Here is a 55,436-nt window from a genome sequence, read left to right on the forward strand (position 1 = left end):
GTGTCCGCCACCAGCAGGCCGCCCACGGTGGCGACCACGCGCCGCTCGCTCGCCAGCAGGTGCTCGCGGTCGACAAGATCAATGATGCCGCGCACGTTGGGGAAGGCGTGATCCGGCCGCGCCGCGCGCAGGCGGTCTTCGGTCGCGTAGCCGTACAACGCCGCGCCGGCGATGACCTCGGCCGCGTGGGCGGCGTCGATATCGTGCGGCGTGTCGCCCACGTACAGCGTCTCGTCCGGTCGCACGCCCGAGTCGGCGACGATCTGCCGCAGCACCGGAATCTTGTCCGCCGCGCCACCGCCGATGTGGCGGAAAAAGTCCCGAAGACCGAGCCGCGTCAGCAATCCGTCCAGGATGTCCGTTGGCACGCTGGAGCAGATGCTCAGCGCCACGCCGCGCAAGCGGCACAGGTGCAGCAGCGCCGGCACGTCGGCGAACAGCTCGGACTGCGCCATCCGCGTCGCGAAGTGGGCAAAGAACACGGCGTCGATTTCGTCCCGCGGCCGGTCGCCGATGAAGCGGCGGTAGAAGCGCTCCACCGGCAGCGTGAACTCGCGCCGGTAAGTCGCCTCGTCCACCGGCGCGGCGCCGAAGTGCGCCAGCGTGTCGTTAGTGGCGGCGAGCGTCAGCGCGCGGTCGTCGGCCAGCGTGCCGGCCCAGTCGAGGATGAGGTGGCGGATCATGGCGGACGTGGTTAGGTGAATGCTGAAAAATTCCATCCGTGGAATTTTTCAGCTCGCTGCCACACGGTACACGCCCGCGTGGCGCTCCATGAATCAACGGCGCACGCCGTTGATTCATGCCGGAGCATCCTGCCCCGGCACGCAAGCGCTGAGTAAATCAGCGCCTGCGTGGTGAAAACCGCATTGTCACCCGCCCATCAGCAGGCCGCGATACAGCGGCGCGAGCACGAGATAGATGAGGATCGACGCGGTCAGCGCCGCGCCGTAGAGCTCGGTGTCGAGCCGGTAGCGGTGGCACAGGATGACGCCCACCGCCGGGCACGCCGACGCCATCGCCACACCCAGCACGGCGAGCGTCTCCCCGCGCACGCCGAACGCATAGGCGAACGCGATGCCGAGCGCCGGCCCCGCCACCTGGCGCACCAGCAGCGCCGGAATCGCCGCCCCGAGCCGCCGCATGGCGCCCAGGCGCAGCGACAGCCCGACCACGAACACCATCAGCGGAATGCCGGCGTCGCCGAGGTAGCGCAGCGTGGTGACGAGGCGATCCGGCACCGGCACGCCGAGCAGGTTCACGGCCAGCGCCACGAACACCGCCCACGCCGGCGGCAGGCGCAGGATTTCGCGCCCCAGCGACACCCGGTTGGCGCCGTCCGCGTGGCGCACGGCCACCGCGACGCCGACGGTCCAGATCAGCAGCGTGGTGGCGATGAGGTCGTAGGCAAACACGGTCGCCATGCCGCCGTGGCCGAACAGGCTCACCACCACCGGCAGCGCGATCGAGCCGTTGGCGAAGCCGGCCGCCAACAGCATGGCGCCGCGGCTTTGGGTGGACAGGCCAAGACGCGGGCCGGCGAGGCGATAGGCGAGCGTCGCCAGCGCAAGGCCGCCGAGGCTGCACACGTAGCCGGCGGCCGGGATCACCATCAGCTCCAGGCTGAGCGAGGCGCGCGACATGATGGCGAAGATCAGCGCCGGCCCCGTCACGTAGATCATCAGCATGTTCAGCGCCTGCGCCATGTGCGCGGCGTCCACGCCGCCCGGCGTGTGCCGGCGCCACAGCCATCCGGCGGCGAGCGCCACGAAAACGGGGATCAGGTCGAGATACACGTGCAAGTCTTCCAAAAACAAAACACCGCCGGCCGCGCCTCACGCAGCCGGCGGTGTGGTGACAAAAAAGCCGTGCCGGTCAGGACGGCTGCGGTTGCGTCGCCTGCATGGACGGCCGCTGGCTGAACTCGCCAAGCCACGCGGCGAGCGCCGGGTGCTCCTGGCGCCAGGCCACGTCCGGCAGACGGAAATCGAGGTACTCCAGCGCCACCGCGAACTCGATGTGCGCCAGCGTCACGGCGGTGCCGAGAGCCGAAACGTCCTGCGCCATCACGGCCAGGCCGCGCTCGATGGCGCGCCGCTGGCGGTCGGTCCACGGCGTCCAGCGCTTGTCCTCCGGGCGCAGCAGCTCCATGCGGGCGGTCACAGCCGCGTCAAGCACGCCGTCCGCCAGCGCCGCCCGGCGCAGCACGTCAAAACGCGCCGGCCCGTCCGGGATCAGGCGCGGCGTCGGCGAGAGCGTGTCGAGGTACTCGCAGATCACCCAGCTGTCGTACAGGCAGCGGCCGTCATCGAGCCGCAGCGCCGGCACCTTGCCGAGCGGATTGGCGCCGAGCAGCGCGGCCGGGTCTTCCATGGGGCTGACGATGACGTCCTCGACCCGGCCGGCGAGGCCCTTTTCGATGACCGTGACGCGCGCCTTGCGGGAGTACGGCGACGGCTTGGCGTAGATGAGCTGCATGGTGGTTCTCCTCGGGTGGGCTCAGTGCCGGTCTTGCTTTCCGTAGGTCTTGAACTGTTCCAGCACGCGCGCCATCTCGGCGGCGTCCAGCAGCACCGGCGTGCCGCTGGCAAGCGCCGCACAGTACTGCGCAGCGAGCGACTCGATCTCCTCGGCCAGCGCGAGCGCGTGCTTCAGATCCGCACCGGTCGTGATCAGGCCGTGGTTCGCCAGGAGACACGCGTGGCGGTCTTCCAGCGCCGCGAGCGCATTGGCCGACAGCTGCGCACTGCCGAAGGTGGCGTACTGCGCACACCGCACGCTGTCGCCGCCGGCGAGCGCGATCATGTAGTGAAACGCCGGCAGCTCGCGCCGCTGGCAGGAAAGCGCGCTGGCATACCGCGAGTGCGTGTGCACGATGGCGCCGACGTCCGGCCGGGCGGCGTAGATGTCGCAGTGAAACCGCCACTCGGACGAGGGCTTGAGCTGCCCCGGCGCCGCCACGCCGTGCGCGTCGAGCCGCACCAGATCCGCGGGTTTGAGATCGCCGTAGGCGATGCCGGTGGGTGTGATCAGAAAGCCGCCCGGCACGCGCGCGGAGAGGTTGCCGGACGTGCCGCGGTTCAGGCCCAGGCGCACGCTGTCGCAGGCAGTGTCGATCAGCAGTTGGCGAAGCGCGCTCTCGTCCAAGGGTGGACCGTGCGGGGGAAACGGGGACCAGCGTCCTGCCGGGCGGCCGGTATGGTACACGCGCGCCCCCGGCCTAGAATGACCAAACGCCCGTTCACGCGAGGAAGCCGGCAATGATCGAACTGCACATGTGGCCGACGCCGAACGCCCACAAGGTGACGCTGTTCCTGGAGGAAACCGGCCTGCCGTACCGCACCGTGGAGGTGAACATCGGCGCCGGGGATCAGTTCAAGCCCGCGTTCCTCGCCATCAGCCCCAACAACAAGATGCCGGCCATCGTGGACCCCGACGGCCCCGACGGGCGCCCGATCAGCGTGTTCGAGAGCGGCGCGATCCTGCTGTATCTGGCCGAGAAAACCGGCCGCTTCCTGCCGGCCGACGCGCGCGGCCGCTACGAGGTGCTGCAGTGGCTGATGTTCCAGATGGCGAGCGTCGGGCCCATGCTCGGCCAGGCGCATCACTTTCGCGACTACGCACCGGAAAAACTGCCCTACGCCATCGACCGCTACACCAACGAGTCGCGCCGCATCTACCGGGTGGTGGACACGCGTCTTAAGGACCGGGACTACGTGGCGGGCGAGTACTCGATCGCCGACATGGCCATCTACCCGTGGTTCCTGCACCACGAGCGCGAGGGCGTGGACATCGGCGAGCTGTCGCACGTGCGGCGCTGGATGGACGCCATCGGCGCCCGCCCGGCCACGCAGCGCGGCCTTGCCGTGATGGCCGAACGGCGACCGGCCAAGCCCGGCCCGCAGAGCGAGGCGCAGCGGCAGATCCTGTTCGGCAGCAAGCAGTACGAGCGGCACTGACATGCGGGCGCGCATCGCGGGCGTGCTGTTGCTGGCGTTTGCCGCCGGCACGAAGGCCGAAGTGCCCGGCCTGCGCGGGGTCGATCACGTGGGGCTTACGGTGCCGAACCTTGCCGAGGCCGAGGCATTCTTCGCCCGCGTGCTCGGCTGCAAGACGCTCGCCCGCAACGGGCCGCTAAGCGCCCCCGACGACTGGCTGACGCGCCATGTGGGCGTACACGCGCGGGCGCAAATCCGCGAGATGGTGTTCATGCGCTGCGGCAACGGCGCCAACCTCGAATTGTTCGAGTGGTCGGCGCCGGACCAGGACCGTCGCCAGCCACGCAACAGCGACTTCGCCGGTCACCACACGGCGTTTTACGTGGACGACATCCAGGCCGCCGCGGCGTGGCTGCGCAGCAACGGCGTCGAGACCTACGACGGACCGTTCACCACCCGCGACGGCGACTACGCGCGTCAGTGGGTGCTGTACCTGCGCACGCCGTGGGGCGCGCACCTGGAGCTGGTGTCCTACCCCGACGGCATGGGCTACGAGCGAAACGGCCCGGAGCGGTTGTGGGATCCGCGTGCGGCGAAGCCTTGAACCGGCTGTCGGGCTGATTGCGGGCGCCCCGTTCGGTGGCTGATCCCGCCGCCCGCCCATCGTTTTTCGCGCTGCGCTGGTCTTGACCAGCGTCTTCCAGGGAGAACTTCGTCAATGTCCGTCCCGTACCCGCGCCTGTTCGCGCCGCTTGATCTTGGCTTCACCACGCTCAAAAACCGCGTGCTGATGGGCTCCATGCACACGCTGCTGGAGGACATGCCGGACGGGTTTCGCAGGTCCGCGGCGTTTTTTGCCGAGCGCGCCCGCGCCGACGTGGCGCTGATGGTGACCGGCGGTTTCGCGCCGAACGACGAGGGCCGCCTGTCGGAAGGCAGCAGCGTGTTAGATCGCGCCGCGCAGGTGGCCGATCACCGCCTGGTGACGGACGCGGTACACGCCGAGGGCGGCAAGATCCTGCTGCAAATCCTGCACGCCGGACGCTACGCGCGGCACGGCGGGCTGGTGGCGCCCTCGGCGCTGCGGGCGTCGATCAACAAGCTCACGCCGCGCGCCATGACCGAGGCCGACATCGAGCGCACCGTGGACGACTACGCCCGCTGCGCCGCGCTGGCGCGCGAGGCGGGTTACGACGGCGTCGAGATCATGGGCTCCGAGGGTTACCTGCTGACGCAGTTCCTGGTGCCGCGCACCAACCAGCGGGACGACGGCTGGGGCGGCAGCCTCGAAAACCGCCAGCGCTTCGCGCTCGACGTGGTGCGCCGCACGCGGCAGCGGGTCGGCACGGACTTCATCCTCATGTACCGCCTCTCGGTGCTGGATCTCGTGCCGGACGGCGCCGACTGGGCGGAAATCGTGTCGACGGCAAAGGCATTGGAAACGGCCGGTGTGACGCTGTTCAACACCGGCGTCGGCTGGCACGAGGCGCGCGTGCCGACCATCGCCCACATGGTGCCGCGCGGCGCGTTTGCCTTTGCCGCGGCGCGGCTGCGCGGGGAGCTCGCGGTGCCGCTGGTGGCGAGCAACCGCATCAACAACCCGGCCCAGGCCGAAGACCTGCTGGCGTCCGGCGCGGCGGACATGGTGTCGCTGGCGCGGCCGTTTCTGGCCGACGCGCAGTTCGTGCGCAAGGCGCGCGAGGGGCGGGGCGACGAGATCAACACCTGCATTGCGTGCAATCAGGCGTGCCTCGACGTGATCTTCCGCGACCAGCTGTGCGGCTGCATGGTGAACCCGCGCGCCTGCCGCGAGACCGAGCCGCCACCCGCGCCGGTCGTGTCGCCGAAGCGCCTGGCCGTGGTGGGCGGCGGGCCGGCCGGGCTCGCGTGCGCGCTCGCCGCCGCCGAGCGCGGGCACCGCGTGAGCGTGTACGAGGCCGCGGATCGACTCGGCGGGCAGTTCAACCTCGCCAAGACCATCCCCGGCAAGGGCGATTACGCCGAAACCATCCGTTACTTCACCCGCCGGCTCGAACGGCTCGGCGTGCCGGTGCACCTGAACCACCACGCAGACGCGGCGGAACTCGTCGCCGGCGGATTCGACGCCGTCATCCTCGCCACCGGCGTGCGCCCACGCCGGCCAGCCATCCCAGGCATCGACCATCCGATGGTGATCGACTACGCCGAGCTGCTTACCGGTGTGCGCACCGCAGGCCAGCGCGTGGCCATCATCGGCGGCGGCGGCATCGGCCTTGATGTGGCCGAGTATCTGGCCCACGCCGAGCCGCACCAGGACCCGGCCCGGCCGGACATCGACGGGTTTCTCGCGATGTGGGGCGTCGACCGTCAGCTGCGTGCCCGCGGCGGGCTGCTGCCGCAGCCGGCCGAGGTGCCGGCCGCGCGCACGTTGACTCTATGCCAGCGCAGCGAGGGTCTGCCCGGCCGCGGCGTTGGCATGACCACGGTGTGGGCGCATCGGTTGTCGCTGCAAAAGCGCGGCGTCGAGCTGCTGACCGGCGCCCGGTACACGCGCATCGACGACGCCGGGCTGCATCTGACGGCGCAGGGCACGCCGCGCCTGCTGGCGGTGGACAACGTGGTGATCTGCGCCGGCCAGGAGCCGCAGCAGAACCTGCTCGCCGCGCTGCGCGCGGCGGGCGTGGGCACGCACCTGATCGGCGGTGCGCGCGCAGCCGGCGAACTCAACGCCGTGCGCGCCATCGCCGAGGGCACGCAGCTCGCCGCGACGCTGGCATAAACCCGCGGCGCAGCGCGTTTGGGCGGCCGCACCGCGCGCCGCTACAGTGGCCTGTCACAGTCCCCCGGCCGGAGCCTGCAATGCCTTACACCGCCCTCGATTTCGCGCTCGCCGACGGCATCGCCACGCTGACCCTGAACCGCCCCGCGGCGCGCAACGCACTCGACATGACGCTGCGCGCGGAGCTGGCCGACGTGCTGCGGGAGCTGACGGCCAGCACCGACGTTCGGGCGCTGATCCTCACCGGCGCCGGCGGGCATTTCTGCGCTGGCGGCGACCTGCGCGCCATGACCGAGGCGCGCCGCCCGGCGCCCGTCTCGCGCGGGCGGGTCAAGGCCATGCACCGCTGGCTGCGCGATCTTGTCGACCTCGAAATGCCGGTCATCGCGGCGGTGGACGGCTCGGCTTACGGCGCCGGGTTTTCGCTGGCACTCGCGGCGGATTTCATCCTCGCCACGCCGCGGGCGCGCTTTTGCGCGGTGTTCGGGCGCATTGGTCTGGTGCCGGACATGGGCATGTTTCACCTGCTGCCGCGCATCGTCGGGCTCGCCCGCGCCAAGGAGTTGATCTACTCGGCGCGCGTGCTGCCGGCGCCGGAGGCGCAGGCGATGGGCATCGTCTACGGCCAGCACGAATCGGACGCGCTGCTGCCGGCGGCGCGGGCGCTCGCCGGGCGCTTCGTGCACGCCTCGCGCGACGCGCTCGGCTTCGCCAAGAACATCCTGAACCAGGCCCAGCACCTCGACGCGCACGCGCTCGAAGACCTCGAATGCCACGCCCAGGCCGTGTGCATGAGCACCGACTACTACCAGGACGCCGCCCGCCGCACGCTGGCGCGCGAGCCGCTGGCGTTTGACTGGGAGCGGCTCACACCGGGCGGGGACGGTTGACCGTCCGGCCACGTGCCGCGATGACATTGCGGGCCGGGGAGGTGAAATTCGAAATATCGCGAGCCTGATGCGTTACGGCATCACGCAAGGCGTGGTCGCGCTGTGACGCGCCTGCCCCAGGTCACGCCGCCGTGGCGGCGTGCCGCTCAGCCCATCTGCCGTTCGCGGATCTCGGCCAGCGACTTGCAGTCGATGCACAGCGTGGCGGTCGGGCGGGCTTCGAGGCGCCGCAGGCCGATCTCGGCGCCGCAGGATTCGCAGTAGCCGTACTCGCCGGCGTCGATCTGGTCGAGCGTTTCCTCGATCTTGCGGATCAGCTTGCGCTCGCGGTCGCGCGTGCGCAGTTCGAGCGTCATCTCCGATTCCTGCGTGGCGCGGTCGGTCGGGTCCGGGTAGTTGACCGTCTCGTCCTGCATGCGGTGACGGGCGCGGTCCATCTCGGCGCCGAGTTCGTCGCGCCAGGCGTTCAGGATGTGCCGGAAGTGATTCTTCTGCGGCTCGCTCATGTACTCCTCGCCCTTCTTGGGTTTGTAGGGCGTGAAGCTCTTTTGCGGTGCGTCGCTGATCCCCATCTCGCGGGACTCCAGGTGCGCTGCAGGCCCGCGGGGCGGCAGCGGATTTTGAGGGCGGGCGATTCTAATGCATCGCTGCGCTGGCACCAACCGGGGGGCGGCTGCGGGGGCGGCCGTGCTAGACTCGCGCGCCTTTTTTCGGGCATGGCACGCCGTCTAATGACGTCCCGCGGCCGGTCCGTGACGCATCGCGCATGTCGAGCCTCACCAGCAAGGGAGCCTGCCCCATGGGCAAACCGCGGCCATTGTCGCCTCATCTCACCGTCTATCGGCCGCTGATCGGCAGCTACACGTCCATCCTGCACCGCGCCACGAGCGCCGCCCTGCTGGGTGGGCTTGGCTTTCTCGCCGCCTGGCTGGTGGCGATTGGCGAGGGCGGCGCACTGTTCGACGCGCTGTCTGCGCTGTGGGCGAGCCCGGTCGGCAAGGTCATGCTGTTCGGCTGGACGTTCTGCGCGTTCTTCTACGCCGCGCACTGGGTGCGCCACTTCGCCTGGGACATGGGCTACGGCTTCGAGCTGCCGACGGCACGTCTGACCGGGCGCCTGGCGCTGTTCGGCTCGGCGGCGGCGAGCGTGCTGGTGTGGCTGTACGTTGCGATGAGGGCCACCTGATGGCGCAGTTTCGTTCGGCGCGCTCGCTGGCGCGTGGTCACGGCGCGGCCGGGGCCGGCACCGGCGCGTTTCTCTGGGAGCGCCTCACCGCCGCGGCGCTGATCGTGCTCGGCGCCGCGCTGCTGGTGCAGCTGCTGTGCCTGTCGGCCGGCGGCGTGACGCTTGAGGAAGCCCGCGCCTGGCTCGCGGCGCCCGTCACCGGCGGCCTCACGCTGCTGTTTTTCGTGATCGCGATGGTCAACGCCTACCTGTGCAGCCGGGTGCTGATCGAGGACTACATCCACGTGCCGGCGCAGAGCCTGCTGGCGCTGATCGGGCTTGTGGTGCTCACGGTGGGCCTGGGCGCCACCGCGGTGGTGGCGGTGCTGCGCGTGATGTTCGGACAGTGAGTTTTGAGCGCATGAGCAGCGAGCAGCAGATTACCGATCACCGCTTCGACGTGGTGGTCGTTGGCGCCGGCGGCGCCGGCCTTCGCGCCACCTTCGGCATGGCGGCCGAGAACATGTCGGTGGCGTGCCTTTCCAAGGTGTTCCCGACCCGTTCGCACACCGTGGCGGCGCAGGGCGGCATCAACGCCGCGCTTGGCAACATGGTGGACGACGACTGGCGCGACCACTTCTACGACACGGTCAAGGGTTCCGACTGGCTGGGCGACCAGGACGCCATCCAGTACATGTGTCAGCAGGCCATCGCGGCGGTGATCGAGCTCGAAAACGCCGGCATGCCGTTCTCGCGCACCGAGGACGGCAAGATTTACCAGCGCCCGTTCGGTGGCCAGTACCAGGCGGACCACAAGACGCCGGCGCAGCGGACCTGCGCCGCCGCCGACCGCACCGGCCACGCCATGCTGCACACGCTGTACCAGCAGTCGCTGAAGCACAAGGCGCAGTTCTTCGTCGAGTTCTTTGCCGTCGATCTGATGACCGACGCCGACGGGCGCGTCATCGGCGTGGTCGCCTACGACATGGTCGAGGGCCGTCTGCACCGCTTCTTCGCCCGCGCCGTGGTGCTCGCCACCGGCGGCTACGGGCGGGCGTACCAGTCGTGCACCGCGGCGCACATCTGCACCGGTGACGGCATGGCGCTGGCGGCGCGCATCGGCGTGCCGCTGCAGGACATGGAGATGGTGCAGTTCCACCCGACCGGCATCTACCCGGCGGGTTGTCTGATCACCGAAGGCGCGCGCGGCGAGGGCGGGTACCTGACCAACTCGGCCGGCGAGCGCTTCATGGAGCGCTACGCGCCGAGCGCCAAGGATCTGGCGTCACGCGACGTCGTCTCGCGCGCCATGACGGTGGAAATCCTGGAGGGTCGCGGCTGCGGTCCGGACAAGGACCACATCATGCTGCACCTGGAGCATCTGGGCGCCGACACGCTGCACGAGCGCCTGCCGGGCATCTCCGAGACGGCGCGCATCTTTGCCAACGTGGACGTGACGCGCGAGCCGATCCCGGTGCTGCCGACCGTGCACTACAACATGGGCGGCATCCCGACCAACTACCACGGCGAAGTCATCAATCAGGACGCCAACGGCAACGACTTTGTGGTGCCGGGCCTGTTCGCGATCGGCGAGGCGGCCTGCGTGTCGGTGCACGGCGCCAATCGCCTGGGCGCCAACAGCCTGCTCGACATCATCGTGTTCGGCCGCGCCGCGGCGCTGCGCCTGAAGGACACGCTGCCGACGCTGCCGGAACCCAAGGCCACCGCGGAAGCCGGTCGCAGCGGCATCGAGCGCTTCGAGCGCATGCGCGGCGCGAAGGGTCGCCACTCGCCGGCCGACATTCGCGAGCGCATGCAGCGCACCATGCAGCAGCGCTGCGCGGTGTTCCGCAAGGAAGACACGCTGCAGGCGGGCGTGAAGGAAATCCGCGAGGCGGCCGCCATGCTGCCGCAGATCGGTCTTGCCGATCACGGCATGGTGTTCAACACGGATCTGGTCGAGGCGCTCGAACTCGAGAACCTGCTCACCGTATCGCTCGCCACCGTGGACTGCGCGGCCGAGCGCAAGGAATCGCGCGGTGCCCATGCCCGCGACGACTACCCCGAGCGCGACGACGCGAACTGGATGAAGCACTCGCTGGCCTGGGTGCCGGACGTGGTCAGCGGCCAGGTGCGCCTGGGCTACCGCGCCGTGACCGCCAGCACCCTGACCGACGAGGTCACCCCCATCCCGCCCATGAAGCGGGTGTATTGAGCGCTGAGGACCGACAGATGGCGGAAAAAGCCCGCGTCGAACGCGAGCAACTGACGGCGCAGCCGGGCACCACCCCGGCCGCCGGCAAGGTGGTGTTCGAGATCTACCGCTACGACCCCGAGTCCGACCAGCCGCCGCGTACCCAGAAGTACGAGGTGAACACCGGCGACTGCGGCCCGATGGTGCTGGACGCCCTGCTGCACATCAAGAATCGCCAGGACGGCAGCCTCACGTTCCGCCGCTCCTGCCGCGAGGGTGTGTGCGGCTCGTGCGCCATGAACATCGACGGCGTGAACACGCTCGCCTGCACCAAGGCGACGGCCGATTGCCGCAGCGCGAACATCCGCATCTTCCCGCTGCCGCACCAGGAGGTCATCAAGGACCTGGTGCCGGATCTCACGCACTTCTACGCCCAGTACGCGGCGCTCGAACCGTGGCTGAAGACCGAAACGCCGCCGCCGTCCGGCCGCGAACACCGCCAGTCGTACGAGGACCGCGCCCAGCTCGACGGCCACTACGAGTGCATCCTGTGCGCCTGCTGCTCGACGTCCTGCCCGTCGTACTGGTGGAACTCGGACCGCTTCTTCGGCCCGGCCAGCCTGCTGGCGGCGCACCGCTGGATCATCGACAGCCGCGACGAGGCGCAGGGCGAGCGGCTCGACCAGCTCGAAGACCCGTTCCGGCTTTACCGCTGCCACACCATCATGAACTGCACCAGCGCCTGCCCGAAGGGACTCAACCCCGCCAAGGCCATCGCCGACATCAAGAAGCGGCTGGCGCAGCGCCACCTTTGAATCGAGCACGACCCGTGCTTGATCTGCGGAGGCTGTCGCGGACCGGTGCCGCGACGAGCCGGGTTGAAAAAGGGCAGGAAAGCCCTTTTTCAACGGCCTGGTAAGCCGCGCTGCGTCATGCTGCAGGCGGTTCCGACCACGCCGCTGGCGCGCTATCGCTGGGAGACCACGCAGCCGGAGTTCGTGGCCGACCCGCGGCAGGAAGCCGCCGCCGCGCGGCTGGACACGCTCTGGCAGGCCATCAACCAGCCTCGCAAACGGGGCTGGCTTGCCCGCCTCGCCGGGCGCCCTGAAGCGCAGATCAAGGCCGGCGCCTACCTGTGGGGCGACGTCGGGCGCGGCAAGAGCTACCTGCTGGACCTGTTCTTCGACTGCCTGCCGGGCGAGCGCAAGCGGCGGCTTCACTTTCACGAATTCATGCGCGCCGTGCACGCGAAGCGCCGGGATCTCGGCGACATTCCGGACCCGCTGCCGCGCATCGCGGACGACTGGGCGGACCGGGCGCGCGTGCTGTGCTTCGACGAGTTCCAGGTGCACGACGTGGCCGACGCCATGCTGCTCGGCGGGCTGCTGAAGGCCCTGCTCGACCGCGGGGTGTTCGTGGTCGCGACCTCCAACCGCCGGCCGGATGATCTATACCTGCACGGCCTGCAGCGGGCACGCTTCCTGCCGACCATCGCGCTGCTGAAAGACCGCCTCGACGTCATCGAGCTCAACGGTCCCACCGACTACCGGCGCCGCGCGCTGCACGACGTGCGCCGGTATCTGACGCCGCTCGGTCCACAGGCAGACGACGGCATGGCGGCGGCGTTCCGGCATCTGGTGCCGGAGCACGAGAAAACCGGACCGCTCGACGTCAACGGCCGGGTGATCGCGGTCCGCCACCGCGGCAGCGACGTCGCCTGGTTCGACTTCGACGCCCTGTGCCGCACCGCCCGCAGCGCGCTCGACTACCTCGACATTGCCGAGCGCTTCCACACCGTGCTGCTGTCGGGCGTGCCGCGTCTTTCGGCCGACGAATACGACGTGGCGCACCGCTTCATGAACCTGATCGACGTCTTCTACGACCAGGGCGTGAACCTGGTCGTGTCGGCCGCCACGCCGCCGGATGCCCTGTATGCCGGCGAGCGCATGGGCTTCGAGTTCCAGCGCACCGTGAGCCGGCTGATCGAGATGCAGTCGGACGCCTGGCCGGGTGCACGGCGCTCGTCCTGACCCGCCCGTCGCGGTGCTCGCCGGTATGGGCGACAACCGCCCGGCTGCGCTCGCCGAGCGCCTCGCCCTGCCGCTGGTCGAGACCGAATCCGCCGCGCTGCTGCTCGCCTACGGCGCCGACGGTCTCGAACTGCGCGCCCCCGGCCGGCGCCTCACGCCGCTGCGGGTGGACTTCTCGAACATCGGCCAGCACGGCGGCGGCGAGCTGCTGCGCGCCGCGCGCGTCAAGGCGCGGCCGGCGCGTCTGCTCGATCTGACCGCCGGGCTCGCGACCGACGCGTTTCGCCTGGCGCGGGCGGGCTTCGAGGTGCTGGCCTGCGAGCGCGTGCCAGTGATCCACGCGCTGGTGGAGGACGCACTCGCCCGCGCGCCGGCCATTCCCGCGCCCGGCCGGCTCCAACTGCGCCTCGCCGACGCGCGCAGCGTGCTGGCCGATCCCGCGCTGCCCGCGCCCGACGTGATCTATCTCGACCCCATGTTCCCCGGCGAGGGCCGCACGGCGCTGCCGCGGCGCGAGCTGCAACTGCTGCGTGAGCTGACCGGCGACGATGACACCGGCGCGGGGCTGCTGGCGCTCGCCCGCGCCCGCGCCCGGCGGCGGGTGGTGGTCAAGCGGCCGCTGCACGCGCCGACGCTGGCGCCGGACACGAGCCTCGTGTTCAAGGGCCGCGCGGTGCGCTTTGACGTGTACCTGATCGCCGGCGAGTCGGTCGCCTGACAACCACGATGTCGCCCTTCACGCAGCGACCGCAAGGCGGCCGGCGAGTCTTGCCGCATCCCAACGCGGCGCGGCCCAGCCGAGCAACTCCGCGGGCGGCGCACCGCGCATGTCCTGCGCCGGCGGCATGCCCAGCGCCGTCAGAACCCGCTCCAGATTCCCGCTTGCCGCGCGTGGGTCGAGCCCCGCCGCCCCGGTCTGCTTGCCAAGCTTGAGACCCGCGCCGTCCACCAGCAGCGGCAGGTGCGCATGGTCGGGCCGCGGCAGGCCAAGACACTGCATCAGGTATAGCTGCCGCGGCGTGGACGCCAGCAGGTCCACGCCGCGCACTACCTGCGTCACGCCCTGAAAGGCGTCGTCCACCACCGTGGCGAGTTGATAGGCGATCAGGCCGTCGGCGCGCTTAAGGACGAAATCCCCCACCTCGCGGGCGAGGTTCTGGTGCTGATCGCCCTGCACGGCGTCGTGAAAGCCGATGTCCGCATCTGGCACGCGCACCCGCCAGGCGCGCGCCCCACGTCCGGGCGGAAGACCAGCGCGGCAGGTACCGGGGTAGACGGGGCCGTCCACCCCGGCGCGGGCGATCGCGGCCAGCTCGCGGCGCGTGCAGGCGCAGCCGTACAGGAGGCCGGCATCACGCAGCCGATCGAGCTCCGCCTGATACGCCTCGCGGCGGCGGCTTTGCCACAGCAGCTCGCCATCCCACAGCAGGCCGTGGGCTTCGAGGCTGCGCAGGATGGTGTCGGCGGCGCCCGGCACCACGCGCGGCGGGTCGAGGTCGTCGATGCGCAGCAGCCAGCGCCCGCCGAGATGTCGTGCAGCCAGATAACTGCCGACCGCCGCCAGCAGCGAACCGAGGTGCAATTCGCCGCTCGGCGAGGGCGCGAAGCGGCCGCAAGGGTGTGCCATTTCCGGGCGGTCCGGCGGTGCCTTTCGTGTACCTTATCGGCCCGGCGCGTGCCAGGCGCCGCGAGCCAGCCATCAGGGGAGACGGAACATGAAACTCATCACCGCGGTCATCAAGCCGCACAAGCTCGACGACGTGCGAGACGCGCTCGGCGAGTTGGGCATCACCGGCATGACGGTGACCGAAGTGCGCGGTTTCGGGCGCCAGAAGGGCCATACCGAGATCTACCGCGGCGCCGAGTACGTGGTCGATTTTATTGCCAAGATGCGGGTCGAGGTCGCGGTGCGCGACGAGGACGCCGAGCGCGTGGTGGAAGCCATTGCCAGCGCCGCCAACAGCGGCAAGATCGGCGACGGCAAGATTTTCGTGAGCCCCCTGGAGCAGGTGATACGCATCCGTACCGGGGAAACCGGACAGGACGCGCTTTGAGCCCGGTCTGAATCAAGAAAGGGGGAGCCATGAAAAGAACGTCCCTGTTCGGGGCGCTGCTGTGCCTGTCGCCCGCCGTGGGCGCCGAAACTGCCACCGCCAACGCCGCTGATACCGCCTGGCTGCTGACCGCCACCGCGCTGGTGCTGTTCATGACGCTGCCGGGCCTGGCGCTGTTCTACGCCGGCCTGGTGCGCAGCAAGAACGTGCTGTCTGTGTTGATGCAGTGCTTCGCCATCACGGCGCTGGTGTCGGTGCTGTGGCTGCTGTTCGGCTACAGCGGCGCGTTCGGGCAGGGCGGCGCCCTGCAGGCCTGGTACGGCGGCTTCGGCAAGCTCGGCCTCGCCGGCGTCGACCGCGCGGCAGTGAGCGGCAAGCTGCCGGAAACCGTGTTCGCCATGTTCCAGATGACGTTCGCCATCATCACCCCGGCGCTGGTGGTGGGCGGCTTCGCCGAGCGCATGAAGTTCTCGGCCATGCTGCTGTTCTCGGGCCTGTGGCTGGCGCTGGTGTACGTGCCCGTCTGCCACTGGGTGTGGGGCGGCGGCTGGCTGGCCGGCCTGGGACTGATGGACTACGCCGGCGGCACCGTGGTGCACGTGAACGCGGGCGTCGCGGCGCTGGTGGCGGCGCTGGTGCTGGGGCGCCGGCGCGGTTTTCCGGACACGCTGATCCTGCCGCACAACCTCACCATGACGGTGACCGGCGCCGGCATGCTGTGGGTGGGCTGGTACGGCTTCAATGCCGGCAGCGCGCTCGCCGCCGACGGCAACGCCGGCATGGCGATGCTGGTGACGCACACCGGTGCTGCCGCCGGCGCGCTGACCTGGATGACCATCGAGTGGCTGCGGCACGGCAAGCCGAGCGTGCTCGGCATCGTCACCGGCATGGTGGCGGGCCTGGGCACCATCACGCCGGCGAGCGGGTACGTTGGGCCGCTGGCGGCGCTCGCGATCGGCGTCGTGGCCGGCGGGGTGTGTTTCGTCGCCACGCAGTACATCAAGCGCACGCTGCGCATCGACGACAGCCTCGACGTGTTCCCGGTGCACGGCGTCGGCGGCGTCATCGGCACGCTGTCGGTGGGCGTGTTCGCGGCCGTGGAACTCGGCGGCACCGGCTTCAGCGCCGGCAGCATGGGGCGCCAGCTCGGCGTGCAGGCCATCGGCGTGCTGGCCACGATCGCGTGGAGCGGTGGGCTGAGCTACGTACTTTTGAAGCTGATCGACGCGGCAATCGGCCTGCGCGTGGATGCCGAGTCAGAGACCACCGGCCTCGACATCAGCCTGCACGAGGAGCGCGGCTACGACCTGTAGCCGCGCGTTGACTCGCCTGCATTGACTCAGGTGGGGGCGCGCCCGAACAATCGCGCCCCCGCCCTTCATCCCGTTCGCCCGCCGTGCGGCAGGCGGCTTTTCAAGGAGCTTCCAACATGCGCGTGTGCATTCTCGGTGCCGGTGGTCTCGGTTCAGTGATCGGCGGTTACCTGGCGCAGACCGGTGTCGACACCACCCTGATCGCCCGTCCGGCGCATGCCGATGCCATCACCCGGGACGGCCTGCGCATCGAGGGCGTGCGTGGCGAGCACCACGTTCACGACAACCTGAGCGCGGTCAGCAACCCGGCCGACGCCAAGGGCGAATTCGACTACATGATCCTGGCGACCAAGGCCAAGGACAGCGAGACGGCGCTGGCGTCGGCCGATTGCCTGAAGGGGCGCCTCAAGACGGTCTGCTCGGTGCAGAACAACATCGTCAAGGAAGGCATCCTGGCCGAGTGGATCGGCGATCCGGCCAAGGTGATGGGTGCCTCGGCCATCGAGGGCGGCACGCTGGAAGCCCCGGGCTTCGTCAAGAACCATGTCACCGTGCCGACCACGGCCTACTTTGGCGAACTCGACGGCACCGTGAGCCCGCGCGCACAGGCGCTGGCCGACGCCTTCAACAAGGCCGGCCTCGGCGCCAAGGCGGTGGACTGCATCCAGCAGGTGCTGTGGGAGAAGCTGGCGCAGATCTGCAACGCGTCGGCGTGGTCGGTGAGCACGCTCGCCGGCAACAACGAGCTGACCTTCGTGGACGGCATGACGCTGCCGGAGGGCGCTGCCCACTACGTGGCGATTTCGCGTGAGCTGCTGGCCGTCTACAGCGCGCTCGGCTACTCGCCGCAGAACTTCTACGCGCCGCTGTCGCGCCTGAAGGACGTCTACGAGTGCAAGTCCGACGAGGAGGCCGTGAAGCTGATGCTGGGCTTCGGCGAGCGCATGAAGGCACAGGGCTACTCCGGCCGCACCTCCATGCATGACGACGTGGTGCGCGGCAAGAAGACCGAGGTCGACTACATCGTGAAGCCGTTCGTGGACAAGGGCCGCGAGCTCGGCATTCCGGTGCCGACGGTGACGGCGGCGTACCGCATCATCAAGGTGCTGGACCACTACCTGGACTGAACACGGCATGAGCAGCAAGAAACGCGTCCTGGTGGCGGAAACCCTGGAGCAGGCCGGCATCGACCTGCTGCGCGAGCGCTTCGAAGTCGACGTGCGCGAGCGCACGGACGAGCAGACGCTCGCCAGCATCATCGGCGACTACGACGCGCTGATGATCAAGACCTACACGCGGGTGTCGAAACCCGTCATCGACAACGCCAAAAAGCTCAGGATCGTGGCCCGCGCCGGCAGCGGTCTCGACAAGGTGGACCTCGCCTACGCCAAGGAAGTGGGCCTCACGGTGCGCAACACGCCGCAGGCCAACGTGGTGTCGGTGGCGGAGCTGGTGTTCGGGCTGATGCTGGCGGTGTCGCGCAAGCTCGCCGCCGCTGACCGCTACGTGCGCTCGCAGGCCGGCTGGGACCGGGACCGCTTCACCGGGGTGGAGCTGGCCGGCAAGACGCTGGGCATCGTCGGCTTCGGCAACATCGGCAAGCTGGTGGCCAGGCGCGCGCTGGCGTTTGACATGCAGGTGGTCGGTTACGACCCGTTCGTGGACGCCGCCGGCATGGCCGAGCACGGCGTGCGCAAGGTGGAGACGGTGGACGACGTCATCGACGCGGCCGACTACATCACCGTGCACGTGCCGCTGCTGGATTCGACCCGCGGCCTGTTCAGCACCGCGCAGTTTGCGCGCATGAAGCGCAATGCCATCTTCATCAACACCGCCCGCGGCGAGGTGGTGGACGAGCCGGCACTGATCGCAGCGCTCAAGGCCGGCGAGATCGCCGGCGCCGGGCTCGACGTGTACGAGGCCGAGCCGCCGAACCATCCCGAGTTGCTGGCGCTCGACAACGTGGTGCTGTGCCCGCACATCGGCGCCGCCACGCGCGAGGCGCTGAACCGCATGACGGTGCAGGCGGCCGAGATGATCATCGACGCGCTCAAGGACTGACCGGTGCTCGACCCGCAACGGCTGCGCCGCGAGCCGGACCAGATCGCGGCGCGCCTGGCCGCGCGCGGCTTTGCGCTGGACCTGCCACGCCTGGCGGAACTCGAAGCCCGCCGCAAGGCGGTGCAGACCGAAACCGAACAATTGCAGGCCGAGCGCAACCGCGTGTCGAAGGCCGTCGGCGAGGCCAAGCGGCTGGGTCAGGATGCCGCCCCGCTGCTGGCGCAGATGACGGGCGTCGGCGAGCGCCTCGCGCAGCTCGAAGCCGATCTGAAATCCGTGCAGGACGCGCTCGACGCCTACTGCCTCGAAATCCCGAACCTGCCGCACGAGTCCGTGCCGCCTGGCAGGAGCGAAGACGACAACGTCGAGGTGCGCCGCTGGGGCGAGCCGCCCGCGTTCGACTTTGCGCCGCGCGATCACGTCGACCTCGGCGAGGCGCTCGGCGGGCTGGACTTCGAGACCGCGACCAGGATCGCCGGTGCGCGCTTCAGCCTGCTGCGCGGGCCGCTCGCCGCGCTGCAACGGGCGCTCACGCAGTTCATGCTGGACCTGCACACCCGCGAGCACGGCTACACCGAGGTGTATGTGCCGTACCTCGCGAACGCCGACAGCCTGCTCGGCACCGGCCAGTTGCCGAAGTTCGAGGAGGATCTGTTCGCCGCGAGCGACGACTACTACCTCATCCCCACCGCCGAAGTGCCGGTCACCAACATCGTGCGCGACCGCATCGTCGAGGCCGGCGAGCTGCCGCTGAAGCTGGTGGCGCATACGCCGTGTTTCCGGCGCGAGGCCGGCAGCTACGGCAAGGACACGCGCGGCATGATCCGCCAGCACCAGTTCGAGAAGGTCGAGCTGGTGCGCCTGGTGCCGCCGGACACGTCCTGGCAGGCGCACGAGGAGCTCACCGCCAACGCCGAGGCCGTGTTGCAAAAGCTCGGCCTGCCGTACCGGGTGATGGCGCTGTGCACCGGCGACATGGGCTTCGCGTCGGCCAAGACCTACGACCTCGAAGTCTGGCTGCCGGGCCAGGGCAAGTACCGGGAAATCTCCTCCTGCTCGAACTTCGGCGACTTCCAGGCGCGGCGCCTGAAAGCCCGCTGGCGCAACCCCGCCACCGGCAAGCCCGAACTGCTGCACACACTGAATGGATCGGGCCTGGCAGTCGGCCGCACGCTGGTGGCAGTGCTGGAGAACTACCAGCAGGCCGACGGCTCGATCGTGGTGCCGGACGTGCTGCGCCCGTATCTCGGCGGCCTAGAACGCATCACGCGCGCCTGATCGAACGCCAGCGGCGGGCCTGCCTTGCCGGCAACCCCCGCTTGGCGCAGCATCCCCCGGCCAGAAAGAACTGTGGGAGCGGCTTTCGCCGCCCCCCCGGCCGAGGAGGAGCAGCGATGCAATACGTGGTCATTTCCCGCTTCGACGTCGACGCGGTGGCGCGATTGCGCAGCGAACTGCCGCCGGGCGCCTTCGCCTACATCGACGACGCCATCCACCACCAGCGCCTGCCCAGTCAGGCCGACATCGAGGCCCAGGGCGTGCCGCCGGGTCTTGCCGGCGTGCTGGCGGCGCATCTGAAGCACCTGACCGCGCTGCGTGGCAGCGGCAAGCTGATCAGCGGCGGGCCGTGCAGCGGCTTCGAGAACGCCATCAACATCTTCGAGGCGGGGTCACCCGAAGAAGCCTGCCAGTTGCACGACGCCGACCCACTCGCCCAACACGGCTACTTCGCGGTCGAGACCGTCTACGCCTGGCAGCGGGTGTTCTGAGCGTGCTGCGCCTGTATCACATCCTGCCGCGTGCCGATCACCCGGGCTCGCACAACGCGCTCAAGGTCGCCGTGCTGCTGCGCGAACTCGGGCTCGACTTCGAGTTGATCGACGTCGATCCGGTGACCGCGCTGCGCCCGGCCGACGCGCCGCTGCGCACCCTCAACCCGAACGGCCTCACACCTATCCTCGACGACGACGGTTTCATCCTGTGGGAGTCGGCCGCCATCCTGCAGTACCTGTGCGACAGCCGCGGCCCGACGCCGCTGCTGCCCATCGAGGCGAAGCCGCGGGCACGCGTGCTGCAATGGCTCACGTGGGAGGCGAGCACCGTCATCCCGGCGCTGATGGCGCTGTACATGGCGCGCGTTAGTGGCGGCGACGATGCGGCCGCCGTGCAGCGGGTGGACTTCGTGCTGGGCGTGCTGGAGCGGCAACTCAACTCCCGCGACTGGGTGGCCGACAACTACTCCATCGCCGACATCGCCCTCGGTGCCGGGGTGCCGGCGCTGCTGTCGATCGGTGTCGACTTCGCCGCTTACCCGGCAGTGCGGCGCTGGTTGTCCGCCTTGGGCGCCCGACCGGCCTGGCAGGACGCGATTTTCCTCGCCGACCTGCGCGCCGGTGGACTCGCCTGATCCGCGGCGGCAAGGCGCCGCGATCGGTGCCTTTGTTAGACTTGACGGTTATTTAGCCGCCCGATCGAGAGTGCTTACGCGTGAGATCGCCCCACACCTGGCTGCGTTCCCTGATGCTGCTGTTTGGCGCCGTGGCGCTGGATTCGGCCGCTGACAGCGCACCTTTGCCGCCCGCGGACATTGACCTCGTCGGTCAGGTGCAGGTGGTGACGGCGCGCTACGAGGACACGCTGCTCGACATCGCCCGCCGCGGCGGGCTCGGTTACACCGAAATCAAGATGGCCAACCGCGGCGTCGATCCGTGGATGCCGGGTGAAGGTGTGCAGGTGGTGCTGCCGACACAGCACGTGCTGCCACTCGCCCCGCGCGAGGGCATTGTCATCAACCTGCCGGAGATGCGCCTGTATCACTACCCGCCGGCCAGCGGCGGCGTGCCACGGGTGGTGACGTATCCGATCAGCATCGGCCGTTACGACTGGCGATCGCCCATCGGGGTGACGCGCATTACCCAGAAGGTACCGAACCCCTCCTGGACGCCGCCGGAATCGATCCGCATCGAACACGCCGCCAAGGGCGACATCCTGCCGCCGGTGGTGCCGGCGGGGCCGGACAACCCGCTCGGGCAGTTCGCGCTGCGCCTGGGAACACCCGGCTATCTCATACACGGCACGAACCGGCCTTACGGCATCGGCATGCGCGTCACGCACGGCTGCCTGCGCCTGTATCCGGAGAACATCGCCACGCTGTTCGAGCAGGTCACGCCCGGGGTCAAGGTCAACTTCGTCAGCCAGCCCTACAAGATCGGCCAGGCGTTCGGCGTGACGTACCTGGAGGCCCACCATCCGCTCAAGGAAGAGACGGGCCGCAAGGAGGGCGCCGTCGGCGAGATCGCGCGGCTGCTGGCCAATCGCGGCGTGACCACGGCGCAGGTGGATTGGGCCACGGTGCGCCAGGAGATCGCCAAGCCCACCGGCATGCCAGTGCCGATCAGCCGGCAGGATGACGAGACGCTGTTGCTCGACGCGAGCGGCGAAGCCGAGGCCATGCGCACCGCCCGGCAATAAGCCGAGCCGGCTTTCTCGGCCCAAGACGAAAAAAGGCGGGGCCGGCTTACGCCGACCCCGCCTTTTTCGATACCGGAAGCGTGCTTACTTCAGCATCGACTTCTGGAACATGCGGTCGATCTTCTCGTTGGTGTCGACGCAGCACTGCTGGGCAGCCTTGGCAGCGGCCAGCGCTTCGTTCGCGGTGGCGCTGGCGGCGTCAGCCTTGGAGGAGGCGGCGCTGGCGGCGGCCTGGGCGCTGTCGGCAGCCGACTGGGCCTTGGCAACCTGCTCGTTCACATAACCCTTGGTGGCGCAGCCGCTGGCCAGCGTCGCGAACAGGGCAACGGCGGCGAGCTTGCCAATGATCAGTTTGTTCTGCATATCAATCCCCTAATAACGCTGAGGTAACAAAACCCAATTACGCGGCATAACACCGCATCCGGACAGGACGCCGGGTAATTATAAGGACACAGTCCAAAAAAGCAAAAAACGGGATTGATGCCGATCAACTCAACAGGCCCGTGCAGGCCGATGTTTGCCGCGGTCCGTCCATGGTCGGGTGGAAGGCCGGGCGCGTCTGGCAAAATAGGCGTTGCCCGAGCGGTGCTGAGCTTATGCAGAGCCTGGCGGTGCGCGCGTGCCGCGTGCCGCTGTCGGTGCAGCCGATATCCCGTGTTTTCCTGGAGCGCCGAATGGCCGAATATCTGCGTTGGTTCGAAACCCTCGGCATGCATGATGTCGACCTCGTCGGCGGCAAGAACGCCTCGCTCGGCGAAATGATCAGCCACCTGCTGCCGCTAGGCGTGCAGGTCCCGGGCGGCTTCGCGACTACCGCACAGGCTTATCGGGATTTCCTCGGCAAGGACGACCTTGCCGGGCGCATCAAGGCCGAACTCGACGCGCTCGACGTGGACGACGTGGCGGCGCTGGCGCGCACCGGCGAGAAAATTCGCGGCCTGATTCTGGAGCAGCCGTTCCCGGATGGCCTCGAACAGGGCATTGTTTCGGCTTACGGCAAGCTGTGCGGCGCGCACGGCGACCTGTCGGTGGCGGTGCGCTCTTCGGCCACGGCCGAGGACTTGCCGGACGCCTCGTTTGCCGGCCAGCAGGAAACCTTCCTCAACATCCGCGGCGCGGAACACGTGCTGCACGCGGTGCGTCACGTGTTCGCCTCGCTGTTCAACGACCGGGCCATTTCCTACCGCGTGCACCAGGGCTTCGCCCACGAGCACGTGGCGCTGTCGGCCGGCATCCAGCGCATGGTGCGCAGCGACGTGGGCGCCAGCGGCGTGATGTTCACGCTCGACACCGAGTCGGGGTTCCGCGACGCGGTGTTCGTGACGGCCTCGTACGGTCTTGGCGAGACGGTGGTGCAGGGCACGGTGAACCCGGACGAGTTCTACGTGCACAAGCCAACGCTGCGCGCCGGCCGGCCGGCGGTGATTTCGCGCCACCGCGGCAGCAAGCTGATCAAGATGGTCTACACCGACGCCGTGTCGGCCGGCCGCTCGACCACCACCGTCGACGTGCCGGAAACGGACCGGCGGCGGTTTTGCCTCACCGACGCCGAGGTCGAGTCGCTGGCCCGCCAGGCGCTGATCATCGAGGATCACTACGGCCGCCCGATGGACATCGAGTGGGGGCGCGACGGCGAGGACGGCCAGCTCTACATCCTGCAGGCGCGGCCGGAGACGGTGAAGGCGCGCGGCGACTCGCAGGTGCTGCGCCGCTATCAACTGAAGGAAAAGTCAAACGTGCTGGTGACGGGCCGCAGCGTTGGCCAGGGCATCGGCGTCGGCAAGGTGCGCGTGGTGGACAGCCCCGCGCGCATGGGCGAGCTGCAACCGGGCGAGGTGCTGGTGGCCGACATGACCGACCCCGACTGGGAGCCGGTGATGAAGCGCGCATCGGCCATCGTCACCAACCGCGGCGGGCGCACCTGCCACGCCGCCATCATCGCGCGCGAGCTGGGCATCCCGGCCGTGGTCGGCTGTGGCGATGCCACCGATCGCCTCGTTACGGGCCAGGCGGTGACGGTGTCCTGCGCCGAGGGCGACACCGGCTTCATCTACGAGGGCGCGCTCAGGAGCGAGGTCAGCGAGATTCGCCTGGACGGCATGCCGACGCCGCCGACCAAGATCATGATGAACATCGGCAACCCGGACCGGGCGTTCGATTTCTCCAGCCTGCCGAACGCCGGTGTGGGCTTGGCGCGGCTCGAATTCCTGATCAACCGCGGCATCGGCGTGCACCCGAAGGCGCTGATCAACTACGCGACGCTCGGCGCGGACCTGCGCGGCACCATCGACGAGATCATCGCCGGCTACCCGGACCCGCAGACCTTCTTCGTCGAGAAGCTGGTCGAGGGCATCGCCACGCTCGGCGCGGCCTTCTGGCCGAAGAAAGTCATCGTCCGCATGTCGGACTTCAAGAGCAACGAGTACGCGAACCTGCTCGGCGGCGACCTGTACGAGCCGCACGAGGAAAACCCAATGCTGGGCTTCCGCGGCGCGTCGCGCTACATCGCCGACAGCTTCCGCGACTGCTTCGCGCTGGAATGCCGGGCGCTGAAGAAGGTCCGCGACGAGATGGGCCTGACCAACGTCGAGATCATGATCCCGTTCGTGCGCACGCTGAGCGAGGCCCGGCAGGTGACCGAACTGCTGGCCGAACAGGGCCTGAAGCGCGGCGACAACGGCCTGCGCCTGATCATGATGTGCGAGCTGCCCTCGAACGCCGTGCTGGCGGACCAGTTCCTCGAACACTTCGACGGCTTCTCGATCGGCTCGAACGACCTCACGCAGCTCACGCTGGGTCTGGACCGCGACTCGGGCCTGGTGGCCGGCGAGTTCGACGAGCGTGACGGTGCCGTGAAGGCACTGATGAAGCTCGCCATCGACGCCTGCCGGCGCGCCGGCAAGTACGTCGGCATCTGCGGTCAGGGGCCGTCAGACCATCCGGATCTCGCGCAGTGGTTGGTCGAGCAGGGCATCGAGAGCGTGTCGCTGAACCCCGACACGGTGGTGTCGACCTGGCTCGCGCTGTCGGGCGACAAGGCGCACTGACGCAGGCTGAACCCGAGGCATCCGGCTGCGGATGCCTCGGCGCGCGATCAGCCCCGCTCCAGCCGCCGCAGGATGGCCGCTTCGAGCGTGGCGCGGTCGGCCTTGACGGGTTTGAGGTCCGGCGCGCTGCGTAGCGCAATGTCGGGGTCCTTCAGACCATTCCCGGTCAGCGTGCAGACCAGCGTCTTGCCGGGCGGGATTCGGCCGGACTGAAGATCGTGCAGCGCGCCGCCGATGGACGCGGCGGATGCAGGCTCGCAGAACACGCCTTCTTCCATCGCCAGCAGCTTTTGCGCGGCGAGGATTTCGTCATCCGTCAGCGCCGCGAACCAGCCGCCGGATTCCTGCTGCGCGGCGAGCGCCTTGTCCCACGACTGCGGGTTGCCGATGCGGATGGCGGTCGCGATGGTCTCCGGCTGCTCGATGGGGTGGCCGGCCACGAACGGCGCCGCGCCGGCCGCCTGGTAGCCCGCCATCACCGGCAGGTGGCAGCGCCCGGCGGTGTGGTACTGCGCGTAGCCCAGCCAGTAGGCACTGATGTTGCCGGCGTTGCCGACCGGCAGGCAGTGGTAATCCGGCGCGCGGCCGAGCGTGTCGACAATCTCGAACGCGGCCGTCTTTTGCCCTTGCAGGCGGTGCGGGTTGACGGAATTGACCAGCGTCACCGGCGCCGTCTGCGACAGCTCCTTCACCAGCTGCATGCCATCGTCGAAATTGCCGGCGATCTGCAGCACCTCGGCGCCGTGCACGATGGCCTGCGCCAGCTTGCCGAGCGCGATCTTGCCCTCCGGAATCAGCACGAAGGACACGATGCCGGCGCGCGCCGCGTAGGCCGCCGCCGACGCCGACGTGTTGCCGGTGGAGGCGCAGATGATGGCGCGGCTGCCTTCGGCGACGGCCACCGACACGGCCGCCGTCATGCCGCGGTCCTTGAAGGAACCGGTCGGGTTCAGGCCCTCGAACTTCACGTAGATATCGGCGTCCACGCCCAGCTTGCGCGGGATGTTGCGCAGGCGGATCAGCGGCGTCGCGCCTTCCAGCAGCGTCACCGGCGCGATTCCGGCCGGGAGATCCAGCCAGTCGCGGTAGCGGGCGATCAGGCCCTCGTAGGCGTGCATGTCAGTGCTCCAGGTGGTCGAGGCGCAGGCTCACCACGCGGCCGTCGATGCTGGGCAGCGCCTCGATGCGGGCGATGGCGTCGCGCAGCGCGCGCTCGCGCACGCGGTGCGTCAGCAGGATCACCGCCACGTGGCTGGCGCCGGGGGCCGGTTCCTTCTGCAGGATGGCCTCGATGCTGATCTGCTGGTCGGCCAGGATGCGCGTCACGTCGGCCAACACGCCCGGCCGGTCGAGCGCGGTCAGGCGCAGGTAGAACGCCGTCTCGACCGCGTCGATCGGCTGCACCGGCAGCGCCTGCAGGCGGTCGTGGTGGAAGGCGAGGTACGGCACGCGGTGCTCGGCGTCGATGGTGAGCGCGCGGGCGATGTCGACCAGATCCGCCACCACCGCGGACGCCGTCGGCCCGGCGCCGGCACCGGCGCCGTAGTACAGGCTCTGGCCCAGCGCGTCGCTGTCCACCAGCACCGAGTTGATCACGCCGTCCACCTGCGCCAGCAAATGCCGCTGCGGCAGCAGCGTCGGGTGCACGCGCAATTGCACGCCATCGGCACCGCGCCGGGCGATGCCGAGCAGCTTTAATCGATAACCGAGCTGGCCGGCGTAATCCACGTCCACGGCCGACAGATCCCGGATGCCCTCGATGTGAACCTCGTCGAAACACAGCGGCATGCCGAACGCGATCGCCGCCAGGATGGACAGCTTGTGCGCGGCGTCCACGCCGTCGATGTCGAAGCTCGGGTCGGCCTCGGCGTAGCCCAGGCGCTGCGCGTCGGCGAGCGCGGTGGCGAAGTCGAGCCCGGCGTCGCGCATCTGCGTCAGGATGTAGTTCGAGGTGCCGTTGATGATGCCGGCGATGCCGTCGATGCGGTTGCCGGCCAGGCCCTCGCGCAGGGTCTTGATGACCGGGATGCCGCCCGCCACGGCGGCCTCGAAGCCGACCGCGACGCCGGCGCGCCGCGCGGCCTCGAAAATCTCGTTGCCGTGATGGGCGATCAGCGCCTTGTTGGCGGTGACCACGTGCTTGCCGGCGGCAATCGCCGCCAGGATCAGCTCGCGCGCCGGCTCGATGCCGCCGATGAGTTCCGCCACGATGTCGACGTCAGGCTGGCGCACCACGTCGAACGGATCGGTGTGCAGCGCGATGTCGGCCGGCAGGCCCTGCGCACGCTCCGGATTGCGCACCGAGGCGTGCGTGACGCGCAGCGGGCGCCCGGCGCGGCGGGCGATTTCGTCGGCGTTGCGCGTCAGCAGCTCCAGCGTGCCGCCGCCGACGGTGCCCAGACCCAGCAGGCCGATGCGGACGGCGTTCATGCGCCACCCTGCGCGGTCTGCGCCTCGCTGCCGCGCAGCAGGCGGCGGATGGAGCGCACCGCCTGGCGCGTGCGGTGTTCGTTTTCGATCAGCCCAAAGCGCACGTACTCGTCCCCGTATTCGCCAAAGCCGATGCCGGGCGACACCGCCACCTGCGCCTCGGTGAGCAGCAGCTTGCTGAATTCGAGCGAACCCAGCGCCCGGAAGCGCTCCGGGATGCGCGCCCACACGAACATGGTCGCCTTGGGTTTTTCCACCGCCCAGCCGGCGGCGTTGAGGCCCTCGCACAGCACGTCGCGTCGGCTCTGGTACATGGCGGCGATTTCGCGCACGCAGTCCTGCGGGCCTTCGAGCGCCGCAATCGCGGCGACCTGGATGGGCGTGAACGTGCCGTAGTCAAGGTACGACTTGATGCGCGCCAGCGCCCCGACCAGCGTCGGGTTGCCGCACATGAAGCCGACCCGCCAGCCCGGCATGTTGTAGGTCTTCGACAGCGTGTACGCCTCGACCGCGATGTCCTTGGCGCCCGGCACCTGCAGGATGGACGGCGCCTGGTAGCCGTCGAAGGCGATCTCGGCGTAGGCCAGATCGTGAATGACCCAGATCTCGTGCTCGCGGGCGATACGCACCACACGCTCGAAGAAATCGAGGTCCACGCAGGCCGTGGTCGGGTTGCTCGGGAAGTTCAGCACCAGAAACTTCGGCCGTGGCCAGCAGTTGCGGATGGCGTTTTCGAGTTCATCGAAGAAATCGAGCCCCGGCAGCATCGGCACGTGGCGGATGTCGGCGCCGGCGATGACGAAGCCATACGGGTGAATCGGGTAGGTCGGGTTCGGCACCAGCACGGCGTCGCCCGGGCCGACCGTGGCGAGCGCCAGATGCGCCAGACCTTCCTTCGAGCCGATGGTGACGATGGCCTCGCTGTCCGGGTTCAGGTCCACGTCGTAGCGGCGCTTGTACCAGGCGCAGATGGCCCGGCGCAGGCGCGGGATGCCCTTGGAGACCGAATAACGGTGCGTGTCGCCGCGGCGCGCGGCCTCGATCAGCTTGTCGACGATGTGCTGCGGCGTCGGCTGGTCCGGGTTGCCCATGCCGAAATCGACCACGTCCTCACCGCGCTGACGGGCCTGCGCCTTCAGCTCGTTGACGATGTTGAACACATACGGCGGCAGGCGCTCGATGCGCGGAAAACTGTCCTTCATGGCGGGTCCGGGCCGGGCGGCGGGGGAGGGTGACGCGGCGCCGGGTGCGCACGCAGGGCCGGTGTGGATCGATAATCCCGGCGGTCGAAAGCGTCATCGGAAGGGCCGAAATTCTAAATGAAAATCCAGATCGAACGAGGCGCCAGCTACCGCGTGCATGCTTACGAGGCCGCCAGCGTGACGGTGGCGCGCGGCGAGCAGACGCAGGCCTTCGACGCCCCGCTGGTGCTGCAACCAGACGCCGCGCCGCTGCCCTGGGCGGTGACCGAAGCCACGCCGGCAATGGCCGATTTCGAGGCGCTGCTGGCGCACAAGCCGGAGCTTGTGATCTACGGCAGCGGCGCCAGGCTGCGCTTTCCGGGCGGGCCGGTGATGCAGATGTTCCACCGCCACGGCGTGGGCTTCGAGGCCATGGACACCTTCGCCGCCTGCCGCACCTACAACGTGCTGAGTCACGAGGGCCGGCGCGTGCTGGCGGCGCTGCTGATCGGGCCGCTGGGCGCATGATGGCTGTGGGAGCGGCGCCCTCGCCGCGAATGCTTGGCAAGAGGCATTCGGCCCGAGGGCGGGCCTCCCACAACAAAGCACTGCTCGGTGGCGATGGCGAAGTGTGTGGGAGCGGCGCCCCCGCCGCGAATCTTCGGCAAGAGGCATTCGGCCCGAGGGCGGGCCTCCCAAAACTCGGAACGTGAGGCGGTGGTAAACGGATGATCGCGCTGCTCGAAGCCCGCCGGGCCGGCCTGCTCACGCGCCGGCACTGGCTGCCGAATCTCGTCTCCGGCCTCATCGTCGGCATCGTCGCGCTGCCGCTGGCGATGGCATTCGCCATCGCGTCCGGCGCCAAGCCCGAGCAGGGGCTCTATACCGCCATCATCGCGGGCTTTCTGGTGTCGACGTTCGGCGGCAGCCGCTTGCAGATCGCCGGGCCCACCGGCGCCTTCATCGTGATTCTGGCCGGCATCAACGCGAAGTACGGCATGGCCGGCCTGCAGGCGGCCACACTCATGGCGGGCGTGATCCTGCTGGGGCTCGGCCTTGCGCGCATGGGCACCATCATCCGCTTCATTCCGGACCCGGTGATCGTCGGCTTCACGGCCGGCATCGGCGTCATCATCTGGGTCGGTCAGTGGCGCGATTTCTTCGGCCTGCCGGCGGTCGGCGGCGAGCACTTCCACGAAAAGCTGTGGGCACTGCTGCAGGCGCTGCCGCACCTGCACGGGGTCACGACGGCGCTTGCCGCGCTGTCGCTGGCGCTGGTCATCGTGATGCCGCGCCTGCCGGGCATGAAGCGCGTGCCGGGCCCGCTGGTGGCGCTGGTGGTGGCGACGGTGCTGCAGGCGGCGTTTCACTTCGACGGCGTGCGCACCATCGGCAGTGCGTTCGGGGGCATTCCGCAGGCCCTGCCGACGCTGCAACTGCCGCAACTCGCCGTGAGTGACCTGCTGACGCTGATCGGCCCCGCCTTCACCATTGCCATGTTGGGCGCCATCGAGTCGCTGCTGTCGGCGGTGGTGGCGGACGGCATGGCCGGCACGCGCCACGACTCCAATCAGGAGCTGGTCGGCCAGGGCATCGCCAACATCGTGGCGCCGCTGTTCGGCGGCATCGCCGCCACCGGCGCCATCGCCCGCACCGCCACCAACATTCGCAACGGCGGCACCAGCCCGCTGGCCGGCATGGTGCATGCGGCAACGCTGGTGCTGATCGTGCTGTGTCTCGCGCCGCTCGCGGTGAACGTGCCGCTGGCGGCGCTGGCGGCAATCCTGTTCGTGGTGGCCTGGAACATGAGCGAGGCCAAGCACTTCGTGCGCATGGCCCGGCGCGCGCCGCGCGCGGATGTGGTGATCCTGCTGGTGACGTTTGGGCTCACCGTGTTCGCGGATCTGGTGGTGGCGGTGAACATCGGCGTCATCCTCGCGACGCTGCACTTCCTGCGGCGCATGGCGACCAGCGTCGAGGTGCGCCAGGCCACCGAGCAGGAGCTCGGCCAGGAGTTCGCGCACCTGGGCTTCGTCAGCCTGCCGCCGGGCGTGCTGGTGTACACGGTGGAGGGGCCGTTCTTCTTCGGCGCGGTCGAGAATTTCGAGCGCGCGCTGGCCGGCACGCACACCGATCCCAGCGTGCTGATCATCCGCCTGCGCTGGGTGCCGTTCATGGACATCACGGGCCTGCAGACGCTGGACGAGGTGATCCGCGACCTGCACCAGCGCCGGGTGCGCGTGATGCTGGTCGGCGCCAACGCGCGCGTGCAGGCCAAGCTCGAACGCGCAGGCGTCGTCGACCTGATCGGCGCCGAGAACAGCTTTGCCCGCCTGGACGACGCGCTCGCGGTGTGCCGGGAGCTGGCCGAGCACGACCCCAGAATGGCCCACGAGCGCCGGGCGCTGCTCAACGAGACGGTGGAGGCGGTGGAGGCGGTGGAGGTGACGGCGCCGCAGGACGACCGGCGCGCCTGACGCCGCCGGGCGGTTTCAGACCACGCGCCGCCACATGCCGGCGCGATCGCTGCCCGCGACGCGGCCCTCCGCCGCGAGCTTGATGAGGTGGGCGTAGACGGACAGCTCGGCGAGGCCGTGCAGGGCCTTGGGCACGCTGGCGTAAAGCTCCGCGACGAGGTCCGGAATGCGCCGCCCGGCGTGGCCTTCCAGCGCCTTAAGGATGGCCGCCTCGCGCGCGAGACGATGCTCGACCACCTGCGTCAGCGTCGCCTGCGCGCCCGGCATCAGCCGGCCGTGGCCGGGCGCGATGCGCTCGATGGGCTCCTGTTGCAGGCGCCGCAGCGAGGCGAGATACGCCGCCATGTCGCCGTCGGGCGGGGCGATGACGACGGTGGTGCCGTCCATCAGGTGGTCGCCCGCAAACAGCAGGCGCTCGTTTTCCAGCAGGTAGCAGATGTGATCCGCCGCGTGCCCCGGCGTGCGCAGCGCGCGCATAGGGCCGGCGTCGCTCATCAGCACCTCGCCGTCGGCGAGCACGCGGTCCGGCGCGTAGCCCGGCGTGTTGACGCCGACCAGCGGAATTTCGCTGCCGTAAATCGGCACGCCGAGTTCATCCGCCAGCCGGCGCGCGCCCGGCGCGTGGTCCGGGTGGGCGTGCGTGACCAGCACGGCGGTGATGGCGCCGGCGCCGGCGGCCTTGATGGCGCCCAAGTGCGCCGGCGAGTCGTCGGCCGGATCGATCACCAGCACCTGCCGCTGGCCGATAAGGTAGGTATTGGTGCCGGGGCCGGTCATCATCCCCGGATTGGGCGCCGTGATGCGCCGCACGCCGGGCCACACGTCCACCGCGCGCCCGAACGGAAACTCGGCGCGCACCTCGAGCGTGTCGAACGGATTGCCGGCCGGCGCGCTCACAGCACCATCCCGCGCAGGTCGATTTCTTCCGGCCCCTCCGGCAGCGGCAGGCGCACGCGCTCGGGCTTGCCGTCGGCGCCGAGGATCATCTGCGGCTGGATGGCCGGGATGTCGCGCATCGCCGCCACGTGCGCGAGCAGGCTGTCGCTGTCCGCGAAGCGACCCAGGAATTCGAGCTGCTTGCGCGTGGCCGGCACTAGGTTGAAGCCGCCCGCGGCGTGACGCTTCAGTGCATCCGCCGGACGCACCCAGCAGTGGTCGACCGTCTCCTGCCCGTCGTGCAGCGGCTCCTGCCCGGCCGGCGCCCGGCACAGGAAAAACCGCGTGTCGTAACGGCGCGGCATGCCCTCCGGCGTGATCCAGTGGCTGTAGTAGTGCACGTCCTGCAGCGGCAGGCGCAGGCCCTCGCGCGCGCAGATGTCGGCGAGCGTGGTCGTACCCGCGTTCAGCGCCGCCCGGTGGGCGGAGAAGCGCGCCTGCGCGTCCGGCTCGTGCAGGCTCAGCACGCGGCCAGCGGCATCCGCGGCCAGCAGCACGCCCGCTTCCTCGAAACACTCGCGGATGGCCGCGAGATAGAACGCGAGCCCGCCATCGGCGATGCCCAGCCGCGCGCTGGCCTGCGCCGCGTCGAGCCCGCTGCACACGGCCTGCGCCGCCGCGCCGCCGTCGCTGCGGTCCACGCCGCCGCCCGGAAACACGTAGGCGCCGGCGTTGAAGTCGCTCTTGACCGTGCGCAGCAGCATGAACACCTCGAAACCCGGCGCGTCGCCCGGGGCATCCTCGGTGTCGCGCACCAGCACCACCGTGGCGGCATCGCGCAGACTCATGGCGGTTTTCTCCGTGACTTGACCGAACGGTCATTATCGCCCCGCTCGCCTGCCGCGGCCCGGGCACATAAGATCGCCCCATGCGTGACGTGCAGATACTCGCGGCGCTGCGGCGCCGGCTGACCTGGCCGCGGTTGCTGGTGCCTGCGGTGCTGGCCGCGCTCGTCGCGGGCGCGCTGGCGGTGCCCGAGCAGGCCCGGCGCCACCTGGAAAAAACACTCGCCGACGCCACCGGCGGCACGGCGCAGGTGGCGGCGCTGCATCTTTCGCCGTGGCGCCTGGCCGCGCGGGTCGATGGTGTTTACCTGACGGACCCGTCCGGCGCCCTGCTGCTGGCGGCCGACGCCATCGGCGCCGATTTGGCCATCGACTCGCTGTGGACACGCAGCGTGCACATGGAGTCCGTCGTGGTGCGCGGCGCCCGCGGCCGCCTGGCGCTGCTCGAAACCGGCGTGATCCGCCCGCAGCTGCCGCCGGGCGACGACGCCAAGGAGGACGCCCCACTACCCCGGTTGCGCGTGGACCGCGTGGATGTCGCCGGCAGCGCGCTCGCGGTGCGCGACGACAGCGCCCGCCCGGCCGCAACCCTCGCGCTGACCGACGTGGCGCTCACGCTGAGCGACCTCGACACCGCGGCGACCGAACCCAGCCCGGTGCACCTGCGCGGGCGCCTGGGCGGCGGCACGCTGCGCCTGGACGGCGCGCTCACGCCGGCGCCGTTCGCGCTGCGTGGCACGCTGGCGCTGGCGCACGTGCAGGCCGACCCGGCGCTGGCCTACGTGCAGCGCACGCTGCCGGTGGACGCGGCGGGCGGGCAGATCGACGCCGCGGCCCGGCTATCGCTGGGGGCCGGCGGCGCGCTGCGCATCGAAGGCGGTCAGGCGACGCTGCGCGGCACGACGCTCAGCGATGCCGACGCCGCGCCGCTGGCGCGCATCGGCGAAGTCGGCGTGGACGATGTCAGCCTCGATCTGGCCGCACGGCGTGTCGCCGTCGGCGCCATCCACGGGCGGGACAACTGGCTCGCCGTGACGCGTGCCGCGGACGGCAATACCAATCTCCAGGCGCTCGCCGCGCCACCCGGCCAGGCGCCCGCCGGCCCCGCGTGGCAGGTGACGCTCGGCGCGCTCACGCTCACCGGCCAGCGCGTGAGCGTGCGCGACGACACCGTCAGCCCCGCGCTGGCGCAGGACGTAACGCTTGACGAGGTGCACATCGGCGCGCTCGGGTCCGCGGCGGCGGTGCCGGTGCGCCTGCTCGCACATGTGGGCGACAAGGGCACGCTCGCGCTCGACGGCACGGCCACGCTGCCGGCCGGCCCCGCAGACATCAGGCTGTCCGCCAAGGCGCTGCCGCTGGTGCCGTTTGCCGCGTATCTGCCAGACCTCGGCCCACTCGCGCTGCGCAGCGGCACGGCGGCCGCCGAGGGGCAACTCACGGTCGGCCCGGACGGCGCGCAGTTCAAGGGCGGGGCCAAGCTGTCGCGCGTCGAGCTGTGGGATACCGGGCGTGACGAGTCGCTGCTGTCGCTGCGCACGTTCCGGGTCGACAACCTCGTGGCCGACAACGACGGCGTCACGGCGAGCAAGATCTGGATCAACCGCCCGACGCTGCGCGCCATCGTCACCGAGACCCGGGAAACCAACCTCGCCCGATTCGGGCCCCGCCGGGTGGCGCCGGTCGGCGCCGCGCCGCCGATCACCTACGGCGACCCCACGGCCGCACCGCTGCGGTTTCGGGTGGACACGGTGCGCGTCAGCCGCGGCGTGCTCAATGTCGAGGACCACAGCCTCACGCCGCATTTCGCGCTCAGCGTGCAGCAGCTCAAGGGTGACGTCACCGGCCTCGCGAGCGACGCCACCGCGCCCGCGCACATCGCCCTCACCGGCCGGGTCGATCAGTACGCGCCGGCCGCCGTGCAGGGCAGCTTCACCGTTGCGGTGCCCCGCGAGGCGGCCTTCAAGCTGTCGTTCGCCGGGGTCGAGATGGCCACCTTCGCGCCGTACGTGCAGAAATTCGCCGGCTACCGCATCGAGCGCGGCACCCTCGACGTGGACCTCGACTACACCATCAAGGGCACGCGCGTGCGCGGCAAGAACGCCATCGTGCTCGACCGCCTGGTGCTCGGCGAGCGCGTCGACAGCCCGGACGCCGTCGACCTGCCGCTCACGCTGGCGCTGGCCGTGCTCAAGGACTCGCGCGGAGTGATCGACGTGGCGCTGCCGCTGCGCGGCGATCTGTCCAACCCGCAGTTCGACTACGGCGCGCTGATCGGCATGGCCATCCGGTCGCTGCTGGTCAAGGCGGTCAACGCGCCGTTCAGCCTGCTGGCGAAGCTGGTCGGCAGCAAGGCGGCGGACCTGCGCACGGTGAGCTTCGGGCCCGGCAGCACGCAGCTCGCCCCGACGCAGGTCCAGAGCCTCGGCAAGGTGGCGCAGGCGCTCGTCGCCCGCCCGCAGCTCGCGCTCGAAATCCGCCCGCAGGTCGACAGCGACGACAGCCGCGTGCTGGCCGAGCAGGCGCTCGCTGCGGCGCTCGGCCAGACGGCCGGCGACGAGAGTGACACCGACGAGGACACGGACTGGACCGACGCCCTGTGGAGCCTCTACGAGCAGCGCTTCGGCAGCGAGCCGCCGCCGGTGCCGCCCCCGGCCGGCACCACGCCAAGCAGGCAGGAGCAGCGCGCCGCCGCCGCGCGGGCCGGCCGTGAGCGTCTGCTGGCTGCCCTGGCACCCGATGCGGCGGCGTTGCGCGCGCTGGGGCAGACGCGCGGCGAAGCCATCCGCGCTGCGCTGGTGGACAATGGCGTGCCGGTCGGGCGGCTTGCCATCGTGCTGCCGCCGGAAGGCGCCGAACTGCCGCAGTCCGCCAGCAGCGAACTGGCACTCGGCGGGTCGTGAGACGCGGCAGGACTTGAGTGTGGGAGGCCCGCCCCCGGGCCGCATGTGCGCAGAAACAATCACAGTCGAGAGGAGAACGCTATGACGATTCTGGTAACCGGCGGCTGCGGCCTGGTGGGCTCGTTTGCGGTGCGCGAGGCAGTCGCCCGCGGCGTGCCGGTGGCGGCCTTCGACCTCGCACTCAAGACCGAACTGCTGGCCGACGTGCGTGACAAGGTGACGCTGGTGCAGGGCAACGTGCTGCACGCGCCTGACCTGTACCGCGCCGTGCGCGAGCTCGACGTGACGCGCATCCTGCACACGGCGAGCTTCCTCACACCGGGCGCCTACGCGCGGCCCTACGCCAACGCGGAGCTCACCATCATGGGCACGCTGAATGTGCTCGAATGCGCGCGGTCGATGGGCCTGAAGCGTGTGAGCTACGTGTCCACCGGCAAGACCGGCTGGACCGGCGCGGCGTTCTCGAAGACGCTCGACACCGGCAAGTTCGACATCCCGGCCGACCCCTACGCCAGCGCCAAGGTGGGCGCCGAGCTGCTGGCCAACGACTACCGCCAGCTGTACGGCATGGATGTGCGCATCCTGCGCCTGGGCGGCCAGGTGTACGGGCCGGGCTTCGCCTTTGCGGGCGCCATCGGCCAGGGCCTGCAGCCGTTCATCGAAAAGCCGCTCAAGGGCGAGCCAGTGCGCTACGACCAGCCGATCCTCGCCCACTCCGCGCCCATCATCCCCATGCTGTACGGCGGCGACGCCGGCCGCGGTTGCATGGCCGCCACGCTGGCCGCCGAGCTGCCGCACGTGGTGTACGACATCAACGCGCCGATCGCCGTCACGCTGTACCAGCTCGTGCAGGAACTCAAGCGCCTGATCCCCGGCGCCGACATCGAGGTGCCGCAGGCGCCGACCGAGGCCGGGCCGTTCAAGGCCGGGCCGATCCCGCACGACCCGCGCGCCGAGGCCGACTTCGGCTACCGGCCGGAGTACGACCTCGACCGGGGGCTGCGCGAGTACATCGCGTTCCTCAAATCCGGCCGCTACGCGGCAGTGGCCTGACGAGATCGGCGCCCTCACCCCCTTTTGTGGGAGCGGCGCCCTCGCCGCGAATCCCGCCCGATGGACCCTCCGGCCCGAGGGCGGGCCTCCCATAGCAAGACCTGAGAACCCCGTGGGAGTAGCGGCACCCTCGCCAAACTTTGTGGGAGCGGCGCCCCCCGCCGCGAATCCGCCAGTCCACGAGGCACTCGCATCCAGCGCCGCGCCACGGCATCCTGCACCGCCCTTGACCCAACGCGAGACCGCTCCATGGCCACCGGCACCATCCGCATCGACGAGCTGACCGTTCACTGCGTGATCGGCATCATCGAATCCGAGCGCCTGCGCGACCAGCGCATCTTCATCGACGCGGAACTCGACACCGACTTCGACGCCGCCGCCGCCAGTGACCACATCGACGACACCATCAACTACGCGGTGGCGGCGGAGCACCTCACGCGCCTTGCCGTGGACGGTCGCTTTTATCTCGTCGAAGCCTACGTGAGCCGCGCCACGCAGATGCTGCTGGAGCGCTACCCGCAACTCACGCGCGTGCGCGTCACCGTGCGCAAGCCGGACATCCTGCCGCAGGCGCGCAGCGTCGGCGTGAGCCTGGAACGGCATCGATGACGGCAGCGCCGATCGCCGATCTCACCGGCCGCGTGGCGCTGGTCACCGGCGCCGCCAAACGCACCGGCCGGGGACTCGCACTCGCGCTCGCCCGTGCCGGCGCGGACGTGGTGGTCCACTACGGCAACTCAAAGCAGGATGTCGAAACAGCCGTGGCCGAAATCGCCGCGCTCGGCCGGCGGGGCTTCGCGATTCAGGCCGATCTTGGCTGTCCCGGCGACGCCGAGCGGCTGATCCAAACCACCCTCGAACAAGCCCGCCGGCTGGACATACTGGTCAACAACGTCGGCAACTACCCGCTCGGCGACCCGCTCGGCCTGTCGGCGGACGCCTTTCGCGACACGCTCGAAACCAACCTCACCGCGCCCTACGCGCTGATCCGCGCCGCCCGCCCGGCGCTCGCGGCGAGCGGCATCGGGCACGTCATCAACCTCGGCTACGCCGGCGTCGAGCACCTGGTCGCCAACACGCGCGCCATGGCGTACCAGATCTCGAAAGCGGGTCTGCTGGTGCTGACGCGCAGCCTGGCGCAGGCGCTGGGGCCGGACGGCATCCGCGTCAACATGGTCTCGCCCGGCCACATCGACAACTCGGTCGACCTGCCGGCGGACATCCAAACCCACGTGCCGCTCGGCCGCCCGGCGCGCATCGACGACATCGCGGGCGCGCTGCTGTTTTTGCTGTCGCCGGCCGGCGGCTACATCACCGGCGCCAACATCGAGGTGGCGGGCGGGTATCGGCTGAGCCTTTCGGACGAGATCGGTCCGTGACGCCGCGCAGCGCGCGTCACTGATCGGACCGGCTCCTTCGTCGCCGCGTTCGGCCTCAGTCCGACAGGTAGTACTCCACCGTCGACACGACCCGCACTTTCTTGACGTGGGGGTTGTTCTTGTCGCGCGGTTCGATCGTGAACTGCCCCTGGGTCGCGCTCTTGATCTTGCCGAGCGTGCTCTTGGAGTCGGCAGCGAATTTTTGTGCGACCTCGCGCGCGTTGCGCGTGGCTTCTTCGACCATGCCCGGCTTGGCGTCGTTGAGACCGGTGAACAGGTATTCCGTCTCGGACTGGTACTCGCCGCCGGTGAGCGCGATGCCCTGTTTGCCGAGGTCGGACAGCGCGCCGATGATGGCCCGCACCCGGTCCACGTGCTGCGAGTACACGGTCACCGTCTGTCGGGCGGCGTAGCGAAACTCGGCCCGGCTGGCGTTGCCGTACTCCTGCGCCGACTTGTCGGTCAGCGTCGGCGGCGAGGCGGTGATCTCGTCGGGCTGAACCCCGCGCTCGGCCAGAAATTCCCGCACCTTGGCGGTGTTGCCCTCCAGCGTGACGTACAGGGATTGCAGGTCGTTGCTGGCGGCGCTGAACTGGATCGGCCAGATCACCACGTCGGCCGGGAATTCGCGTTCCGACAGGCCCTTCACGGTGACCGTGCGCTCGAACTGCTTCACCGCCACGGCGGCATTGGCGAGCAGGTAGCCAAGGCTCGCCAGCCCCAGGAATACGAAGACGCCGAGCAGGGCGGCGCCGGCCTTGTCGCTATGCAGCATGAAGCGCTCCGATATCAGGTGCGGCGGGTCTGGCGACGGTAGCAGGTTGCGGGGTCATCCTTGCCAGCAACGCCCGGGGCTGGTCACCTCGCGGCAACCCTGCTCTGCGCCGACCCGGCCAACAGCCACCATGGCTGCATTCGGAGCCGCTTTTTCACACGCGCTCCCGCGGGCCTGAAACAAGCGCATATGGCTGCGAATTGTCGAACCCGCGTTGGCCTAGCCTGGCGGCCTTTGCCCATTTCGCTCACTGCGAAGCGGACCCACGCAAGGATGACTGCGTCAGCGGGGCTTCAGCGCGTGACGCCCTGCCCGCTCAGGCCGCCCAGGGCAGGCGCTCGCGCGCGTAGGCCTGTTGCAGAAAACTCGCGTCCTGCCAGGCGCCGAGGTCCACCGGCGCCGGCAGGTATCCGTACCTGACCATGAAATCCTGCTGGGTTTGCAGCAGGTGCAGGTTGCGCGCGGTGAGGTTCGGCCACAGCTGCTGGTGGTAGTCGGGTACGTAGGAGTGCTCGATGTCGTCGACGCTCACGCCCAACTCCGTGGCGAGCAGTGCCGCGGTTTCCGGCCGGTGCTCGGACGCCCAGCGCGCGGAGCGGATCAGCACCTGCAGGTAACGCACCACGGCGTGCGGGTTCTCGCGCGCCAGGTTGCCGCTGACGGTGACGATGCGCGGGTTGGCGTTGACGCGCAGTTCGAGGTCGTCCGTGTCGTGCAGCAGGTCACTGAGCAGGCGCAGGCGGTCCGGGCAGGTGCGTTCGAGCCAGCGGCACTCGCAGCCCTTGCACCAGATGGCGTCCACCTCGCCGCGGGCGAGCGCGTCGAGTTCGGCCTGCATCATGGAGACCTTGGCCCGCTCACCGGGGCGGGTGAAGTTGGGGTTGATGTGGGCGTGCATGTCGTCGCGGACCTCGATCTCGACCAGCTCGACGTCGTCGAGCGTCATGCCGTGCGCGCGCAGGCCGCAGTCCCACGCCTTGTGGCCGTTGATCTTAATGAAATCGATCATCAGGTACGGCCGCACGCCGATGGCGACGCGCTTGCCCTTGAGGTCGTGCATGGAGCGCAGGCCGGAATCCGGGCGCGCGTAGAAGCAGATCGAGTCCGAGACGAAGGTGAGGCCGACCATCACCGTGTCGGCGCCGCGGGCGCGCGCCCACAGCGGCGGGATGGCGCCGCCTTCACGACACGAGTTGCCGAGCGTGTGATCGAAATGGCTGTCGGCCTGCTCGCGGCCGAGCTCCCGGATGTTGCGCACCTCGAAATCGTCGCCGCCCTTGAACTCGGCGCCGAACAGCTGGCGCTGGAAGGCGAGGCCGGATGCCGTCGGCACGGGGCAGCGCGTGTACCAGATGGTGTTGGGCATGGCTCGCTCCTCGTTGAAGGTTTCGTGTCGCGCAATCGAATCAACCGACGCCGCAGGCGCGCGCGAAGCGCGGCTCGAACCAGTCATCGGCCAGTGTTTCCGGCAACGTCGGCAGTTCCGGCACGGAATTGAACAGGCGAATTTCGTTGCGGATCAGCTCGACCTCGGCGCGCTGCACGAACACCGGCGCCATGGCGCGGTACACGCGCGCGGCGATGTCGGCATCGAGGCGCCAGTGCGCGGCGATCCAGTCGATGACGCGCTGCGGCTCGGCGGCAATGCAGCGCGAGGTTTGCACGTGCGCCCGCACCAGGCGCTCGCACAGCTCCGGGCGGCTGTCGACCATCGCCGCGGTGGTCACGAGGCCGTGCGTCGAGCCGGAGTAGTGGCCGTAGGCGTCGATCATGGACCGGTAGCCGAGCGCGAGGTACAGCTCCTTGCGCACCTCGTCGGCCAGCACGAGGTCCGCGCTCGCCGCGAACACCTGCCAGGCCCAAAGCGAGTCGGCCAGATGCAGGCCCTGCGCGCCCGGCCGTGCCGGGTCCAGAAACTCGACGTCGCGGTCGGGGTCGAGGCCGTTGTCGCGCAGCCAGCCGCGCACCAGGTAGTAGAACAGCGCCATGCCGGGCCGGATGCCGATGCGCTTGCCCTTCAGATCCACCGGCCGCTCGATGCCCGGCCGGGCGAGAAACCAGTGCGGCGGATCGAGGCGCGACACCAGCAGATGACGCAGCGGCAGGCCACGCTGCGCCGCCGGCGCGAACACCAGCGAGCCCGCCACGGCGAAGTCGATCTGCCCGTCGGCCAGCAGCGCCACCGGATCGGCAAGCCGGAAACCCGAAAAATCGAAGCCGATCACCGGCTCCACGTCCAGCCGCTCGGCGGCATAAAACCCGAAATCGCGCGCCAGGTACTGGTCCAGCATGTTGATGTTGTGGCTGACCTGGAACACGCGCAGGCGGTCCGTCATGGGGTTTCTCGCTGCATGGCGTTACCGGGCGCGGGTGCTCCCGGCGAGTGGCGCAAGCCTGCGCCCGCCGCACGGCCGGATCAAGGCATCCTGGCTGGGGCTGCGCGCCGGGGCGGACCGGTGCGCGAGGCATCACAGGCCAGCGAAGGCCCCGCGCGCCCGCTCCAGCGTCTGGTCGATGATCCCCTGGTCGTGCGCGGCGCTGACGAAGCCGGCCTCGAAGGCCGACGGCGCCATGGACACGCCAGCTTCCAGCAGCGCGCGGAACAGCCGCCCGAAGCGGGCGACATCCACCTGCTGCGCTTCGGTCAAATCACGCGGCGGCGTATCGCGCAGAAAGAAGCCGAACATGCCGCCCACATGCACGGTGGAAAACGGCACGCCGGCCGCATCGGCGATCCCTTGCAGGCCGGCCATCAGCGTGCCGGCGCTGGCTTCGAGCCGCTCGTAGAAACCCGGCTGCTGCACGAGTGCCAGCGTGGCAAGGCCGGCCGCGGTGGCGAGCGGATTGCCGGACAGCGTGCCGGCCTGATACACCGGGCCCACGGGCGCCATCTGATTCATGAGGTCCGCCCGGCCGCCGTAGGCGCCGACCGGCAGCCCGCCGCCGATGACCTTGCCGAGCGTCGTGAGATCCGCCGTCACGCCGTAGCGCGCCTGCGCGCCGCCGAGCGCGACGCGAAAGCCGGTCATCACCTCGTCGAAGATCAGCAGCGCGCCGTGCGCGTCGCACACCCGCCGCAGACCTTCCAGAAACCCCGGCTGCGGCAGCACACAGCCCATGTTGCCGGCCACGGGCTCGACGATGATGGCGGCGATGTCGCCACCGCGCGCCCGGAACAGCGCCTCGACCGCATCGAGATCGTTGTACGGCGCGGTGAGCGTGAGCGCGGCGAGCGCCGCCGGCACGCCGGGCGAGCTCGGCACGCCGAAGGTGAGCGCACCGGAGCCGGCGTTCACCAGCAGGCTGTCGGCGTGGCCGTGATAGCAGCCGGCGAACTTGACCAGCAGGTCACGGCCCGTTGCGGCGCGCGCGAGACGTATCGCGCTCATGGTCGCCTCGGTGCCGGAGTTGACCAGGCGTACGCGCTCCAGGCCCGGCACCAGCCGGCACAGCGTGTCGGCCAGCTCCACCTCGGCGGCGGTCGGTGCGCCGAAGGACAGCCCGCGCGCCGCTGCCTGCTGCACGGCGTGGACCACCGCCGGCGCGGCGTGGCCGAGAATCACCGCGCCCCAGGAGCACACGTAGTCGATGTAGTCGCGGCCGTCCGCGTCGCGCACGCGGGCGCCGCTCGCCTCGGCGATGAACGGCGGCTGACCGCCGACGGCGCCGAACGCGCGCACCGGGGAATTGACGCCGCCCGGGATCAGGCCGAGCGCACGGTCGAACAGGGCTTTGGATTGGCTCATGGGTTCCTTGCGTCAGGTCGTGTGCCACAGCGCGGCGAGAGCGCGGGCGGCGGCTTCGGTGTCGATGTGCGGCCCGAACAGGCCGTGGCCGACCACGATGGCATCCGCACCGGCCGCCACCAGCGGCGCCGCGTTGTCGGCGCGGATGCCGCCGATGCAGACGATCGGGCAGTCGAGCGTCGAGCGCGCCGCGCGCAGCAGGTCGAGGCTCGCGTAAATCTCGCCAGGCTTGGTGTGCGAGGCGAAAAACCGCCCGAAGGCGACGTGGTCGGCGCCCGCCGCGAGCGCCGGGGCGGCCAGCTCGATCTGGTTGTAGCAGGTGGCGCCGATCAGCGCGTCCGGCCCCAGGCGCTCGCGCGCCACTGCCGGCGAGGCATCGTCACGGCCGAGGTGCACGCCGTCGGCGCCGACGCGCTCGGCAAGATCAATGTCGTCGTTCACGATGAACACCGCCCGGTGGCGCCAGCAAAGGTCACGCAGCGCCTTCGCCTCATCGTAGCGGCGCGCGCCGTCGTGCGACTTGTCGCGGTACTGAACCATCGCGACGCCGCCGATGAGCGCCGACTCGACCCGCGGCAGTAACTGTTCTGCGGCCAGCAGCGAGGTGTCGGCGAGCGCGTAGACGCCGTGGACACGGGCGGTGCGATCGGGTTCGTTCATGGTCGGGCGCCGCTTGAGGCCAAATCGGAATAAATTCAAAGCCTACGGTTATTTGCCGGCATCGGACACCGGTTCCTAGAATCCGCCCGTCCCGCCCGTCCGGTCAGCCCGAGGAGATTCCCATGGCGCGCATTTTCGACGACATCACGCAGACCATCGGCAACACCCCGCTGGTGCGCATCCGGCGCATGTTCAAGACCGACGCCACGGTGCTGGCCAAGCTCGAGTTCTTCAACCCGCTGTCGTCGGTCAAGGACCGCATCGGGCTTGCCATGATCGATGCGGCCGAGAAGAGCGGGCGTCTGGTGCCGGGCGGCGAGATCATCGAGCCGACCTCCGGCAACACCGGCATCGCGCTGGCGTTTGTGTGCGCGGCGCGCGGCTACCGGCTCACGCTGACCATGCCGGCCTCGATGAGCATCGAGCGGCGCAAGGTGCTGCGCGCGCTCGGCGCCGAGATCGTGCTGACGCCGCCCGAAAAGGGCATGACCGGCGCCATCGAGCGCGCCCGCGAGCTGCTGGCCGAGCGGCCCGGCAGCCTGATGCCGCAGCAGTTCGAGAACCCGGCCAACCCGGAAATCCATCGCCACACCACGGCCGAGGAAATCTGGCGCGACACCGACGGTGAGGTCGACTACCTCATCTCCGGCGTCGGCACCGGCGGCACCATCACCGGCGTGTCGGAAGTCATCAAGTCGCGCCGGCCGTCGTTCAAGGCCATCGCGGTCGAGCCCACCGCCTCGCCGGTGCTGTCCGGCGGCAAACCCGCGCCGCACAAGATTCAGGGCATCGGTGCCGGCTTTGTGCCGGCCATCCTCAACACCGGCATCATCGACGAGATCGTGCAGGTGACCAACGAGGACGCCATGGCCTACGCGCGCCGCGCGGCGGTGGAGGAAGGCCTGTTCGTCGGCATCAGCTCCGGCGCCGCGCTGTGGGCGGCCGAGCAGATCGCCAGGCGCCCGGAGGCGGCCGGCAAGACCATCGTCGCCATCATTCCGTCCGCCGGCGAGCGGTATCTCTCGACGGCGCTGTTCGCAGACATCGACGTCTGAGTTAGCGATTCGGCCCGGGGCGGGCCTCCCACATCCAGCACCGAGCCATCGGGATTGGCTGTGGGAGCGGCGCCCCCGCCGCGAATGCTGCAAGCATCAAAGATTCGGCCCGAGGGCGGGCCTCCCGCAATCCCGGCTTCGTCAGACTCTTGCGGCACGAACCCTCGCGGCGGGGATAATTTCACCCTTCCCCGCTACCCGCTGCCCAAGGAGTCCCCATGCGCACCTCGCGCTTTCTGCTGGCCACGCTGCGCGAAGACCCGTCCGACGCGGAGGTGATCAGCCAGCGCCTGATGCTGCGCGCCGGCATGATCAACCGCCTGGCGGCCGGCATCTACAGCTGGCTGCCGCTGGGTCTGCGCGTGCTGCGCCGCGCCGAGCGCGTGGTGCGTGAGGAAATGGACCGCGCCGGCGCGCAGGAGCTGCTGATGCCGGCCATCCAGCCGGCCGAGCTGTGGCAGGAATCCGCGCGCTGGGAAAAATACGGCCCGGAGCTGCTGCGCATCCGGGACCGCCACGCGCGCGAGTTCTGCTTCGGCCCCACGCACGAGGAGGTCATCACCGACATCGTGCGCCAGAAGGTGACGAGCTACCGCCAGCTGCCGGCGGCGTTCTACCAGATCCAGACCAAGTTCCGCGACGAGATCCGGCCGCGCTTTGGCGTGATGCGGGCGCGCGAATTCCTGATGAAGGACGCCTACTCCTTCCACCGCGACGCGGCGAGTCTCGACGAGACCTACGAGACCATGTACGCGGCCTACAGCGCCATCTTCACGCGGCTTGGCCTGCGCTTTCGGCCGGTGGCGGCCGACACCGGCAGCATCGGCGGCGCGAGTTCGCACGAGTTCCACGTGCTGGCCGATTCCGGCGAGGACGCCATCGCCTACTCCGAAGGCGGCTACGCGGCCAACGTGGAGCTGACGCCCGCCCCGCCGCCCGCGCCGCGCCCGGCGCCCATGGCGAGCCGCGAGTCGGTGCACACGCCCGGCCAGCACACCATCGCCGAGGTGAGCGCGTTCCTTGAGGTGCCGGCCGAGCGCATCATCAAGACACTGGTGCTGCGCGGTGCGGAGGGCGGCCTCGTCGCGCTGCTGCTGCGCGGCGATCACGAGCTCAATGCCGTGAAGGCGCTGCGCCTGCCGCAGCTGGCGCAGCCGCTGCAATTCGCCGCCCCGGCTGAGGTGCAGACGGCGCTCGGCTGCGACTTTGGCTCCGTGGGGCCGGTCGATTTTCCGGGCCCGGTGATTGCCGATCAGGACGCCGCGGCGCTGGCGGACTTCGTGTGCGGCGCCAACGCCAACGGCTACCACCTCACCGGCGTCAACTTCGGCCGCGACCTGCCGGAACCGGACGTGGCCGACATCCGCAACGTGGTGGCCGGCGAGCCGGCGCCGGACGGGTCGGGGCCGCTTGCGATTGCCCGCGGCATCGAGGTCGGCCACGTGTTCAAGCTCGGCACCGTGTACAGCGAAAAGCTCGCCTGCACCGTGCTCGACGAGAACGGCCGCGATGCGGTGATGACCATGGGCTGCTACGGCATCGGCGTGTCGCGCGTGGTGGCGGCCGCCATCGAGCAGAACCACGACGAGCGCGGCATCGTCTGGCCGCAGGCGCTGGCGCCGTTCGAGGTCGCCCTGGTGCCGATCAACCTGCACAAGTCGCCGGCCGTGGCCGAAGCCGCCGAGAAGCTCTACGCGGAGCTGACCGCGGCGGGCGTGGACGTGCTGCTCGACGACCGCCCCGAGCGGCCAGGCGTGATGTTCGCCGACATGGACCTGATCGGCATTCCGCATCGCCTCGTCATCGGCGAGCGGGGCCTCAAGGACGGTCTTGTCGAATACAAGTCGCGCCGCGCCGAGGCGGCCGAGAACATCCCACTGGCCGAAGCCACCGGCTTCATCCGTACCGCGCTGGCCGGCCTGCCTTAACGCCCGCGCCGCCAGGCGGCGGCCAGCGCGAGGCCGGCGAGGTTCTGCCACACCGAGAACAGCGCCGCCGGCAGCGCCGCGAGCGCCGGCAGGAACTTGATCGCCAGCGCCGTGGCGAGGCCGGAGTTCTGCATGCCGACCTCGATGGCGATGGCGCGCCGCTGCGCCGGGTTCGCGCCGCCAAGGCGCGCGCCAAGATAGCCGAGCGAGAAGCCGAGCACGTTGTGCAGCACCACGGCGCCGGCCACCAGCGCCCCGACGACGCCAAGCTGGTGGCGATTGAGCGCCACGATGATGGCGACGACGAGCGCCACCAGCAACATGGAAAGCCCCGGCAGCCAGCGCGCGAGCGCACCGGCAACGCCGCCGAGGTAGCGGCGCAGCAACACGCCGGCCAGCACCGGCAGCAGCACGATGCGCAGGATGTCGAGCAGCATGGCGAGCGCCGGCACCTCCACCCGCGCGCCGGCCAGCCACAGCGTGAGCCAGGGCGTCAGCAGCGGCGCCACCAGCGTGGAGGCCGCGGTCATGGCCACCGACAGCGCCACATCGCCCCGGGCGAGGTACGTCATCACGTTCGACGCCGTGCCGCCCGGGCAGGCGCCAACCAGAATCACGCCGGCGGCCAGCGCCGCGGGCAGGTGCAGCGCGCCGGCGAGCGCAAAGCCGACCGCCGGCATGACCGCGAACTGAAGACCGATGCCCAGCAGCAGCCAGCGCGGGCGGCGCAGCACGGCGGCGAGCTGCGCGCCGGTCAGCGTCAGGCCCATGCCGAACATGATCAGCCCCAGCGCCGGCACGATGGCGGCCTTGAGCGGCACGAACACCTGCGGCGCAAACCACGCGCCCGCGCAGGCGAGCAGCAGTGCGGCGGTCGGCAGCAGCGCCTCCTGGCGGGTAGTGGACACGGGCGGGGATTCCGCCAGCGGCGAGTCGTCGGGCGCCGGCATCAAGACGCCGCGCGGCGCGCCTGACACACCGGACAATCCGGGTCTTGTCGCAGGCCAATCGCCCGCCATTCGCTGCGCCGGCCGTCGAACATCAACAGGCGCCCGGCAAGCCCGGTTTCCATGCCGAGCAGGACCTTGATCGCTTCGAGCGCCTGCATGGCGCCGATCACGCCGACGATGGGCGGCAGCACGCCGACCCGCGCGCAGGGCTCGGCCTCGCTGCCGGTCTCGCGGTACAGACACCGGTAGCAGGGCGCGTCCGGGCGGTCCAGGCGAAACACCGACACCTGGCCCTCGAAGCGGATGCCGGCGCCGGACACGAGCGGCTTTCGCGCCGCCGCGCAGGCGGCGTTGATGGCGAAGCGGGTGTCGAAGTTGTCGGTGCAATCGAGCACCAGATTCACCGCCGCCACCTGCGCGGCGAGCTTTCCCTCGTCCAGGCGCGCGGTGACGGGCGTGACCTCGATCAGCGGGTTAAGTGCCAGCAGCGCGTCGCGGGCGGATTCCGCCTTCGCACGGCCGACGTCGGCGGTGCGGTGCAGCACCTGCCGGTGCAGGTTCGACACGTCCACCTGATCGTGATCGGCCACCGTGAGATGCCCCACGCCGGCACCGGCCAGGTACAGCGCCGCCGGCGAGCCGAGGCCGCCGAGACCCACGATCAGCACCCGCGCGTCCATCAGGGCCGCCTGGCCGCCGAAATCCACCTCCGGCAACACCAGCTGGCGCGCGTAGCGGTGCAGTTCGTCGTCGTTCAGTTCGCGCATGGTGTCTGGCCCAAGGTGACGCGCGGGTGGCCGGCGAGGTCGGTATGTGTTTCCACGTTCGAAAAACCGCCCGCCGTCAGCCGTGCGCGCACGGCGGCGCCCTGCGTGGTGCCGTGTTCCAGCAGCAGCCAGCCGCCCGGCAGCAGGTGCGCGGCGGCGCCGGCCACAATGACTGCGAGATCGGCAAGCCCGGCGGCGGCGGCGAGCGCGGTGCGCGGCTCGTGCCGCAGACCGTCGCCCGTGAGGCACGGGTCGTCTGGCGCCACGTACGGCGGGTTGCTGACGATGACGTCAAACCGCCGCCCGGCGAGCGGCGCGTACCAGTCGCCGTGCAGGCATTCGACATCGAGCCCGAGCCGCGCCGCGTTGCGCGTGGCGACCGCGAGCGCCGCCGCGCTGCGGTCGGTGGCGGTGATCCGCCAGCCGGGCCGCTCGCTCTTGAGCGCCAGCGCGATCGCGCCACTGCCGGTGCCCAGATCGACCAGCGCGCCGCGCGCGCCCATGCGCGCCAGCGCCAGTTCCACCAGCAATTCGGTTTCCGGGCGCGGCACCAGCACGTCCGGCGTGACGTCGAGCTCCAGCGTCCAGAAGCCCTGCGTGCCGCGCAGGTACGCCATCGGCTCGCCGGCAAGGCGCCGCGCGAGCAGCGCCTCGAAGCGCTGCATCGCCGCCGCATCCAGCGCGCGCCCGCCGTGCGTGAGCAGCCAGCTGCGCGGCACGGCCAGCGCCAGCGCCAGCAGCTGCGGGCAGTCGTCGGCCACGTGCGGCTGGCCGGCGCAGCGCCGACGGGCCGCGGCCAGCGTGTCCTGCACCGTGGGCATCGCGTCGGTCACGGCAGGCGCGCTCATGCGATCCCCAAACTCGCCAACTGCTCGGCCTCGTACTCGCGCCGCAGCGGGTCGATCAGCGCGTCCAGATCGCCCGCCATCACCTGCTCGATCTTGTACAGCGTGAGGTTGATGCGGTGGTCGGTGACGCGGCCCTGCGGGAAGTTGTAGGTGCGGATGCGCTCGGAGCGGTCGCCGGAGCCGACCAGGCTGCGCCGCGTGGCGGCCTGCGCCGCCTGCTGGCGGCTGCGCTCAGCCTCCAGCAGGCGCGATTGCAGCAGCGCCATGGCGCGGGCGCGGTTCTTGTGCTGCGAGCGTTCTTCCTGGCACTCGACCACGGTGCCGGTCGGCAGGTGCGTGATGCGGATGGCGGAATCGGTCTTATTGACGTGCTGGCCACCGGCGCCGGATGCCCGATACGTGTCCACGCGCAGCTCGGCCGGGTTGATGGGGATGCTGTCGACCTCGTCCACCTCCGGCAGCACCGCCACCGTGCAGGCCGACGTGTGGATGCGGCCCTGAGCCTCGGTGACCGGCACACGCTGCACGCGATGGCCGCCGGATTCGAACTTCAGGCGCGCGTACACGCCGCGGCCCTCGATGCGCACGATCACTTCCTTGTAGCCGCCGTGCTCGCCCTCGCTGGCGCTGACCACCTCGCAGCGCCAGCCCTGCGTCTCCGCGTAGCGCAAATACATGCGCAGCAGGTCGCCGGCGAACAGGGCCGCCTCGTCGCCGCCGGTGCCGGCGCGGATTTCAAGATAGATGTTGCGGCGGTCGTCCGGATCCGCCGGCAGAAGCAGGCGTTGCAGCTCGGCTTCGCTCGCGTCGAGCTGGTCGGCGAGCGCCGGCAGCTCGGCCTCGGCAAGCTCGCGCAGCTCCGCATCGTCGCCGGCGGCGAGCGCGCGCGCCTCATCGAGCGCCGCCTGCAGGCCGACGAATTGCCGGTAGCCCTCGGCGGTGGGCGTGAGTTCCGCGTGCTCGCGGGCGAGCGCGGCGTAGCGCTGCCCGTCCTCGGCGAGCGCCGGGTCGGCCAGCAGTACGGTGAGTTCCTGGTGGCGCTCGTCGGCAGACCGAAGGCGCGTCTCGATCGATGGCTTCATGCGTTCCCGTCGAATCCCAACAGCCGGCGCATGGCGTCGAGCAGCGCCGCGTCGCCCTGCTCGCCGGCACGGCGTATCTGCACTGACGGGCCGTGCGCCAGCTTGTTGGTGAGGTCGTGCGCCAGGCGCCGGATCACCTGCTCGGGCGGGTGACCGTGGGCAAGGTCCGCCAGCGCGCGCTCGGTTTCCACATCGCGCGTGCGCAGCATGCCGCCGCGCAGCGCTTTCACCAGCGGCACCGCCTGCTGGGCGTTGCACCACTCGACGAAGGCGTCGACCTGGGCGTCCACGATGCGCTCGGCCTCGGCGAGTGCCGCCTGGCGCGATTGCAGGCCCTCCTGCACCACGCCGCGCAGGTCATCCACCGTGTAGAGGTACACGTCGCGCAGGCTCGCCACCTCGGACTCGATGTCGCGCGGCACGGCCAGATCAACCAGAAACATGGGCCGCCGCCGCCGCGCCTTGAGCGCGCTCTCCACCGTGCCCTTGCCGAGGATGGGCAGCTCGCTGTTGGTGGACGACAGCACGATGTCGGCGCGCTCCAGCACCGCCGGCACGGCGGCGAGCGGCACCGCCTGCGCGCCATACGGCGCGGCGAGCTGCTGGGCGCGCGCGAGCGTGCGGTTGGCGATGGTGATGCTGCGCACGCCCTGGCCGTGCAGGTGGCGCAGGGTGAGTTCCGCCGTGTCGCCGGCGCCGATGATGAGCGCCGTGTGGCGGCTGAGGTCACCGAAAATCTGCCGCGCGAGACTCACCGCCGCGAACGCCACCGACACCGGATTGGCGCCAATCGCCGTGTCGGTGCGGATGCGCTTGGCGACCGCGAACGCCTGCTGGTAGGTCCGCCCGAGCCACTTGCCGACGCCACCGGCGCGCTGCGCGAGCTCGTAGGCGTCCTTCATCTGGCCGAGGATCTGCGGCTCGCCGATCACCAGCGAGTCGAGCCCGCCGGCCAGGCGAAACAGATGCCGCGCGGCGAGCGGCCCGCGGAAGATGGCCAGGTACGGGTCGACGGGCTTTTGCAGCGCCGCGCAGGCGTGGCGGAACCAGTCGAGCGGCGCCGGCGCGTCGGCGTCGTCGAGCGCCACCACCAGCTCCGTGCGGTTGCAGGTGGACAGAAGGCTCGCTTCGGCGACCGCCGGTTGCAGCAGCAGCGAGCGCAGGTGCGTTTCCATGCGTTCCGGCACGATGGCCACCCGCTCGCGCACGTCGACCGGCGCGGTGTGGTGGTTGATGCCGAGGGCGACTAGCTGCATGGCGGGATCGGGCCGGCGGTGCGGATGGCGGGCGCGGACGGCGGGCGCATAATAGGTCGGTAATCCCGCGCCGCCCGCCGCTTGCGGGCTACTGGAACCGACACCCGGCGGGCCGGGTCTTAAGCGGCATGCGCAAACACCTGCTCACTTTGGTCGCTGCGTGGCTGTTGCTGGGCTGCGCCAACCGCGCCTCGCCGCCGCCGCAGGCGTCCACGCCGCCGTTCGACAGCGCCCGCACGGAGGCGATCTTCGACCTGCTGCTGGCCGACACCGCCGCCCAGCGCGGCGACCCCGCGCACGCGGTCGCGAAGTATATCGCCGTGGCCGAGCGGGCCGGAAATGCCGCCCTGGCGCGCCAGGCGGTGCAGACGGCGCTGCACGCGCAGGACATGCCGGGAGCCATCACCGCCGCTGAGGCCTGGCAGCGCATCGAGCCGCAAAGCGTCGATGCCGCCCAGTTGCTGACCGGCCTCGAACTGCAACAGGGCAACGCCGACAAGGCGCGCGCGCACCTGCGCCGCCTGCTGACGCTGAAGACCTTTCAGTCCCGGCAGGACTACCTGAACCTGGTGCGCCTGCTGAACCAGAACGTGCCGCCGGACACGCTGTTCGGCGTGCTGGACGCGCTGCTGGAGATGCGCCCGGACGACCCGCAGGCGCTGTTCGCGTACAGCCTGGCAGCAACCGGCCTTGGCCAGCCCGAGCGGGCGGACCAGCCGTCGGCGCGGCTGGTCGAGCTACAGCCGCAGGTCGACGAGGCGCTGCTGCTGCGCGCGCAAGTGTTGCTGCAAACCCGCCAGGCGCCCGCCGCGACGGACTTGTTGCGCGGCTTTCTGACCAGCCATCCGCGGCATACCGCAGTGCGCCTGACGCTTGCCCGGGCGTTGCTGGAGGAGAAGGACTACGCTGGCGCGCGGCGCGAGTTCGAGGCCGTGCTGCGCTACGAGCCGGGCAACGCGGACGCGCGCCTGGCGGCGGCGCTGCTGGCCGGTCAGATGGGCGATCGGCGCGTCGCCCGCGGCCAGTTGCTGAAGCTCGCCGGCGACAGCAAGCAGGCCGACCAGGCCAACTACTACCTCGGCAAGCTCGCCGAGGACGCGGCCGACACGCGCGAGGCAATCGCCCGCTACGCGCGGGTGCACGACGGCGAGCACCGCGCGGATGCGCTGCTGCGCCGCGCGAGCCTGCTCGCCGCGCGCGGCGACCTCGACGCCGGCCTGGCGCTGCTGAATGCCGCGGCGTCCGATACGGACGACGATCGGCTGCGGTTCCTGCTGGCCCAGTCGGACCTGCTGCTCGACGCCGACCGGCCGCTGCAGGCCGAGGCGCTCATCAACGAGGCGCTGGCGCACGACCCGAACAGCATGGATCTGCTGTTCGCGCGCTCGATGGTGCTCGACAAGCTCAACCGCCGCCCGGAAATGGAGCGGGATCTCAAGCGCATTCTTGAAATCGACCCCAAGAACGCCAACGCCCTGAACGCCTGGGGTTACACGCTTGCCAATCACGGGGAACGCCTCGACGAGGCGCACGACCTCATCAAGCGCGCGCTGGAGCAGTCCCCCGACAACCCCTACATCCTCGATAGCCTGGGCTGGGTGCTGTACCGCAAGGGCGATCTCATCGGCGCGGAAGCGCATCTGCGCCGCGCGCTCGCGCTGCTGCCGGACGCCGAGGTGTACGCCCACCTGGCCGAGGTGCTGCACGCGCAGGGCCGCACCACCGAGGCGCGCGAGATCCTGCGCGAGGGACTTGCGAAATCGCCCAAGGATGCCCGCCTGCTCGGCGTGCAGGGCAAGCTCGACCCGTGAGGCGGCTGGCCCTGCTGGTGCTGTGCGCCGCGCTGTCGGCGTGCGCCGCGCGCGGGCCGGTCGCGCCGCCGGGAGCGCCCAGTTCGTTCGCGGATCGCCTGGCGGCGCTCGACCTGCTCGGCGACTGGGCGCTGCAAGGGCGGCTGGCGCTCAAGGGCAGCCGCGATTCCGCCAGCGGCAGCGTGCACTGGTGGCAGGGCAGGGAAAGTTTCGATCTGCGCCTGCACGGTGCCTTCGGGCGTGGCGCGCTACGGTTGACCGAGAACACCGCCGGGGCGCGTCTGGAGCGCGCCGACGAGGCACCCATCGAGGCCTCCAGCGCCGCCGTGCTTCTGGCCGATGCGCTGCCCGACACACCGTTGCCGCTCGGCAACCTGCGCTACTGGGTCACCGGGCGGCCGGCGCCGGGCGCGGTCGACGCGCAGCAGCTCGACGCCGACAACCGGCTTGCGCTGCTGCGTCAGGACGGCTGGGAAATCCGTTATCTCGAATACCAGCCGGTGCCGCCGTGGGCGCTGCCAAGCAAGCTGCAGGCGACCCGCGGCGATATCGAACTGCGCCTTGCCGTGAAGCGGTGGCTGCCGGGTGCCCATGCCCCCTGACGCCGGCACCTGGTGGCCGGCGCCGGCCAAGATCAACCTGTTCCTGCACGTCGTCGGCCGCCGGGCGGACGGCTACCACCTGCTGGAGACGCTGTTCCAGTTCGTTGATCTTGGCGACGAGCTGCGCTTCACACCGCGCAAGGATGGCGAGATTCGCCTGCTGACGCCGCTGCCGGGCGTGGCGCCGGAGCAGGACCTGTGCGTGCGGGCGGCGCGCGCGTTGCAAGCGCACAGCCGCTGCCCGCTGGGCGCGGACATCGAGGTCGTGAAGCGCATTCCGATGGGCGGCGGCCTCGGCGGCGGGAGTTCCGATGCCGCCACCACGCTGCTGGTGCTGGACCGGCTGTGGGGTGTCGACCTGCCGCGGGCCGACCTGGCCGCGCTCGGGCTTGCACTCGGCGCCGACGTGCCGGTGTTCATCGGCGGCCGGGCGGCGTTTGCGCAGGGCGTTGGCGAGCAACTCACGCCCGTGGAGCCGGGCGAGCTGGCCGAGCCGTGGTACCTGATCGTCGATCCCGGCGTTGCGGTGGCCACGGCGCGCGTGTTCGCCGACCCGAAATTGACACGCAATACCCCGCCCGTGACAATTTCCGCCCTTCGCAGCGGGCCGGTTAGCAACGACTGTCTGCCGGTTACGCGGGCGCTCTACCCGGAAGTGGACGCCGCCTGCCGGTGGCTGTCCAGCTTCGGCGAGGCGCGACTGTCCGGCACCGGCGGCTGCCTTTTCGCGCGCTTCGAGGCGCGGTCGGCGGCCGAGCAGGTGTTGGCCCGCCTGCCGGCGCCGTGGCGCGGCTGGGTAGTGCGCGGCCTGAACCGTCACCCGCTGCATGAGCGGCTGGCTGCGCGCGATTGATCACGATTTCCGCTGGGGTGTCGCCAAGCGGTAAGGCACGGGGTTTTGATCCCCGCATTCCCAGGTTCGAATCCTGGCACCCCAGCCACTTCTCGCGCCCTGCGCGCTTGTTGCTCCAGTCGAGGAATCCATGGCCTACGGCGGCATGATGGTGTTTTCGGGCAGCGCCTGCCCGAAGCTGGCGGAATCCATCTCGCATTACCTCGGCCAGCCGCTCGGCAAGGTGGTGGCGGATCGCTTCAGCGACGGCGAGGTGCAGGTCGAGGTTATCGACAACGTGCGCGGCAAGGACGTGTTCATCGTCCAGTCGACCGGCGCGCCGACCGACCAGAACCTGATGGAACTGCTGATCATGGTCGATGCCATGCGGCGGGCCTCGGCGGCGCGCATCACGGCGGTCATGCCGTACATGGGCTACTCGCGCCAGGACCGGCGCATGCTGGGTGCGCGGGTGCCGATCTCGGCCAAGGTGGTGGCCAAGATGATCGCCGCTGCCGGCACGGATCGCGTGCTCACGGTGGACCTGCACGCCGACCAGATTCAGGGCTTCTACGACATCGCCATCGACAACGTGTACGCGTCGCCGGTGCTGCTGGGCGACATCTGGCGGCACAGCTACGACGACCTGATGGTGGTGTCGCCGGACGTGGGCGGCGTGGTGCGCGCCCGGGCGCTGGCCAAGCATCTCGACGACGCGGACCTAGCCATCATCGACAAGCGCCGCCCGCGCGCCAACCAGTCGCAGGTGATGAACATCATCGGCGACGTCGGCGGGCGCACCTGCGTGATGATCGATGACCTGGTCGACACCGCCGGCACGCTGGGCAAGGCGGCAGATGCGCTCAAGCAGCACGGCGCCAAGCGCGTGGTGGCCTACGTGACGCACCCGGTGCTGTCCGGCAAGGCGGTCGAGAACATCGTCGGCAGCAGTCTCGACGAGCTGGTGGTCACCGACACCCTGCCGCTGCGCGCGGACGCCGCCTCCTGCCCGCGCATCCGCCAGCTCAGCATTGCCGAGCTGCTGGCGGAGACCATGCGCCG

53 protein-coding genes and 1 tRNA gene (1 of these 54 running past the window's edge) are annotated in these 55,436 nt (G+C 70.2%); 32 read left to right on the forward strand and 22 right to left on the reverse strand.

What is annotated here, in order from left to right; all coding sequences use genetic code 11:
• The 4 genes from AB7F93_RS05180 to AB7F93_RS05195 all read right to left on the reverse strand — a co-directional run.
• Window positions 1–683: HAD family hydrolase (locus AB7F93_RS05180; protein ID WP_428301821.1), on the reverse strand; the 683-nt coding region annotated here is incomplete at its 3' end.
• Window positions 684–869: 186 nt separating this feature from the next.
• On the reverse strand, window positions 870–1,808 hold the full coding sequence (locus AB7F93_RS05185; protein WP_428301822.1) for an AEC family transporter: 939 nt from the start codon (window positions 1,806–1,808) through the stop codon (window positions 870–872).
• A gap of 64 nt (window positions 1,809–1,872) precedes the next feature.
• Entirely contained in the window at window positions 1,873–2,475 is a 603-nt protein-coding gene (locus AB7F93_RS05190; protein WP_428301823.1) for a glutathione S-transferase family protein, read from the reverse strand.
• 21 nt (window positions 2,476–2,496) lie between these two features.
• Window positions 2,497–3,144: a class II aldolase/adducin family protein gene (locus AB7F93_RS05195; protein ID WP_428301824.1), complete on the reverse strand. Its 648-nt coding sequence runs from the start codon at window positions 3,142–3,144 to the stop codon at window positions 2,497–2,499.
• A gap of 113 nt (window positions 3,145–3,257) precedes the next feature.
• Here AB7F93_RS05195 and AB7F93_RS05200 point away from each other — a divergent pair, with 113 nt between their 5' ends.
• The 4 genes from AB7F93_RS05200 (at window position 3,258) to AB7F93_RS05215 (ending at window position 7,583) form a co-directional block, all read left to right on the forward strand.
• A complete protein-coding gene (locus tag AB7F93_RS05200; protein ID WP_428301825.1) occupies window positions 3,258–3,956 on the forward strand; it encodes a glutathione S-transferase N-terminal domain-containing protein in 699 nt (232 codons plus the stop codon).
• 1 nt (window position 3,957) lies between these two features.
• Window positions 3,958–4,539: a VOC family protein gene (locus AB7F93_RS05205; RefSeq protein WP_428301826.1), complete on the forward strand. Its 582-nt coding sequence runs from the start codon at window positions 3,958–3,960 to the stop codon at window positions 4,537–4,539.
• Window positions 4,540–4,653: 114 nt separating this feature from the next.
• The gene (locus AB7F93_RS05210; protein ID WP_428301827.1) at window positions 4,654–6,693 is read left to right on the forward strand and encodes an FAD-dependent oxidoreductase; all 2,040 of its coding nucleotides are present in this window, start codon (window positions 4,654–4,656) and stop codon (window positions 6,691–6,693) included.
• Between the two features lie 80 nt (window positions 6,694–6,773).
• Window positions 6,774–7,583, forward strand: a complete 810-nt coding sequence (locus AB7F93_RS05215) for an enoyl-CoA hydratase/isomerase family protein (RefSeq protein ID WP_428301828.1) — start codon at window positions 6,774–6,776, stop codon at window positions 7,581–7,583.
• Between the two features lie 146 nt (window positions 7,584–7,729).
• On the opposite strand, the gene dksA is transcribed toward AB7F93_RS05215, so the two are convergent.
• Window positions 7,730–8,155, reverse strand: a complete 426-nt coding sequence (dksA, locus tag AB7F93_RS05220) for an RNA polymerase-binding protein DksA (protein WP_428301829.1) — start codon at window positions 8,153–8,155, stop codon at window positions 7,730–7,732.
• Between the two features lie 227 nt (window positions 8,156–8,382).
• Between dksA and sdhC the strand changes: the two genes are divergently transcribed.
• The 6 genes from sdhC (at window position 8,383) to AB7F93_RS05250 (ending at window position 13,690) form a co-directional block, all read left to right on the forward strand.
• Window positions 8,383–8,769: a succinate dehydrogenase, cytochrome b556 subunit gene (gene sdhC, locus AB7F93_RS05225; protein ID WP_428301830.1), complete on the forward strand. Its 387-nt coding sequence runs from the start codon at window positions 8,383–8,385 to the stop codon at window positions 8,767–8,769.
• Window positions 8,769–9,158 (forward strand): succinate dehydrogenase, hydrophobic membrane anchor protein, encoded by a 390-nt coding sequence (gene sdhD, locus AB7F93_RS05230; RefSeq protein WP_428301831.1) that lies wholly within the window; start codon window positions 8,769–8,771, stop codon window positions 9,156–9,158. The genes sdhC and sdhD overlap by 1 nt, the downstream gene beginning before the upstream one ends.
• An 11-nt stretch (window positions 9,159–9,169) precedes the next feature.
• Window positions 9,170–10,963 carry a succinate dehydrogenase flavoprotein subunit gene (gene sdhA, locus AB7F93_RS05235; RefSeq protein WP_428301832.1) on the forward strand — a complete coding sequence of 598 codons (1,794 nt, stop codon included), beginning with the start codon at window positions 9,170–9,172 and terminating at the stop codon, window positions 10,961–10,963.
• A 17-nt stretch (window positions 10,964–10,980) separates the two neighbouring features.
• Window positions 10,981–11,757, forward strand: coding sequence for a succinate dehydrogenase iron-sulfur subunit (locus AB7F93_RS05240; protein ID WP_428301833.1), 777 nt, complete (start codon window positions 10,981–10,983; stop codon window positions 11,755–11,757).
• A gap of 117 nt (window positions 11,758–11,874) precedes the next feature.
• Complete coding sequence (zapE, locus tag AB7F93_RS05245) at window positions 11,875–12,972, forward strand: cell division protein ZapE (protein WP_428301834.1); 1,098 nt, start codon at window positions 11,875–11,877, stop codon at window positions 12,970–12,972.
• Between the two features lie 25 nt (window positions 12,973–12,997).
• Window positions 12,998–13,690 carry a class I SAM-dependent methyltransferase gene (locus AB7F93_RS05250; protein ID WP_428301835.1) on the forward strand — a complete coding sequence of 231 codons (693 nt, stop codon included), beginning with the start codon at window positions 12,998–13,000 and terminating at the stop codon, window positions 13,688–13,690.
• 18 nt (window positions 13,691–13,708) lie between these two features.
• Here the strand turns inward: AB7F93_RS05250 and gluQRS are convergent, their stop codons facing one another.
• Window positions 13,709–14,599 (reverse strand): tRNA glutamyl-Q(34) synthetase GluQRS, encoded by an 891-nt coding sequence (gene gluQRS, locus AB7F93_RS05255; protein WP_428301836.1) that lies wholly within the window; start codon window positions 14,597–14,599, stop codon window positions 13,709–13,711.
• 88 nt (window positions 14,600–14,687) lie between these two features.
• On the opposite strand from gluQRS, the gene AB7F93_RS05260 reads away from it, so the two are divergent.
• The 8 genes from AB7F93_RS05260 to AB7F93_RS05295 all read left to right on the forward strand — a co-directional run bounded on the left by AB7F93_RS05260 (window position 14,688) and on the right by AB7F93_RS05295 (window position 21,871).
• On the forward strand, window positions 14,688–15,026 hold the full coding sequence (locus AB7F93_RS05260) for a P-II family nitrogen regulator (RefSeq protein ID WP_428301837.1): 339 nt from the start codon (window positions 14,688–14,690) through the stop codon (window positions 15,024–15,026).
• 29 nt (window positions 15,027–15,055) lie between these two features.
• Complete coding sequence (locus AB7F93_RS05265) at window positions 15,056–16,339, forward strand: ammonium transporter (protein WP_428301838.1); 1,284 nt, start codon at window positions 15,056–15,058, stop codon at window positions 16,337–16,339.
• 116 nt (window positions 16,340–16,455) lie between these two features.
• Entirely contained in the window at window positions 16,456–17,466 is a 1,011-nt protein-coding gene (locus AB7F93_RS05270) for a ketopantoate reductase family protein (protein WP_428301839.1), read from the forward strand.
• 7 nt (window positions 17,467–17,473) lie between these two features.
• Window positions 17,474–18,400 (forward strand): hydroxyacid dehydrogenase, encoded by a 927-nt coding sequence (locus tag AB7F93_RS05275; protein ID WP_428301840.1) that lies wholly within the window; start codon window positions 17,474–17,476, stop codon window positions 18,398–18,400.
• 3 nt (window positions 18,401–18,403) lie between these two features.
• On the forward strand, window positions 18,404–19,678 hold the full coding sequence (serS, locus tag AB7F93_RS05280; protein ID WP_428301841.1) for a serine--tRNA ligase: 1,275 nt from the start codon (window positions 18,404–18,406) through the stop codon (window positions 19,676–19,678).
• Window positions 19,679–19,794: 116 nt separating this feature from the next.
• Window positions 19,795–20,169 carry a YciI family protein gene (locus tag AB7F93_RS05285; RefSeq protein ID WP_428301842.1) on the forward strand — a complete coding sequence of 125 codons (375 nt, stop codon included), beginning with the start codon at window positions 19,795–19,797 and terminating at the stop codon, window positions 20,167–20,169.
• 2 nt (window positions 20,170–20,171) lie between these two features.
• Window positions 20,172–20,807 carry a glutathione S-transferase family protein gene (locus tag AB7F93_RS05290; RefSeq protein WP_428301843.1) on the forward strand — a complete coding sequence of 212 codons (636 nt, stop codon included), beginning with the start codon at window positions 20,172–20,174 and terminating at the stop codon, window positions 20,805–20,807.
• Between the two features lie 80 nt (window positions 20,808–20,887).
• Window positions 20,888–21,871, forward strand: coding sequence for a L,D-transpeptidase family protein (locus AB7F93_RS05295; RefSeq protein ID WP_428301844.1), 984 nt, complete (start codon window positions 20,888–20,890; stop codon window positions 21,869–21,871).
• An 84-nt stretch (window positions 21,872–21,955) separates the two neighbouring features.
• Here the strand turns inward: AB7F93_RS05295 and AB7F93_RS05300 are convergent, their stop codons facing one another.
• The gene (locus AB7F93_RS05300; RefSeq protein WP_428301845.1) at window positions 21,956–22,234 is read right to left on the reverse strand and encodes an Lpp/OprI family alanine-zipper lipoprotein; all 279 of its coding nucleotides are present in this window, start codon (window positions 22,232–22,234) and stop codon (window positions 21,956–21,958) included.
• A gap of 311 nt (window positions 22,235–22,545) precedes the next feature.
• Here AB7F93_RS05300 and ppsA point away from each other — a divergent pair, with 311 nt between their 5' ends.
• The gene (ppsA, locus tag AB7F93_RS05305) at window positions 22,546–24,918 is read left to right on the forward strand and encodes a phosphoenolpyruvate synthase (RefSeq protein WP_428301846.1); all 2,373 of its coding nucleotides are present in this window, start codon (window positions 22,546–22,548) and stop codon (window positions 24,916–24,918) included.
• 47 nt (window positions 24,919–24,965) lie between these two features.
• Here ppsA and thrC read toward each other — a convergent pair whose 3' ends face one another.
• From thrC to alaC, 3 genes are read right to left on the reverse strand one after another with little or no spacing between them, the layout of a single operon-like run.
• Complete coding sequence (gene thrC, locus AB7F93_RS05310; protein ID WP_428301847.1) at window positions 24,966–26,036, reverse strand: threonine synthase; 1,071 nt, start codon at window positions 26,034–26,036, stop codon at window positions 24,966–24,968.
• A gap of 1 nt (window position 26,037) precedes the next feature.
• Window positions 26,038–27,348, reverse strand: a complete 1,311-nt coding sequence (locus AB7F93_RS05315; protein WP_428301848.1) for a homoserine dehydrogenase — start codon at window positions 27,346–27,348, stop codon at window positions 26,038–26,040.
• Complete coding sequence (gene alaC, locus AB7F93_RS05320; RefSeq protein WP_428301849.1) at window positions 27,345–28,550, reverse strand: alanine transaminase; 1,206 nt, start codon at window positions 28,548–28,550, stop codon at window positions 27,345–27,347. The genes AB7F93_RS05315 and alaC overlap by 4 nt, the downstream gene beginning before the upstream one ends.
• Before the next feature lie 117 nt (window positions 28,551–28,667).
• Here alaC and AB7F93_RS05325 point away from each other — a divergent pair, with 117 nt between their 5' ends.
• Complete coding sequence (locus AB7F93_RS05325; protein ID WP_428301850.1) at window positions 28,668–29,057, forward strand: Mth938-like domain-containing protein; 390 nt, start codon at window positions 28,668–28,670, stop codon at window positions 29,055–29,057.
• Window positions 29,058–29,257: 200 nt separating this feature from the next.
• Window positions 29,258–31,006 (forward strand): SulP family inorganic anion transporter, encoded by a 1,749-nt coding sequence (locus AB7F93_RS05330; RefSeq protein ID WP_428301851.1) that lies wholly within the window; start codon window positions 29,258–29,260, stop codon window positions 31,004–31,006.
• A gap of 15 nt (window positions 31,007–31,021) precedes the next feature.
• Here the strand turns inward: AB7F93_RS05330 and AB7F93_RS05335 are convergent, their stop codons facing one another.
• Entirely contained in the window at window positions 31,022–31,903 is an 882-nt protein-coding gene (locus AB7F93_RS05335) for an MBL fold metallo-hydrolase (protein ID WP_428301852.1), read from the reverse strand.
• On the reverse strand, window positions 31,900–32,730 hold the full coding sequence (locus AB7F93_RS05340; RefSeq protein ID WP_428301853.1) for an NUDIX hydrolase: 831 nt from the start codon (window positions 32,728–32,730) through the stop codon (window positions 31,900–31,902). Before AB7F93_RS05340 ends, AB7F93_RS05335 begins: the two co-directional genes overlap by 4 nt.
• 80 nt (window positions 32,731–32,810) lie before the next feature.
• Here AB7F93_RS05340 and AB7F93_RS05345 point away from each other — a divergent pair, with 80 nt between their 5' ends.
• The 4 genes from AB7F93_RS05345 (at window position 32,811) to AB7F93_RS05360 (ending at window position 38,062) form a co-directional block, all read left to right on the forward strand.
• Window positions 32,811–35,630, forward strand: coding sequence for a DUF748 domain-containing protein (locus tag AB7F93_RS05345; protein WP_428301854.1), 2,820 nt, complete (start codon window positions 32,811–32,813; stop codon window positions 35,628–35,630).
• An 81-nt stretch (window positions 35,631–35,711) separates the two neighbouring features.
• Window positions 35,712–36,683 (forward strand): NAD-dependent epimerase/dehydratase family protein, encoded by a 972-nt coding sequence (locus AB7F93_RS05350; RefSeq protein ID WP_428301855.1) that lies wholly within the window; start codon window positions 35,712–35,714, stop codon window positions 36,681–36,683.
• 249 nt (window positions 36,684–36,932) lie between these two features.
• Window positions 36,933–37,292, forward strand: coding sequence for a dihydroneopterin aldolase (gene folB / locus AB7F93_RS05355; protein WP_428301856.1), 360 nt, complete (start codon window positions 36,933–36,935; stop codon window positions 37,290–37,292).
• A complete protein-coding gene (locus AB7F93_RS05360; protein WP_428301857.1) occupies window positions 37,289–38,062 on the forward strand; it encodes an SDR family oxidoreductase in 774 nt (257 codons plus the stop codon). The genes folB and AB7F93_RS05360 overlap by 4 nt, the downstream gene beginning before the upstream one ends.
• Before the next feature lie 55 nt (window positions 38,063–38,117).
• Here the strand turns inward: AB7F93_RS05360 and AB7F93_RS05365 are convergent, their stop codons facing one another.
• The 5 genes from AB7F93_RS05365 to thiE form a co-directional block, all read right to left on the reverse strand.
• Window positions 38,118–38,837: an SIMPL domain-containing protein gene (locus AB7F93_RS05365; protein ID WP_428301858.1), complete on the reverse strand. Its 720-nt coding sequence runs from the start codon at window positions 38,835–38,837 to the stop codon at window positions 38,118–38,120.
• A gap of 316 nt (window positions 38,838–39,153) precedes the next feature.
• Window positions 39,154–40,203 (reverse strand): ABC transporter substrate-binding protein, encoded by a 1,050-nt coding sequence (locus AB7F93_RS05370; RefSeq protein WP_428301859.1) that lies wholly within the window; start codon window positions 40,201–40,203, stop codon window positions 39,154–39,156.
• A 40-nt stretch (window positions 40,204–40,243) separates the two neighbouring features.
• Entirely contained in the window at window positions 40,244–41,173 is a 930-nt protein-coding gene (locus AB7F93_RS05375) for an ABC transporter substrate-binding protein (RefSeq protein ID WP_428301860.1), read from the reverse strand.
• 132 nt (window positions 41,174–41,305) lie between these two features.
• A complete protein-coding gene (gene hemL, locus AB7F93_RS05380; RefSeq protein WP_428301861.1) occupies window positions 41,306–42,583 on the reverse strand; it encodes a glutamate-1-semialdehyde 2,1-aminomutase in 1,278 nt (425 codons plus the stop codon).
• 12 nt (window positions 42,584–42,595) lie between these two features.
• On the reverse strand, window positions 42,596–43,243 hold the full coding sequence (thiE, locus tag AB7F93_RS05385; RefSeq protein ID WP_428301862.1) for a thiamine phosphate synthase: 648 nt from the start codon (window positions 43,241–43,243) through the stop codon (window positions 42,596–42,598).
• A 122-nt stretch (window positions 43,244–43,365) separates the two neighbouring features.
• Between thiE and cysK the strand changes: the two genes are divergently transcribed.
• Window positions 43,366–44,298 (forward strand): cysteine synthase A, encoded by a 933-nt coding sequence (cysK, locus tag AB7F93_RS05390; protein WP_428301863.1) that lies wholly within the window; start codon window positions 43,366–43,368, stop codon window positions 44,296–44,298.
• A gap of 218 nt (window positions 44,299–44,516) precedes the next feature.
• A complete protein-coding gene (locus AB7F93_RS05395) occupies window positions 44,517–46,226 on the forward strand; it encodes a proline--tRNA ligase (protein WP_428301864.1) in 1,710 nt (569 codons plus the stop codon).
• Here the strand turns inward: AB7F93_RS05395 and AB7F93_RS05400 are convergent.
• From AB7F93_RS05400 to hemA, 5 genes are read right to left on the reverse strand one after another with little or no spacing between them, the layout of a single operon-like run.
• The gene (locus AB7F93_RS05400; RefSeq protein ID WP_428301865.1) at window positions 46,223–47,134 is read right to left on the reverse strand and encodes a bile acid:sodium symporter family protein; all 912 of its coding nucleotides are present in this window, start codon (window positions 47,132–47,134) and stop codon (window positions 46,223–46,225) included. The two genes, AB7F93_RS05395 and AB7F93_RS05400, sit on opposite strands and share 4 nt — an antisense overlap.
• 41 nt (window positions 47,135–47,175) lie before the next feature.
• Window positions 47,176–47,943 (reverse strand): HesA/MoeB/ThiF family protein, encoded by a 768-nt coding sequence (locus AB7F93_RS05405; RefSeq protein ID WP_428301866.1) that lies wholly within the window; start codon window positions 47,941–47,943, stop codon window positions 47,176–47,178.
• Window positions 47,931–48,791 (reverse strand): peptide chain release factor N(5)-glutamine methyltransferase, encoded by an 861-nt coding sequence (gene prmC / locus AB7F93_RS05410; RefSeq protein WP_428301867.1) that lies wholly within the window; start codon window positions 48,789–48,791, stop codon window positions 47,931–47,933. The genes AB7F93_RS05405 and prmC overlap by 13 nt, the downstream gene beginning before the upstream one ends.
• On the reverse strand, window positions 48,788–49,873 hold the full coding sequence (prfA, locus tag AB7F93_RS05415; RefSeq protein WP_428301868.1) for a peptide chain release factor 1: 1,086 nt from the start codon (window positions 49,871–49,873) through the stop codon (window positions 48,788–48,790). Before prfA ends, prmC begins: the two co-directional genes overlap by 4 nt.
• On the reverse strand, window positions 49,870–51,129 hold the full coding sequence (gene hemA, locus AB7F93_RS05420; protein WP_428301869.1) for a glutamyl-tRNA reductase: 1,260 nt from the start codon (window positions 51,127–51,129) through the stop codon (window positions 49,870–49,872). Before hemA ends, prfA begins: the two co-directional genes overlap by 4 nt.
• A gap of 128 nt (window positions 51,130–51,257) precedes the next feature.
• Between hemA and AB7F93_RS05425 the strand changes: the two genes are divergently transcribed.
• From AB7F93_RS05425 to AB7F93_RS05445, 5 genes are all read left to right on the forward strand, one after another.
• Window positions 51,258–52,940: a tetratricopeptide repeat protein gene (locus AB7F93_RS05425; RefSeq protein ID WP_428301870.1), complete on the forward strand. Its 1,683-nt coding sequence runs from the start codon at window positions 51,258–51,260 to the stop codon at window positions 52,938–52,940.
• Complete coding sequence (gene lolB / locus AB7F93_RS05430) at window positions 52,937–53,542, forward strand: lipoprotein insertase outer membrane protein LolB (RefSeq protein ID WP_428301871.1); 606 nt, start codon at window positions 52,937–52,939, stop codon at window positions 53,540–53,542. The genes AB7F93_RS05425 and lolB overlap by 4 nt, the downstream gene beginning before the upstream one ends.
• Window positions 53,532–54,395: a 4-(cytidine 5'-diphospho)-2-C-methyl-D-erythritol kinase gene (gene ispE / locus AB7F93_RS05435; RefSeq protein WP_428301872.1), complete on the forward strand. Its 864-nt coding sequence runs from the start codon at window positions 53,532–53,534 to the stop codon at window positions 54,393–54,395. The genes lolB and ispE overlap by 11 nt, the downstream gene beginning before the upstream one ends.
• Before the next feature lie 13 nt (window positions 54,396–54,408).
• Window positions 54,409–54,483, forward strand: a tRNA-Gln gene (locus tag AB7F93_RS05440).
• Between the two features lie 42 nt (window positions 54,484–54,525).
• Window positions 54,526–55,436 carry the 5' portion of a ribose-phosphate pyrophosphokinase gene (locus AB7F93_RS05445; RefSeq protein WP_428301873.1) on the forward strand. Its footprint extends 43 nt past the window's final position, so only the first 911 of its 954 coding nucleotides appear in the window; its start codon is at window positions 54,526–54,528; its stop codon lies beyond the right edge, outside the window.

It is taken from the genome of Immundisolibacter sp., from assembly GCF_050250495.1.
Classification (GTDB): domain Bacteria; phylum Pseudomonadota; class Gammaproteobacteria; order Immundisolibacterales; family Immundisolibacteraceae; genus Immundisolibacter.

Excerpts from the sequence above, each read along its gene's own strand:
- AB7F93_RS05190 (WP_428301823.1), bottom strand. The coding sequence starts at position 2,475 with ATGCAGCTCATCTACGCCAAGCCGTCGCCGTACTCCCGCAAGGCGCGC.
- AB7F93_RS05200 (WP_428301825.1), top strand. The coding sequence starts at position 3,258 with ATGATCGAACTGCACATGTGGCCGACGCCGAACGCCCACAAGGTGACG.
- AB7F93_RS05205 (WP_428301826.1), top strand. The coding sequence starts at position 3,958 with ATGCGGGCGCGCATCGCGGGCGTGCTGTTGCTGGCGTTTGCCGCCGGC.
- AB7F93_RS05210 (WP_428301827.1), top strand. The coding sequence starts at position 4,654 with ATGTCCGTCCCGTACCCGCGCCTGTTCGCGCCGCTTGATCTTGGCTTC.
- AB7F93_RS05215 (WP_428301828.1), top strand. The coding sequence starts at position 6,774 with ATGCCTTACACCGCCCTCGATTTCGCGCTCGCCGACGGCATCGCCACG.
- dksA (WP_428301829.1), bottom strand. The coding sequence starts at position 8,155 with ATGGGGATCAGCGACGCACCGCAAAAGAGCTTCACGCCCTACAAACCC.
- sdhC (WP_428301830.1), top strand. The coding sequence starts at position 8,383 with ATGGGCAAACCGCGGCCATTGTCGCCTCATCTCACCGTCTATCGGCCG.
- sdhD (WP_428301831.1), top strand. The coding sequence starts at position 8,769 with ATGGCGCAGTTTCGTTCGGCGCGCTCGCTGGCGCGTGGTCACGGCGCG.
- sdhA (WP_428301832.1), top strand. The coding sequence starts at position 9,170 with ATGAGCAGCGAGCAGCAGATTACCGATCACCGCTTCGACGTGGTGGTC.
- AB7F93_RS05240 (WP_428301833.1), top strand. The coding sequence starts at position 10,981 with ATGGCGGAAAAAGCCCGCGTCGAACGCGAGCAACTGACGGCGCAGCCG.
- zapE (WP_428301834.1), top strand. The coding sequence starts at position 11,875 with ATGCTGCAGGCGGTTCCGACCACGCCGCTGGCGCGCTATCGCTGGGAG.
- AB7F93_RS05250 (WP_428301835.1), top strand. The coding sequence starts at position 12,998 with ATGGGCGACAACCGCCCGGCTGCGCTCGCCGAGCGCCTCGCCCTGCCG.
- gluQRS (WP_428301836.1), bottom strand. The coding sequence starts at position 14,599 with ATGGCACACCCTTGCGGCCGCTTCGCGCCCTCGCCGAGCGGCGAATTG.
- AB7F93_RS05260 (WP_428301837.1), top strand. The coding sequence starts at position 14,688 with ATGAAACTCATCACCGCGGTCATCAAGCCGCACAAGCTCGACGACGTG.
- AB7F93_RS05265 (WP_428301838.1), top strand. The coding sequence starts at position 15,056 with ATGAAAAGAACGTCCCTGTTCGGGGCGCTGCTGTGCCTGTCGCCCGCC.
- AB7F93_RS05270 (WP_428301839.1), top strand. The coding sequence starts at position 16,456 with ATGCGCGTGTGCATTCTCGGTGCCGGTGGTCTCGGTTCAGTGATCGGC.
- AB7F93_RS05275 (WP_428301840.1), top strand. The coding sequence starts at position 17,474 with ATGAGCAGCAAGAAACGCGTCCTGGTGGCGGAAACCCTGGAGCAGGCC.
- AB7F93_RS05285 (WP_428301842.1), top strand. The coding sequence starts at position 19,795 with ATGCAATACGTGGTCATTTCCCGCTTCGACGTCGACGCGGTGGCGCGA.
- AB7F93_RS05300 (WP_428301845.1), bottom strand. The coding sequence starts at position 22,234 with ATGCAGAACAAACTGATCATTGGCAAGCTCGCCGCCGTTGCCCTGTTC.
- ppsA (WP_428301846.1), top strand. The coding sequence starts at position 22,546 with ATGGCCGAATATCTGCGTTGGTTCGAAACCCTCGGCATGCATGATGTC.
- thrC (WP_428301847.1), bottom strand. The coding sequence starts at position 26,036 with ATGCACGCCTACGAGGGCCTGATCGCCCGCTACCGCGACTGGCTGGAT.
- AB7F93_RS05315 (WP_428301848.1), bottom strand. The coding sequence starts at position 27,348 with ATGAACGCCGTCCGCATCGGCCTGCTGGGTCTGGGCACCGTCGGCGGC.
- alaC (WP_428301849.1), bottom strand. The coding sequence starts at position 28,550 with ATGAAGGACAGTTTTCCGCGCATCGAGCGCCTGCCGCCGTATGTGTTC.
- AB7F93_RS05325 (WP_428301850.1), top strand. The coding sequence starts at position 28,668 with ATGAAAATCCAGATCGAACGAGGCGCCAGCTACCGCGTGCATGCTTAC.
- AB7F93_RS05330 (WP_428301851.1), top strand. The coding sequence starts at position 29,258 with ATGATCGCGCTGCTCGAAGCCCGCCGGGCCGGCCTGCTCACGCGCCGG.
- AB7F93_RS05340 (WP_428301853.1), bottom strand. The coding sequence starts at position 32,730 with ATGAGTCTGCGCGATGCCGCCACGGTGGTGCTGGTGCGCGACACCGAG.
- AB7F93_RS05345 (WP_428301854.1), top strand. The coding sequence starts at position 32,811 with ATGCGTGACGTGCAGATACTCGCGGCGCTGCGGCGCCGGCTGACCTGG.
- AB7F93_RS05350 (WP_428301855.1), top strand. The coding sequence starts at position 35,712 with ATGACGATTCTGGTAACCGGCGGCTGCGGCCTGGTGGGCTCGTTTGCG.
- folB (WP_428301856.1), top strand. The coding sequence starts at position 36,933 with ATGGCCACCGGCACCATCCGCATCGACGAGCTGACCGTTCACTGCGTG.
- AB7F93_RS05360 (WP_428301857.1), top strand. The coding sequence starts at position 37,289 with ATGACGGCAGCGCCGATCGCCGATCTCACCGGCCGCGTGGCGCTGGTC.
- AB7F93_RS05365 (WP_428301858.1), bottom strand. The coding sequence starts at position 38,837 with ATGCTGCATAGCGACAAGGCCGGCGCCGCCCTGCTCGGCGTCTTCGTA.
- AB7F93_RS05370 (WP_428301859.1), bottom strand. The coding sequence starts at position 40,203 with ATGCCCAACACCATCTGGTACACGCGCTGCCCCGTGCCGACGGCATCC.
- AB7F93_RS05375 (WP_428301860.1), bottom strand. The coding sequence starts at position 41,173 with ATGACGGACCGCCTGCGCGTGTTCCAGGTCAGCCACAACATCAACATG.
- hemL (WP_428301861.1), bottom strand. The coding sequence starts at position 42,583 with ATGAGCCAATCCAAAGCCCTGTTCGACCGTGCGCTCGGCCTGATCCCG.
- thiE (WP_428301862.1), bottom strand. The coding sequence starts at position 43,243 with ATGAACGAACCCGATCGCACCGCCCGTGTCCACGGCGTCTACGCGCTC.
- cysK (WP_428301863.1), top strand. The coding sequence starts at position 43,366 with ATGGCGCGCATTTTCGACGACATCACGCAGACCATCGGCAACACCCCG.
- AB7F93_RS05395 (WP_428301864.1), top strand. The coding sequence starts at position 44,517 with ATGCGCACCTCGCGCTTTCTGCTGGCCACGCTGCGCGAAGACCCGTCC.
- AB7F93_RS05405 (WP_428301866.1), bottom strand. The coding sequence starts at position 47,943 with ATGCGCGAACTGAACGACGACGAACTGCACCGCTACGCGCGCCAGCTG.
- prmC (WP_428301867.1), bottom strand. The coding sequence starts at position 48,791 with ATGAGCGCGCCTGCCGTGACCGACGCGATGCCCACGGTGCAGGACACG.
- prfA (WP_428301868.1), bottom strand. The coding sequence starts at position 49,873 with ATGAAGCCATCGATCGAGACGCGCCTTCGGTCTGCCGACGAGCGCCAC.
- hemA (WP_428301869.1), bottom strand. The coding sequence starts at position 51,129 with ATGCAGCTAGTCGCCCTCGGCATCAACCACCACACCGCGCCGGTCGAC.
- AB7F93_RS05425 (WP_428301870.1), top strand. The coding sequence starts at position 51,258 with ATGCGCAAACACCTGCTCACTTTGGTCGCTGCGTGGCTGTTGCTGGGC.
- ispE (WP_428301872.1), top strand. The coding sequence starts at position 53,532 with ATGCCCCCTGACGCCGGCACCTGGTGGCCGGCGCCGGCCAAGATCAAC.